Annotated in this window: 53 protein-coding genes and 1 other RNA gene (2 of these 54 running past the window's edge); 29 read left to right on the top strand and 25 right to left on the bottom strand. The window is 32.0% G+C overall.

The features are described from left to right. Positions 1–2185, bottom strand: part of the annotated coding region (locus ACFWU4_RS13950; RefSeq protein ID WP_411128924.1) for an Ig-like domain-containing protein (this coding region is incomplete at its 3' end). 207 nt of the annotated region lie to the left of the window's left edge; 2185 of its 2392 annotated nt are in view. Positions 2186–2508: 323 nt separating this feature from the next. Here ACFWU4_RS13950 and ACFWU4_RS13945 point away from each other — a divergent pair. The 4 genes from ACFWU4_RS13945 (at position 2509) to ACFWU4_RS13930 (ending at position 6562) form a co-directional block, all read left to right on the top strand. Then, positions 2509–2997 carry a SixA phosphatase family protein gene (locus ACFWU4_RS13945; RefSeq protein ID WP_411128922.1) on the top strand — a complete coding sequence of 163 codons (489 nt, stop codon included), beginning with the start codon at positions 2509–2511 and terminating at the stop codon, positions 2995–2997. Continuing rightward, entirely contained in the window at positions 2994–5045 is a 2052-nt protein-coding gene (ppk1, locus tag ACFWU4_RS13940; protein ID WP_411128920.1) for a polyphosphate kinase 1, read from the top strand. The genes ACFWU4_RS13945 and ppk1 overlap by 4 nt, the downstream gene beginning before the upstream one ends. 1 nt (position 5046) lies before the next feature. Next, positions 5047–5952: a Ppx/GppA phosphatase family protein gene (locus tag ACFWU4_RS13935; RefSeq protein ID WP_411128918.1), complete on the top strand. Its 906-nt coding sequence runs from the start codon at positions 5047–5049 to the stop codon at positions 5950–5952. Between the two features lie 79 nt (positions 5953–6031). Further along, positions 6032–6562, top strand: coding sequence for a porin family protein (locus tag ACFWU4_RS13930; RefSeq protein WP_411128916.1), 531 nt, complete (start codon positions 6032–6034; stop codon positions 6560–6562). A 51-nt stretch (positions 6563–6613) separates the two neighbouring features. Here ACFWU4_RS13930 and ACFWU4_RS13925 read toward each other — a convergent pair whose 3' ends face one another. The 3 genes from ACFWU4_RS13925 to dnaX are packed head-to-tail and all read right to left on the bottom strand — an operon-like array spanning position 6614 to position 9505. Further along, entirely contained in the window at positions 6614–7195 is a 582-nt protein-coding gene (locus tag ACFWU4_RS13925; protein ID WP_411128914.1) for a tRNA-(ms[2]io[6]A)-hydroxylase, read from the bottom strand. A gap of 1 nt (position 7196) precedes the next feature. Next, complete coding sequence (locus ACFWU4_RS13920) at positions 7197–7775, bottom strand: hypothetical protein (RefSeq protein WP_411128912.1); 579 nt, start codon at positions 7773–7775, stop codon at positions 7197–7199. Between the two features lie 5 nt (positions 7776–7780). Further along, a complete protein-coding gene (dnaX, locus tag ACFWU4_RS13915; protein WP_411128910.1) occupies positions 7781–9505 on the bottom strand; it encodes a DNA polymerase III subunit gamma/tau in 1725 nt (574 codons plus the stop codon). 101 nt (positions 9506–9606) lie between these two features. Between dnaX and rnpB the strand changes: the two genes are divergently transcribed. Continuing rightward, positions 9607–9941, top strand: an RNA gene (gene rnpB, locus ACFWU4_RS13910) — RNase P RNA component class A. 36 nt (positions 9942–9977) lie between these two features. On the opposite strand, the gene ACFWU4_RS13905 is transcribed toward rnpB, so the two are convergent. Genes ACFWU4_RS13905 through ACFWU4_RS13895 form a run of 3 tightly spaced genes read right to left on the bottom strand, consistent with a single transcriptional unit; the run spans position 9978 to position 12057 of the window. Next, positions 9978–10523 (bottom strand): RsmD family RNA methyltransferase, encoded by a 546-nt coding sequence (locus tag ACFWU4_RS13905; protein ID WP_411128908.1) that lies wholly within the window; start codon positions 10521–10523, stop codon positions 9978–9980. Then, entirely contained in the window at positions 10523–11329 is an 807-nt protein-coding gene (locus ACFWU4_RS13900; RefSeq protein ID WP_411128906.1) for a DUF3822 family protein, read from the bottom strand. Before ACFWU4_RS13900 ends, ACFWU4_RS13905 begins: the two co-directional genes overlap by 1 nt. 2 nt (positions 11330–11331) lie before the next feature. Beyond that, positions 11332–12057: a hypothetical protein gene (locus ACFWU4_RS13895; RefSeq protein ID WP_411128904.1), complete on the bottom strand. Its 726-nt coding sequence runs from the start codon at positions 12055–12057 to the stop codon at positions 11332–11334. A gap of 153 nt (positions 12058–12210) precedes the next feature. On the opposite strand from ACFWU4_RS13895, the gene ACFWU4_RS13890 reads away from it, so the two are divergent. The 7 genes from ACFWU4_RS13890 (at position 12211) to ACFWU4_RS13860 (ending at position 18038) form a co-directional block, all read left to right on the top strand. Beyond that, entirely contained in the window at positions 12211–13650 is a 1440-nt protein-coding gene (locus ACFWU4_RS13890; protein WP_411128902.1) for an ATP-dependent RecD-like DNA helicase, read from the top strand. 47 nt (positions 13651–13697) lie between these two features. Then, positions 13698–14273: a DUF4126 domain-containing protein gene (locus ACFWU4_RS13885; RefSeq protein ID WP_411128934.1), complete on the top strand. Its 576-nt coding sequence runs from the start codon at positions 13698–13700 to the stop codon at positions 14271–14273. 33 nt (positions 14274–14306) lie between these two features. Then, positions 14307–15035, top strand: a complete 729-nt coding sequence (gene kdsB, locus ACFWU4_RS13880) for a 3-deoxy-manno-octulosonate cytidylyltransferase (protein WP_411128900.1) — start codon at positions 14307–14309, stop codon at positions 15033–15035. Then, a complete protein-coding gene (locus ACFWU4_RS13875) occupies positions 15026–15730 on the top strand; it encodes an HAD family hydrolase (protein WP_411128898.1) in 705 nt (234 codons plus the stop codon). The genes kdsB and ACFWU4_RS13875 overlap by 10 nt, the downstream gene beginning before the upstream one ends. After that, entirely contained in the window at positions 15727–16344 is a 618-nt protein-coding gene (locus ACFWU4_RS13870) for a CatA-like O-acetyltransferase (RefSeq protein ID WP_411128896.1), read from the top strand. The genes ACFWU4_RS13875 and ACFWU4_RS13870 overlap by 4 nt, the downstream gene beginning before the upstream one ends. A gap of 61 nt (positions 16345–16405) precedes the next feature. Continuing rightward, a complete protein-coding gene (locus ACFWU4_RS13865; protein ID WP_411128894.1) occupies positions 16406–17488 on the top strand; it encodes an iron-containing alcohol dehydrogenase family protein in 1083 nt (360 codons plus the stop codon). Position 17489: 1 nt separating this feature from the next. Then, a complete protein-coding gene (locus ACFWU4_RS13860) occupies positions 17490–18038 on the top strand; it encodes a 1-acyl-sn-glycerol-3-phosphate acyltransferase (RefSeq protein WP_411128892.1) in 549 nt (182 codons plus the stop codon). A gap of 102 nt (positions 18039–18140) precedes the next feature. On the opposite strand, the gene ACFWU4_RS13855 is transcribed toward ACFWU4_RS13860, so the two are convergent. The 5 genes from ACFWU4_RS13855 to ACFWU4_RS13835 all read right to left on the bottom strand — a co-directional run bounded on the left by ACFWU4_RS13855 (position 18141) and on the right by ACFWU4_RS13835 (position 21405). Next, positions 18141–18617 (bottom strand): nuclear transport factor 2 family protein, encoded by a 477-nt coding sequence (locus ACFWU4_RS13855; protein ID WP_411128890.1) that lies wholly within the window; start codon positions 18615–18617, stop codon positions 18141–18143. Between the two features lie 63 nt (positions 18618–18680). Beyond that, the gene (locus ACFWU4_RS13850; RefSeq protein WP_411128888.1) at positions 18681–19571 is read right to left on the bottom strand and encodes an alpha/beta hydrolase fold domain-containing protein; all 891 of its coding nucleotides are present in this window, start codon (positions 19569–19571) and stop codon (positions 18681–18683) included. A 240-nt stretch (positions 19572–19811) separates the two neighbouring features. After that, positions 19812–20774, bottom strand: coding sequence for a sodium-dependent bicarbonate transport family permease (locus ACFWU4_RS13845; RefSeq protein WP_411128886.1), 963 nt, complete (start codon positions 20772–20774; stop codon positions 19812–19814). 43 nt (positions 20775–20817) lie between these two features. After that, complete coding sequence (locus ACFWU4_RS13840) at positions 20818–21129, bottom strand: hypothetical protein (protein WP_411128884.1); 312 nt, start codon at positions 21127–21129, stop codon at positions 20818–20820. 18 nt (positions 21130–21147) lie between these two features. After that, on the bottom strand, positions 21148–21405 hold the full coding sequence (locus ACFWU4_RS13835; RefSeq protein WP_411128882.1) for a hypothetical protein: 258 nt from the start codon (positions 21403–21405) through the stop codon (positions 21148–21150). 86 nt (positions 21406–21491) lie between these two features. On the opposite strand from ACFWU4_RS13835, the gene ACFWU4_RS13830 reads away from it, so the two are divergent. Further along, a complete protein-coding gene (locus tag ACFWU4_RS13830; RefSeq protein WP_411128881.1) occupies positions 21492–22415 on the top strand; it encodes a LysR family transcriptional regulator in 924 nt (307 codons plus the stop codon). Here the strand turns inward: ACFWU4_RS13830 and ACFWU4_RS13825 are convergent. After that, a complete protein-coding gene (locus ACFWU4_RS13825; protein ID WP_411128879.1) occupies positions 22412–23506 on the bottom strand; it encodes a heparan-alpha-glucosaminide N-acetyltransferase domain-containing protein in 1095 nt (364 codons plus the stop codon). The two genes, ACFWU4_RS13830 and ACFWU4_RS13825, sit on opposite strands and share 4 nt — an antisense overlap. 345 nt (positions 23507–23851) lie before the next feature. Between ACFWU4_RS13825 and ACFWU4_RS13820 the strand changes: the two genes are divergently transcribed. The 4 genes from ACFWU4_RS13820 to acs are packed head-to-tail and all read left to right on the top strand — an operon-like array spanning position 23852 to position 29154. After that, entirely contained in the window at positions 23852–25243 is a 1392-nt protein-coding gene (locus ACFWU4_RS13820) for an alanine/glycine:cation symporter family protein (protein ID WP_411128877.1), read from the top strand. Then, a complete protein-coding gene (locus ACFWU4_RS13815; protein WP_411128875.1) occupies positions 25230–25484 on the top strand; it encodes a DUF4212 domain-containing protein in 255 nt (84 codons plus the stop codon). Before ACFWU4_RS13820 ends, ACFWU4_RS13815 begins: the two co-directional genes overlap by 14 nt. Positions 25485–25503: 19 nt before the next feature. Further along, entirely contained in the window at positions 25504–27201 is a 1698-nt protein-coding gene (locus ACFWU4_RS13810; RefSeq protein ID WP_411128932.1) for a sodium:solute symporter family protein, read from the top strand. 45 nt (positions 27202–27246) lie between these two features. After that, positions 27247–29154, top strand: coding sequence for an acetate--CoA ligase (gene acs, locus ACFWU4_RS13805; protein ID WP_411128873.1), 1908 nt, complete (start codon positions 27247–27249; stop codon positions 29152–29154). 4 nt (positions 29155–29158) lie between these two features. On the opposite strand, the gene ACFWU4_RS13800 is transcribed toward acs, so the two are convergent. After that, on the bottom strand, positions 29159–29320 hold the full coding sequence (locus ACFWU4_RS13800; protein ID WP_411128872.1) for a hypothetical protein: 162 nt from the start codon (positions 29318–29320) through the stop codon (positions 29159–29161). Between the two features lie 82 nt (positions 29321–29402). Here ACFWU4_RS13800 and ACFWU4_RS13795 point away from each other — a divergent pair, with 82 nt between their 5' ends. Continuing rightward, positions 29403–30065 (top strand): HAD family hydrolase, encoded by a 663-nt coding sequence (locus ACFWU4_RS13795; RefSeq protein ID WP_411128870.1) that lies wholly within the window; start codon positions 29403–29405, stop codon positions 30063–30065. Positions 30066–30074: 9 nt separating this feature from the next. Here ACFWU4_RS13795 and ACFWU4_RS13790 read toward each other — a convergent pair whose 3' ends face one another. From ACFWU4_RS13790 to prfB, 5 genes are all read right to left on the bottom strand, one after another. Continuing rightward, positions 30075–32603: an outer membrane beta-barrel protein gene (locus ACFWU4_RS13790; protein WP_411128868.1), complete on the bottom strand. Its 2529-nt coding sequence runs from the start codon at positions 32601–32603 to the stop codon at positions 30075–30077. A 116-nt stretch (positions 32604–32719) separates the two neighbouring features. Continuing rightward, on the bottom strand, positions 32720–33178 hold the full coding sequence (locus tag ACFWU4_RS13785; RefSeq protein ID WP_411128866.1) for a hypothetical protein: 459 nt from the start codon (positions 33176–33178) through the stop codon (positions 32720–32722). A 2-nt stretch (positions 33179–33180) separates the two neighbouring features. Continuing rightward, positions 33181–33522, bottom strand: a complete 342-nt coding sequence (gene arsC / locus ACFWU4_RS13780) for an arsenate reductase (glutaredoxin) (RefSeq protein WP_411128864.1) — start codon at positions 33520–33522, stop codon at positions 33181–33183. A 3-nt stretch (positions 33523–33525) separates the two neighbouring features. Beyond that, on the bottom strand, positions 33526–34143 hold the full coding sequence (locus ACFWU4_RS13775) for an HAD family hydrolase (RefSeq protein WP_411128862.1): 618 nt from the start codon (positions 34141–34143) through the stop codon (positions 33526–33528). Then, positions 34144–35254, bottom strand: a protein-coding gene (gene prfB / locus ACFWU4_RS13770; RefSeq protein WP_411128860.1) for a peptide chain release factor 2 whose coding sequence is annotated in 2 segments (ribosomal slippage) — positions 34144–35190 and positions 35192–35254 — 1110 coding nt in all. Because the reading frame shifts where the segments join, the coding sequence is not laid out codon by codon here. 103 nt (positions 35255–35357) lie between these two features. On the opposite strand from prfB, the gene ACFWU4_RS13765 reads away from it, so the two are divergent. The 3 genes from ACFWU4_RS13765 to ACFWU4_RS13755 all read left to right on the top strand — a co-directional run bounded on the left by ACFWU4_RS13765 (position 35358) and on the right by ACFWU4_RS13755 (position 40070). Beyond that, positions 35358–37760: a zinc-dependent metalloprotease gene (locus tag ACFWU4_RS13765; protein ID WP_411128858.1), complete on the top strand. Its 2403-nt coding sequence runs from the start codon at positions 35358–35360 to the stop codon at positions 37758–37760. A 46-nt stretch (positions 37761–37806) separates the two neighbouring features. Then, entirely contained in the window at positions 37807–38826 is a 1020-nt protein-coding gene (locus ACFWU4_RS13760) for a threonine aldolase family protein (RefSeq protein ID WP_411128856.1), read from the top strand. Positions 38827–38921: 95 nt separating this feature from the next. Next, the gene (locus tag ACFWU4_RS13755; RefSeq protein WP_411128854.1) at positions 38922–40070 is read left to right on the top strand and encodes an ATP-grasp domain-containing protein; all 1149 of its coding nucleotides are present in this window, start codon (positions 38922–38924) and stop codon (positions 40068–40070) included. A 450-nt stretch (positions 40071–40520) separates the two neighbouring features. Here the strand turns inward: ACFWU4_RS13755 and ACFWU4_RS13750 are convergent, their stop codons facing one another. Together ACFWU4_RS13750 and ACFWU4_RS13745 are read right to left on the bottom strand one after the other, a co-directional pair. Next, positions 40521–41690, bottom strand: a complete 1170-nt coding sequence (locus ACFWU4_RS13750; protein ID WP_411128852.1) for a hypothetical protein — start codon at positions 41688–41690, stop codon at positions 40521–40523. 230 nt (positions 41691–41920) lie between these two features. Then, a complete protein-coding gene (locus ACFWU4_RS13745; protein ID WP_411128850.1) occupies positions 41921–42241 on the bottom strand; it encodes a YbaB/EbfC family nucleoid-associated protein in 321 nt (106 codons plus the stop codon). A 76-nt stretch (positions 42242–42317) separates the two neighbouring features. Here ACFWU4_RS13745 and ACFWU4_RS13740 point away from each other — a divergent pair, with 76 nt between their 5' ends. From ACFWU4_RS13740 to ACFWU4_RS13730, 3 genes are all read left to right on the top strand, one after another. Continuing rightward, positions 42318–44381 carry a S9 family peptidase gene (locus ACFWU4_RS13740; protein ID WP_411128848.1) on the top strand — a complete coding sequence of 688 codons (2064 nt, stop codon included), beginning with the start codon at positions 42318–42320 and terminating at the stop codon, positions 44379–44381. 74 nt (positions 44382–44455) lie between these two features. Next, entirely contained in the window at positions 44456–45493 is a 1038-nt protein-coding gene (locus ACFWU4_RS13735; protein WP_411128846.1) for a PLP-dependent cysteine synthase family protein, read from the top strand. Positions 45494–45703: 210 nt separating this feature from the next. Then, on the top strand, positions 45704–46963 hold the full coding sequence (locus tag ACFWU4_RS13730) for an aminotransferase class I/II-fold pyridoxal phosphate-dependent enzyme (RefSeq protein ID WP_411128844.1): 1260 nt from the start codon (positions 45704–45706) through the stop codon (positions 46961–46963). A gap of 46 nt (positions 46964–47009) precedes the next feature. Here ACFWU4_RS13730 and ACFWU4_RS13725 read toward each other — a convergent pair whose 3' ends face one another. After that, on the bottom strand, positions 47010–48131 hold the full coding sequence (locus ACFWU4_RS13725; protein ID WP_411128843.1) for a GTP cyclohydrolase: 1122 nt from the start codon (positions 48129–48131) through the stop codon (positions 47010–47012). An 8-nt stretch (positions 48132–48139) separates the two neighbouring features. Continuing rightward, a complete protein-coding gene (locus ACFWU4_RS13720; protein WP_411128841.1) occupies positions 48140–49108 on the bottom strand; it encodes a transporter in 969 nt (322 codons plus the stop codon). A 126-nt stretch (positions 49109–49234) separates the two neighbouring features. Here ACFWU4_RS13720 and ACFWU4_RS13715 point away from each other — a divergent pair, with 126 nt between their 5' ends. The 4 genes from ACFWU4_RS13715 (at position 49235) to ACFWU4_RS13700 (ending at position 54858) form a co-directional block, all read left to right on the top strand. Further along, on the top strand, positions 49235–49507 hold the full coding sequence (locus ACFWU4_RS13715; RefSeq protein WP_411128839.1) for a DUF4834 family protein: 273 nt from the start codon (positions 49235–49237) through the stop codon (positions 49505–49507). Between the two features lie 72 nt (positions 49508–49579). After that, complete coding sequence (locus ACFWU4_RS13710) at positions 49580–52000, top strand: hypothetical protein (RefSeq protein ID WP_411128837.1); 2421 nt, start codon at positions 49580–49582, stop codon at positions 51998–52000. Positions 52001–52076: 76 nt separating this feature from the next. Continuing rightward, on the top strand, positions 52077–53366 hold the full coding sequence (locus ACFWU4_RS13705; protein WP_411128835.1) for a glycosyltransferase: 1290 nt from the start codon (positions 52077–52079) through the stop codon (positions 53364–53366). Positions 53367–53400: 34 nt separating this feature from the next. Beyond that, positions 53401–54858, top strand: a complete 1458-nt coding sequence (locus ACFWU4_RS13700; RefSeq protein ID WP_411128833.1) for a polysaccharide biosynthesis C-terminal domain-containing protein — start codon at positions 53401–53403, stop codon at positions 54856–54858. Positions 54859–54948: 90 nt separating this feature from the next. On the opposite strand, the gene ACFWU4_RS13695 is transcribed toward ACFWU4_RS13700, so the two are convergent. Both ACFWU4_RS13695 and ACFWU4_RS13690 read right to left on the bottom strand, forming a co-directional pair. Further along, positions 54949–56202, bottom strand: a complete 1254-nt coding sequence (locus tag ACFWU4_RS13695; protein WP_411128831.1) for a hypothetical protein — start codon at positions 56200–56202, stop codon at positions 54949–54951. A 382-nt stretch (positions 56203–56584) separates the two neighbouring features. Beyond that, positions 56585–57244: a hypothetical protein gene (locus ACFWU4_RS13690; RefSeq protein ID WP_411128829.1), complete on the bottom strand. Its 660-nt coding sequence runs from the start codon at positions 57242–57244 to the stop codon at positions 56585–56587. A 230-nt stretch (positions 57245–57474) separates the two neighbouring features. On the opposite strand from ACFWU4_RS13690, the gene ACFWU4_RS13685 reads away from it, so the two are divergent. Continuing rightward, positions 57475–57671 carry the 5' end (the start) of a DUF3667 domain-containing protein gene (locus ACFWU4_RS13685; RefSeq protein ID WP_411128827.1) on the top strand. 883 nt of this gene lie beyond the right edge of the window, so only the first 197 of its 1080 coding nucleotides appear in the window; its start codon is at positions 57475–57477; the stop codon falls past the right edge of the window.

Raw genomic sequence — 57671 nt, 5'->3', positions numbered from 1 at the left:
CATCATCAGAAGCAATATATTCAGAGTTGGTTGCAAAAGAAGACTGAATATCACCAGATTGAGACTCTGAATAATTAAATATTAAATTAACGTCATCAGAGGTAATATCTAACGTTGAGCACCCCTCTATTATAAAAGCATTAGGAACTGAAATCGTTGGATCTTCAGTATCGTCAGTATCGATATTTACATTTAATGTAAAAGTACAATTGTTTGCATCTGTGACTAATACAGTATAAGAATCGTCTGATAGGTTTTCAAAAAACCCACTTGATTGAGTATTTACACCATTATTAACACTATAAGTATATGGAGCAGTGCCACCAGATCCTTCAATAACAAAACTTCCCGTACTGCTACCAGAACAATCCACATTCTCAATACTACTAACGCTGGCATTTAATGGATCAGTAGGCTCAGTTATAATAATCTCGTCAGTTATTTCACAATTGTTGGCATCTGTAATAGTGACAATATATGTCCCTGCTATGAGATTATTAAGATCTTCATCTGTAGAATTATTGTTCCATAAAACTGTATAAGGTCCTGTACCACCAGATATGGTTAAATCTATAGTACCTGTATTATCACCATTACATAAAATTTGAGTAGCAGATATTGAAGACTCTAAATCTTCTGTTGGCTGATTTAAAGTAAATGTTTCATTAATAGAACAACCAGTAGTATCTGTTATTGTCACCGTATAATCGCCAGCATATAAACTGTCGATATCCTCTGAAGTGGCTGAATTACTCCATGAAATAGTATATGGAGGATATCCACCTGAAACAGTGATATCTATAGCACCTGTATTTTCACCTTTACACAAAATATCAGTTGTTGTACCAATTAATTCAAGTGGTGTTAATAAGACAGGGTTGCTGCTATATGCAGTGGTACAACCGATTAATTTATTTCTAACTAATAGGTTATAAGTACCTTGATTAAGGTCATTAAATATTGGAGAATCTTGATAAACTCCATCATTTAATGAATACTCGAACTCAGACCCTAAAGGACTATCTACTGTAACAATAAAATCATCGTACGAAGATCCACAACTGATTGTAAAAGCAGGGTCAGGTGGTAAATCAATAAAAGTCATAGTTACATTACCAGTATCACAAACACTGCTATTGGGAGCAGGTAAACAGACTTCATATGAGAAGTTAACATCTCCTATATATCCTGTTGAAGGAATGTATTCATAAGTTCCATTTGAATTTAAAGTAAATGATTGACCTGCCGGTGTTGGTCCACTCACTAGGGTGTAAGTCGAATTATCCGGTACATTTGTATCATTAGACAAATCACCATTAAAAGTTTCATTTAAACATCTTGTTGATTCCTGATCTTCTGCATATTTCTGTAAAATAAAAAATTTGCCATCACCATGATCTCGAGTAGCAGCAATAAATTCAATTTTTGTAATCTTTGATCCTGTTGGGGCAATATCATTTAAATAGAAGAGCGCAATCCCAACAGTTTGTCCATTTTCATTACAACGACCAGAGTGCCAATAATCTGAACCTGGCAATGGTGGAGCATAAGTACAGCCAGTATAATTACCAACATTTCTTACAAAAGTTGCTCCGAGTTTTTCTTCAGGTCCACCACCTGCAGGAGTTCCCCAAACTTCTAGATAAAAGCAATTATTTGCTCCTCTTTCTGTAACTGCTAATACAGCATCAGCATTAGAAGGTATGGATGGACTATAAAAAATTGTTTGTTTCTGTGCGTCGGTATTTAGTGCAGCAATTGAGTCTGAACAGATATTACGCCCATTAGGATTTGCCGTAAAATAATGATTTAAGTTTTTATCTTGAAATGCAGCTGTAGCATCTGTAATCCAATTTGCCCCACTACTATTACCAGGAAGATTAGGGCCATTAAGCTTTATTCTATTTGATGCAGGCCCATCTGGACCTAGCCGTGTCATTTCATAACTTGTAGGCACAACAAATGTGTTGTACTCTAATCCGCTAATAGTAATTGACTTAATAGTAGCCGAACTATTTAAATTTGCTCCTTGAGTATCTTCCCACTGAAACGATACATCTGTCTGTATAGAAGATGCCTGCGAGTTTGCTTGCGCTAAAAGCAGATTTGGTATAATAAGTACAAGAGCTATTATTATAGCTTTAGTTATATTTACCATAGAAACATAATTGTATTTATTTCTCATATTATACATAATAACTATAATGTCTACGATGTTGTTAAAGCACTAATATTTTAAACTACAATTTTTGTAGTAAAACCTATTGAAGATTTAACAGCATTGTTATTTGTTTTTTTGCTAAAAAGAGGGAAGTACAATTAACGTAAATGTAATATAGAATGGATTAATATATTTTAGATTTGGGGTCATTTACATTAATTTTACACGAAACAAAAGAACTTATAACTTAAATCATAAACAAACATTCGAGTTAAAGCGGCAATTTAATCGTTAAAACGGAAATAAGCAACATTTTGTCGAAAAAATTTGCATTTAATCGATATTTTATGAAAAAAATCATCTTAGTAAGACACGGAAAATCCTCATGGGAACATAACGTAAGTGACGAAGAAAGACCTTTAAAATCAAGAGGTAAGTCTGATGCTAAACGCGTTGCAACCCATTATATTCTCAATAATAGCGTGCCAGAAAGAATTTTCTCGAGTTCGGCCAAAAGAGCCCTAGAAACTTGTAAAATATTTATAAATCGGTTTAAATTATCAGAAAATTCTGAAATCATAGTGAGTGATTTATATGATTTTGGAGGTGAGAATGTGATATCATTTATTAAAAAATTACCAGATAATATTAATGAAATTATGATATTTGGTCATAATCACGCATTTACATCAATAACCAATTTATATGGAGATAGCTCTATTTTAAATTTACCAACGGCTGGTTTGGTAAAGCTTAAATTTGAAATTGATAAATGGGAAGAACTTAAACAAGGAACTACTGAACTTATAATTATTCCAAAGGAATTAAAAGAATGACAAAAGACAAAAACGTTTATATAAATAGAGAATTAAGTTGGTTGCAATTTAATGCAAGAGTATTACAAGAAGCCGCTGATGAGAACGTACCTTTGATAGAGCGTTTACGATTCCTAGGAATATTTTCTAATAATCTAGATGAGTTTTTTAAAGTACGCTATGCAACAGTTAAACGCATTGACGAAGCTGGTAAAGGAGCTAAGAGTGAATTAGGTGGTATTAAAGCAAGTGAACTTTTAGAAGAAATTACAAAAATTGTAATTGAGCAACAAAGTGAAAGTCTCGAAATTTTACAATCAATTACAACTCAACTAGAAGAAGAAAATATTCATATTATTACAGAGACTGCTATTGATAGTGAACAGGAAGTTTTTTTGAAAAACTACTTTTACCAAGAAATCAGTCCTGCATTGGTCGTTATTATACTTAATGAAGATATTGACCTTCCAGAACTTAAAGATAGTGCAGCTTATTTAACAGTTAAAATGTCTAACTCTGATGTTGATCAATATGCGCTTATTGAGATATCTAAAGCAATGGATCGTTTTGTTGTTTTACCTAGCAGAAATAATACGAACTATATTATAATGTTAGACGATGTTCTGCGCTACTGCTTAAATGATATATTTAATATTTTTAATTACGACACCATATCTGCTCATATGATTAAAATAACCAGAGATGGTGAGCTAGATTTTGATAGTGACTTAAGTAAAAGTTTTATTGATAAGTTATCAGAAAGTGTAAAGGATAGACAAAGTGGCGATCCTGTGCGCTTTGTATATGATAAAAATATTGATAAAAAAACACTTAGTTTTCTTCTAGAGCGCATGGAAATAGAGTCTACAGACAGTATAATACCAGGCGGGCGTTATCATAATAGAAGAGATTATATGGATTTTCCTAGTCTTGGAAGAACTGATTTGCTTTATTCTAAAATAAAACCCCTACCAGTTAAAGGACTTAGTTTTGAGGAAAGTATTTTTAAAACTATCGCAAATAAGGACTTTTTGGTTTATACACCTTATCATACCTTTTCTTATATCGTAAAATTTTTAAGAGAAGCGGCATTAGATCCAAAGGTTAAAACAATAAAAATTACAATTTATAGACTTGCACAAATATCTCACGTAGCTAGTTCTCTTATAAATGCTGCTAAAAATGGTAAAAAAGTTACTGTATCTATAGAGCTTAGAGCGCGATTTGATGAGGAGGCAAACATTAATTATGCAGAGCAAATGCAAGATGCAGGTGTAAAAATGCTTTTTGGTGTTCCTGGATTAAAAGTGCATTGTAAGATGTGTGTAATTGAGAGAGAGGAGAAAGATAAATTAGTGCGCTATGGTTTTATAAGTACAGGAAATTTTAATGAGTCTACGGCAAAAATTTATACTGATTTTACATTATTAACAGCCAATTCAAAAATATTAAAAGACGTAAATAAGGTTTTTAACTTTTTTGAGGTGAATTATAAGGTGAATAGATATAAGCACATAATTACGTCACCACATTATACAAAATCAAAATTATTTGCACTCATTGACAACGAAATAACTAATGCTAAAAGCGGTAAAAATGCATTCATTAAATTGAAAATGAATAGCATAAGTAGTTATAAAATGATTGACAAACTATATGAAGCTAGTAGAGCAGGTGTTAAAGTGCAAATGATAGTAAGAGGCCTTTGTTGTCTGGTTCCTGGAGTTAAAGGCATGAGCGAAAATATTGAAATTATTAGTATTATAGACAAATTCTTAGAGCATACAAGGTTATACATATTTTCTAACAATGATGATCCAAAAATTTATATTTCATCAGCAGATTGGATGACCAGGAATATTGATAATAGAGTAGAAGTTAGTTGCCCAGTATATGATGAAGATATAAAGCAAGAGTTACAACAATTATATGATATCTGTTGGAATGATAATGTGAAAGCGCGCATTATTAATAAAGACCAGGATAATAAATATGTTAATAATGATAAGAAAATGATAAGAGCGCAATACGATACTTATAAATATTATATAAACAAACTAGAAGGATAGTATGCTGAAGATTCAGAAATATGCAGCAATAGATATAGGATCTAATGCTGTAAGATTATTAATATCTAATATTATTGAGCAAGATGATGAGCCTGTAATATTTAAAAAAAATTCGTTAGTACGTGTGCCGATTAGATTGGGTTCTGATGTATTCCTAAATGGAGAAATATCAGAATATAATCAGAATAGAATGGTTGATACAATGACTGCATTTAGTTTAATAATGAAATCTCATGGTATAGTCCGTTACAAAGCGTGTGCAACATCGGCTATGCGAGAAGCAAAAAACAGTGCTCCACTTGTTGATATGATTTCAAAAAAATGTAATATTAAAATTGATATTATTGATGGTGAAGAAGAAGCGGCAATAATTGCAGAGACAGATTTGCATAGATTTATTGACCCTAATAAAACATATTTGTATGTAGATGTGGGAGGTGGTAGTACTGAATTTTCTATTATTAACAATGGAGTAAAAATTAAATCAAAATCTTTTAAAATAGGTACGGTAAGACTCTTAAATGATATCGTAAAAAATGAAACATGGCGAGAATTAGAGCAATGGGTTAAAGAAAATACAAAAGAATATTATAAAATAGAGCTCATCGGTTCTGGTGGTAATATCAATAAGATTTTTAAGATTTCTGGTAAAGATGCTGGCAAGCCATTGACCTATTTTTATTTAACTAGTTACTATAAAATGCTTCAGAACTATTCTTACGAAGAGCGTATTACTAAATTAAACCTTAACCAAGATAGAGCTGATGTAATTATACCAGCAACTCGTATATATTTATCTGCAATGAAGTGGAGTGGGGCGAAAGATATCTATGTTCCAAAAATTGGTTTATCCGACGGTATTATAAAAAGTATTTACCACGAAACTGTATCGAGTATTTTAGTCTAATTTTAGCAATTTTGTACTTTTTATATATCTTTGACTAATAATTAGTTTAAAGAAATGCTAATACCTCAAATTGAATATTATGAAAAAACAATTACTAATACTGCTTTTTATAAGCGCTGCATCATTCAGTTTCTCACAAGACATACAATATGGAGTTAGAGGAGCTTTAAATGTCTCTAATTTAGATTTTGAACCAGCACCAAATTTTGTCAATCAACACCGTAATGGTTTCGCTTTTGCTGGTTTTGTTGATTTTAATTTATCTGAAAATATAACCTTAACTACTGAACTTCAGTGGTCCGCCGAAGGTGGTAAAGATGAGGATATAAGAGCTGATTATTTACAATTGCCTATCCTATTAAAGCTATCTGTTACAGACCGTTTATCTTTTGGCGCAGGTCCGCAAATTGCATTAAAGACTTGGGAAAATGAAGACTTATTTAATACGCTAGCATTTTCTGGTGTTATAGGAGCAGAATATATGATTACAAGCGAGTTGTTTGTAGATGCTCGCTTTTCTTATGGCTTGTCAAATATACTAAATGAAGATATCACATCTTTTGAGGCGAAAAACCATGTAATGCAGTTTGGTTTTGGAATAAAGATTTAGAAAAAGGAAAATATATATTAAAAAAAGCCTCAACATCAGTTGAGGCTTTTTTTATCCATGAATTGATTCTTTATTGCTTAATCCTTTCATAATTTCTGCTTCAAACTCGAGTAATTGTTGCCATTTTTTATCAACTTCATTTCGATCACCATATTTTCTTGCAAAATTTAAAAACATCGTATAGTGGCCAGCTTCACTAATCATCAATTTTCTATAAAATTTAGCTAGTTTTTTATCTTCTAATTCTTCCGAAAGTAGTCTAAAACGTTCACAACTTCTGGCTTCTATTAAGGCTGCATATAAGAGGCGATGAACCAATTGAGTGGTTCTACTTCCTCCTTTTGGAAAAAACTGTATTAGAGCTATTACATAATCATCCTTACGATCTCTGCCAAGTATCCAACCTTTTTCTAAGATAAGATCATAAACCATTTTAAAGTGACTCATTTCTTCATTCACCAACTCTATCATTTCTTCAACCAGTTCTGTGTATTCAGGAAAGCTTATAATTAATGAAATTGCTGTACTAGCCGCTTTTTGTTCGCAATAGGCGTGATCTATTAATATATCTTTAATATTTTTTTCGACAATATTAACCCATCTTGGGTCTGTCGGAAGTTTAAGACCTAACATTTTAATTTATTTTAGTTGTAATAAAACTACTATTCCCGTATTTATCAATTTTTAAAGTATACCAATCGATAATGTCTTTCTCAGGTATAGCATAACCTAAATCTATTAATACGTAGTCTTCAGAAATATAATCTTTTAATTGAATTGATTTTAAAATAGCTAGTTTTTCAAAATTCTTGTTTAAAGAGTTTTTAATACCTTTAGAATTATTTCCTAATAATGTGTTTATTTTTGATTTATCAAAAGATTCATTAAAGATAGAATGGCCTTCTTTCTCAATTAAAATATCGAATTTGTATTGCCTATAGTGATTTTGATAATTTATAGTATCTATTATTTTGGTTATCAGTACAGTATTTTCCATATCAGAATAGGTTTTTATTCTTATCCGATATCCATTACTTAACAAAGTATCTACTTCGTGTTCCGTATATGTTTCAGGTTGGTAAACATCCTTTTGAATAGTAATATTTTTCTTAAATTCTGCTATATCCTCATTTAAAGCTTGTCTTTGGGTTTTCCTCCCTTCACAGCTTGTAAAACCTATAATTAATATAAAAAGTAATACTATTAATCTCATTTCAGTTAAATGTCTAATCCAAATGTTCTTTTAAGCAATTCTATATTTGGGTTTTTCTCTTTTAGTTTTTCGTACTTTTCTAGAGGAGTAAATGCATATTTTTTAGCGATTTCTTCATTAACAGTAATATCTAACTTTAAGTCGTAATTAAGAAGTTTTTTCTTCAAAAAAGCCATTAGAGGAAACTCAGCGCGTTCTAATTCAATTTTATTAGTATTATTTGAATACGTTAAATAGATAGTTGTACCTTCTAATTTTGGTGCGTCCATCTGTAGAATAGATGCCATAATTTTTTCACCTTTTTTATCCATCTGCTCGGTATAAATTTTCCATGCTTGGTTCAAGGCTTCTTGTGTCACAGGTTCTTTTGGCAAATCGTCTTCATCAATGACAACATCCATTTGACGAATTAAATGTTCTTTTTTCTCTCTAATACTTTTCAGTGATAGTCCGGATGTTGACTTTTTTCCTTTATCTATACTTATTTTAGGTGCAGTAATTGCTGTACTTACAACCGATATGGTTTCTTTAGAAGAAATGTCTTCTGTCTCAGAAACAGAAGTAAACGTTTTTTTTGTTTTAACTTTTTGTTTATTTATAGTAATTGGAGTAATGCCTTTAGCTGTAAAATATGAAGGTGGTATTATGAAGTGCTTATTGTTTTTTTTTTCTCCATCAAAAGTGATAGAGGCAAGTTGCATAAGTGTTAACTCAACGAGTAAGCGTTGGTTCTTACTAGTTTTGTATTTTAAGTCGCAATCATTTGCTAATTGTATACCTTTCATCAAAAAGCTGTTTGATGTTTTCTTGCATTGTTCTATGTATTTTACTTTAGTATCGTCACCGACTTCTAATAACTCTATTGTAGCAGGATTTTTACACACCATTAGGTCTCTAAAATGAGAAGCTAATCCTGCAATGTAATGGTGTCCATCAAAACCTTTAGATAATATAGAATTGAATTGCACAAGCAATTCAGGTATCTTATTTTCTAGTATAAAATCAGTACTTGTGAAATATGTTTCGTAGTCTAATACGTTTAAGTTTTCTGTAACAGCTTGTCGAGTTAAGTTTTTTCCAGAAAAGCTTACTACTCTATCAAAAATAGAAAGAGCATCTCTCATTGCACCATCAGCCTTTTGAGCAATAATATGAAGTGCATCGTCTTCAGCAATTACTTCTTGTTCTTTGGCGATGTATTTTAGGTAGTCTTTGGCGTCTGTAACAGTGATACGCTTAAAATCAAATATTTGACAACGTGATAAAATAGTAGGAATTATTTTATGTTTCTCTGTTGTTGCCAATATAAATATGCAGTGTTTAGGTGGCTCTTCTAATGTCTTTAAAAATGCATTAAAGGCGGCTTGAGACAGCATGTGCACTTCATCAATAATATAAACTTTATACTTACCAACTTGCGGAGGAATCCTTACCTGGTCTGTTAAACTTCTTATATCATCAACAGAATTATTTGATGCAGCATCTAACTCAAATATGTTAAAGGCAAAATCTTCGTCCTCACTCGTATTACCATCACTATTTATCATTTTAGCTAGGATCCTTGCACACGTTGTTTTACCAACTCCGCGAGGGCCTGTAAATAATAAAGCTTGCGCTAAATGGTTATTCTCAATTGCATTTAGTAGTGTATTAGTAATAGCTTGCTGACCTACAACATCCTTAAAGGTTTGTGGTCTGTATTTGCGTGCTGATACTACAAAATGTTCCATTGAAAACTTACTGAATTACAAATTTAAGAATTACCTCTGAATAGCCATTTTTGAAGGCTTAAATTTAATATGAGTTATTAACAATTTCATTACTTTTGCCTTAAGTAATTCGCCTTATCGATTCTAAATTTATTTAGGGTAGGAAAGTCCGAACACCATAGTGCAATCATAATGGTTAACAGCCATCAACCGCGAGGTTAGGAAAAGTGCAACAGAAAGTATGTACAGGTAATGCTGTAGTGAAACCAGGTAAACTCTATGAGGTGCAATGTCATGTATACTAACGTTTGAGCGTACACGCGCGATTGTTAGAGGGTAGGCAGCTAAAGCTTATTGGTAACAGTAAGTGCAGATAAATGATAGGGGCTTTTTTTTTCTAGAAATTATTTCCTGAAAAGAAAATGTACAGAATTCGGCTTATAGATTTACTTAAATAAACGTGCCTTTTGAATTTTCAAGAGGCATTGTTTTTTTATTCAGTTTCTAAATCGAAAAAACTAAACATATTACCTCCATAGCTTTTTGAATAGGAGTAATGTTCTAAATGACTTAAACTAGTATGCTTAGAATGCTCAACAATTAATAAACCATCAGCTTCTAATAATTGATTTTGAAATATTAATTCTGGAATTTTTGAAAAGGTATCTATATCAAAATTATAAGGTGGGTCGGCAAATATTATAGTATGCTTTTGTTTTGATTTTTCAAGAAATTTAAAAACATCACTTTTTATAGTACTTATAGGCATTTCAAAAGCTTCTGATGTCTCGTTAATAAATCTGATACAACCGTAGTTATCATCAACTGAAATAATTTGTTGCGTGCCTCTGGAGGCAAATTCATAACTAATATTACCTGTTCCTGAAAATAAATCTAAAACCGAAATATCATCAAAGTAGTATAGGTTATTTAAAATATTAAACAACGCCTCCTTTGCCATGTCTGTTGTAGGGCGAACGGGTAATTTTTTTGGTGCAGTTATTCTTCTGCCTTTAAATTGACCAGATATTATGCGCATTAAAAAGCGTTAAGAATTAGGTAATAAGAGTGTAAATTATCTTTTTTTATTGTGTCTGTAAAACTATAGTTAATATTTATATCTATAAACTCGATGTGCCTTACATAGGTGTACAATATATTATAAATATCATCTTCTTTACTTATCGATCCGCTGAGTTTAACTTTAGCGGTTTCAGAGTCTAATGCAAGTTGTTCAAAAACAAATAAAACATAATATATAAAGTCTTCCTTGCTATGATATTCAAAAACGTTTGATAATTGCAATTTTTCTTCATTAAAAACTAACAGTTCAAATGTAGCAGTATTAACATTTATGTAAACTACTGGACCTTCCGAGATATCGCTTTTTTGAAGTATAGAATCTATTAATAACGTTGAAGAATGTTTGTAAATAAATTCACCAAAAGTTTCAAAAATGTAGTTGTTAATATTTACGTAGGGTATATAAACATTAATACTATTATTAATGGCTATACTATCGTGCGTAATAAAATCTGTTTTAAGGATTTTAGCATTGAATTTTAAATAATCAACCTTCTGATTTTCATCATAATACTCTTTAGGTACTATGGTAGTTAACTCATTTTGGTGTATTACAGTAACAGCATTAAAGTTATCGGAAAAACTGGTATTACTGCTCAGTTCTTTTTTAAGACGATTAAGGGTTTCAAATGGTGTTAATTTATTTTCAAAGGCTATAGATGTAAGAACTTCGATAGTGTTATTAGACCTATTTAAAATACAAAAAGAAAGTCCATTCAAATTAACTTGAATGGACAACTCTTTAATATTATTTTTTTTCAAAATTATTCTTTAGTTGAAAGATCTTTACCCCAATTTCCACTGGTGTTTACTTCTTCCATAGAACCTATTTTTACTGAAGGACCTTTAACACCAGCAATAGAAAATGCCTGTCTTTCCTTTTCTATTAAGTATGCTTCTTGGTCAAATAAAACTATTGCTTTATCAACGCTTGCTTCAAAAACAGGGATATCATCTAACTTTCCTGCTTGTAATTTAAACTTAGCACCTTCTTTGCCAACTCCTACATCAGCCATAGTTTTATAACGTGTATCACCCTTAAAAATAGAATCTTTAACGGTATAATAACTTAACGTATCAATAAGTGTTAAAGTCATCATAGTTTCAACACCACCAAAAGCTTTAGTTTTAACTTCATCTAAAACTAAAGTATCTCTTCTTTGTGTAATTGGTACTTGACCATTTTCTACAAAATCAATTAGCTTTGTGAAATCTCCTGCATATTCGCCGTTTACATCTTTATAAGCCAACTGAGAATCTCTAATATCTACAAGACGATTGATTACATTTTTGTATCGTTCAACCTTTAATTGATTAAACTTAATTTCTTTATAAACAGACATAAATGTGATATATCCTAAAAATATAATTAACGCCCAAAGTACTATGTTTATAACAGGTTTTAATTTTTTAGGAACAAATTTGTCAATTAACCAAACAATTCCAATGGTTAATAATATAATAAGTACAAGAATAATAATTACTTTCATATATATGTTTATTAATTAGGTCTCTCGCAAATCTACAATTTTTTTTTGTTCGCAAAAACTATACGAAACAAAAATCATTAAAATATAAGAAGCAAATAAGATAAATGATTAGAAAATAGAGAATAATGCTATCTTGCTTCATATTAATTTTCTATGATTACTAATGCGTCTGCATTTTACACACTGTTAAAATCTAAATTTCCGTTTCAGCCAACATCTAAACAAGATATGGTATTGATGCAGTTATCTCAATTTCTATTTGACAAATCTTCAAATTCCATTTACCTACTTAAAGGTTACGCTGGTACTGGTAAAACGAGTATAATAGGAACCGTTGTTTCTAATTTATGGCAAGCAAAAAAAAGCGCTGTTTTATTGGCTCCAACAGGAAGGGCTGCTAAAGTAATCTCCAACTATTCTAAAAAGGAAGCCTTCACTATTCATAAAAAAATATATTTCCCTAAAAAGGATAAAGGTGGTGGCGTAAAGTTTGTTATGCAACCTAATAAACATAGAAACACCATTTTTATAGTAGACGAAGCGTCAATGATTCCCGACGTAGCATCAGACTCTAAACTATTTGAAAATGGCTCCCTATTAGACGATTTAATGCAGTATGTATATTCTGGTCATCAATGCAAATTATTGCTTATTGGCGATAAGGCTCAGTTGCCTCCAGTAAAATCTGATTTAAGTCCAGCTTTAGATGCTAATAAGCTTAGTTTAAATTACAATAAAGATGTTTCGGGATTAGAACTCGATGAAGTGGTTAGGCAAGAACAAGACTCCGGAATTTTACAAAACGCTACTGAACTTAGAGCTGTTTTAGAAACCAGCTTCTATGATAGTTTTAAATTTAATTTGCATGGATACAAGGATATCGTTCGGCTAGTTGATGGCTACGAAATAATGGATGCTATTAATGACGCATATAGCAATGAAGGTTATGAGGAAACGGCAATTATAGTTAGAAGTAATAAACGTGCCAATGCTTATAACCAGCAAATTCGTCAACGTATTTTGTTTAACGAAAGTGAATTGTCTGCTGGTGATTATTTAATGGTTGTGAAGAATAATTATTTCTGGATAAAACCAACAACAGAAGCTGGTTTTATTGCAAATGGTGATATTATAGAAGTTCTCGAAATTTTTAGTATTAAAGAATTATATGGCTTTAGGTTTGCAGAGGTTAAAGCAACAATGGTAGATTATCCTCGCATGCCAGCCTTTGAAACGGTTTTATTATTAGACACGATTAATGTAGAAAGTGCATCTTTAAGCTATGAAGAGTCAAACCGTTTATACCAAGAGGTATCAAAGGATTTTGAAGAGGAAAAGTCTAATTACAAAAGATTCCTTGGTGTTAAAAACAATAAATTTTTTAATGCATTACAAGTGAAATTTTCTTATGCAATTACATGTCATAAATCGCAAGGAGGGCAATGGAATACTATTTTTGTAGAACAACCTTATTTACCGAATGGAATGGATAAGGACTATATAAGATGGTTATATACAGCAATTACTAGAGCTAAAGAGAAGTTGTATCTTATTGGTTTTAAAGGTGATATGTTTGTAGAAGAGAATATTTAAAGACAGAATTTTTGCATGAGTCAAAATCTAAAAACTCACAAATGGAAATAACGTTAGACACTATTTTAAGTATATTTTTAGGCGTTGGATTAGCAGCCTCTGTTGGTTTCAGAGTCTTTTTACCTTTATTTGCTCTAAGCTTAGCATCATATTTTAATGTTTGGGAACTCAATGAATCGTGGGTTTGGATTGGCAGTACTACTGCACTTATCACATTAGGAATTGCGACTATAGTTGAAATAGCTGCATATTATATACCGTTTATTGATAATATTTTAGATGCTCTTGCTATACCCTTGGCAACTATTGCTGGTACTGCAGTTATGGTGTCAACAATTGCAGATTTAAGTCCAGTAATTACTTGGGCTTTAGCCATAATCGCAGGTGGTGGTACTGCTGCCGCAATTAAAAGTTCAGCAGGAGCGACAAGATTAGGATCAACAATGTCCACTGCTGGTTTTGCTAATCCAATAATTTCCACAGTAGAGACTGGTACTTCAATTATTATGGCAGTAGTATCTATCTTTTTGCCAATAGTGGCTATGATTTTAGTTTTATTGATATTCTATGTTGTTTTTAGACTTTACAAAAAGTTAAATTCCAGGTCGTCAAAATCATCTTAAAACCTTATTTTTGATAACATACAAAGTAGATATATGAAGATCATTTCAATGATACCTGCGCGATACAGCGCATCTCGTTTCCCTGGTAAATTGATGAAGAATTTAGCAGGTAAATCTGTAATTCTAAGAACTTATGAAGCTACTGTTGCCACTCAACTTTTTAGTGAAGTTTATGTAGTTACAGATAGTAAGATAATTTATAATGAAATTGTGGATAATGGTGGAAAGGCCATAATGAGTAAAAAAGAACACGAATCTGGTAGTGATAGAATAGCAGAAGCAGTTGCAAATTTAGATTGTGATATTGTTGTTAATGTGCAAGGTGATGAGCCATTTACTGAAAAAGAAAGTTTAAAAAAAGTTTTAGATGTATTTTTAGATGATAATGATAGAGGAATAGACTTAGCGTCTTTAATGGTAGAAATTAAAGATTGGGATGAGATAAACAACCCTAATACAGTTAAAGTTATTGTAGATCAAAATAACTTTGCCTTATATTTTTCTCGAAGCCCGATTCCATTTCCTAGAGATAAGGAAGTAGCCACACGTTATTTTAAGCATAAAGGGATTTATGCCTTTAGAAAAGAAGCTCTTTTAGACTTTACTATTTTACCAATGCAATTTATTGAAGCTACTGAGAAAATAGAATGTATTAGATATTTAGAATATGGTAAACGTATAAAAATGGTAGAAACAGAAGTCCAAGGTGTTGAAATAGATACGCCAGAAGATTTAGAAAGAGCGAAACTCTTGTGGAAATAGATTTTACAAATATAAAAGTCATTGGTTTTGACGCTGACGATACACTTTGGGTAAATGAAACTTATTTTAGGGAAGCGGAAGAAGAAGTAGGTAAATTACTGTCTATTTATGAGACACCTAATAAAATAGATCAGGAGCTTTTTAAAATGGAAATTAAAAATTTACCAACTTACGGCTATGGTATTAAAGGTTTTGTACTATCGATGATAGAATTAGCTATAGAATTGTCTAATGGTTCAGTTTCTAATGATATTATTTCTAAAATGCTCGCAATTGGTAAAGACATGATTAATAAACCTATTGAGCTATTAGTTGGAGTCGAGCAAGTACTTAGCACATTATCAAAAGATTATAAGCTAATTGTTGCTACAAAAGGTGATTTATTAGATCAAGAACGAAAATTAGAGAATTCTGGCTTGTTAAAATATTTTCATCATATTGAAGTATTGAGTGAAAAAGAAGAGAAAAATTACAGTAAGTTATTACAACATTTAGAGATAGAACCATCGGAGTTTTTAATGATAGGAAATTCCTTAAAATCAGACGTATTACCTCTTGTAAATATGGGATCTCAGGCCATTCATATTCCGTTTCACACCACTTGGCAGCATGAAGAAGTTTCGCATAAGGACGGTCATTCTAGTGCATTTAAAACTGTAAAAACGATAACTGACGTCTTAAATATTATATATTGAGAAAACTAGATACTCATACTTGGAATCGGAAACAAATTTTCGATCATTTTAGGCAACTAATAGACCCTTATTTTGGCGTAGTTATACCTTTTGATGTGACTAAAGCTTATCGATTTGCAAAAGAACAAAATGTGAGTTTTTTCGTCAGGTATTTGCATGATTGTATGAAAGCTGTAAATACTATCGAAAATTTTAGACTTAGAATAATTAATGACGATGTTGTTGATTATGAAACTATACATGCTTCTGCTACAATAATGAGGGATGATAAAACTTTTGGATTTTCATTCATAAAGTTTAATGAAGATTTTCAAATATTTAATAAAAATTTTGAAATAGAAAAAGAAAGGATTCAAAATTCAAATGAATTATTCCCGCCAGTTTATAGCGAAGACTGTATTCATTGTTCAGCATTACCTTGGTTTACTTTTACAAGTCAAAAAGAACCATCTTCTGGCAGACAAGCGTCTGTACCAGAAATTGCATTTTCAAAATTTACAAATCAGAATGAAAAATTAATTATGAATGTATCTGTTCATGTTAATCATGCCTTAGTAGATGGGTATCACGTAGGTTTGTTTTCAGAAAAGTTTCAATTTTATTTAAATACTTAGATTATAGACATAGTTTATACAAAGTTTGTTTTTATTTTTGCTAATGATTAGAGAGTAATAAATGATATATAAGAATTATCCGATGGTGTCGAGAGTCGTTTTTGGACGTGGAAGTTTCAATCAACTCGATGAAATTCTTGCTTCTAAACGAAAAGGGCGAAATGCACCATTCATATTTTATGTTGATGATGTTTTTAAAGGTAACCGATGGTTAACTTCAAGAATAACCTTGTCTTATAAAGACAAAATTATTTACATTCCTACCACTGAAGAACCTAAGACTTCTCAAATAGACCAATTAGTTGAGAATATTATTCTTAATTATAATGAATTGCCTTCTGGTATAATTGGTATTGGTGGCGGTATTGTAATGGATGTTGCAAAGGCAGTATCTTTAATGTTAACAAATAAAGGTGAGTCTAAAGATTACCAAGGATGGGATTTAATTAAAAACCCTGCGATTTATCATGTTGGTATTCCAACTATTTCTGGCACAGGTGCTGAAGTTTCTCGTACTACAATTTTAACAGGACCAGATAGAAAATTAGGTATTAATAGTGATTTTACTCCTTTTGATCAAGTTATATTAGATCCAGAATTAACTAAAGACGTACCAAAAGACCAATGGTTTTATACAGGTATGGACTGTTTTGTTCATTGTGTAGAATCTTTAAAGGGTACATATTTAAATGCATTTAGCCAAAGTTATGGTGAGAAGGCATTTGATCTTTGTAAAGAAATTTTTCTCGATGATACCTTAAATTCAGAAGATGCGCGAGATAAACTAATGATGGCCTCTTGGCATGGTGGTATGAGTATAGCCTATTCTCAGGTTGGTGTAGCACATGCAATGAGCTATGGTTTGGGTTATTTACTTGGTGTTAAACACGGTATAGGTAATTGTATTGTATTTGATCACTTACATGAATATTATCCTGAGGGTGTTGCCTTGTTTAAGGCAATGAAGGCTAAGCACAATATAGAGTTGCCACAAGGTATTTGTGCTGATTTGGATGTGCAGCAGATAAATACTATGATAGATGTTGCTTTGAGTCTAGAGCCATTATGGGAAAATGCCATTGGTAAAGACTGGAAAACTAAAGTAACAAGAGAAAAACTGATGACGCTTTACAAAAAGATGTAATATGCGTAGGTTAGCAAAATTTATTTATTTTAAAATATGGGGCTGGAAAATTGTTGGAAACACAAATTTTTCTCAAGATACCATTAAAAAGGCTGTAATTATAGCCGCACCACATACTAGTTGGCATGATTTCTTTATAGGTTTATTTTTGCGCAAAATAACTGCCGTTAAAACTAATTTCATTGGAAAAAAAGAACTTTTTAAGTGGCCTTTAAATTATTATTTTAAGGCAATAGGAGGTAGGCCAATAGACAGAACACCTGGCCAGAATAAAGTTGAAGCAATTGCTAAGTTATTTAAAGATGAGGATGAATTTCGTTTAACATTAGCACCAGAGGGAACCAGAAAAAAAGTTGAAACTTGGAAAACAGGTTTCTATTATATAGCAAAGGAGGCAAATGTCCCAATTATAATGTTTACATTAGATTTTAAAAATAAACAGAATAGAATATCAGAACCCTTCTATACAACAGACGATTTAGAAGCAGATTTTATATTTATGAAAAATTTTTACAAAGGGGTGGAAGGCAAAATACAAGACTACAGTTAGTTTTTGGCATAAAATTTGACTTTTACATGTTGTGATGAAACATACAGTAAACTTTTAAAGTCCCTAAAAAGAAACATTACTTTATAAAAAGCTATCCATGTCCTAACTAGATAGCTTTTTTTCATTTATATATTTATCTAACATATAATTAGTCTGAGTATTGAGTTTAGATTTAAAATATGACGTTCTTCCCATAATCAAACCTTTAAAACCTAGTGCTTGTTTAGCCCAATTATGTAAGTTAAAATGATCTGTATGTCTAATAATAAGTCCGTCTTTAATCTTAAATTCGGCATCAATCTTATTATGAACTTTACGGCCAGTTTTACTAAAAATATAATATGCTTCCCAATGGGCAGAGCCAGTATCACTATTTTCTTTTATGTCCGATGCTATTACTTTAAAGTCTTTTCCTTTTTGAGATTCGCATAACATTTGCCACATTGCCTTTGCTCTATCGCCCTCTAAAACACCAAATGCAGGATCTTCAAAAATAATGTCGTCATGATAGTACGACACCATTTTATCTGCATCTAAGTCTGTAAAAGAATCATAAAACCTTTTTATTATTCTATCCATTTATAATATTATTTATCAAGTTTAAAAAAGCTATGTCTACTGAATAGTCCAATATACTCTTTTCTAATAGAAAAGTTCGGTTTGTTCAATTTTGGTGCCAGCTCTAATACTATTTAAAAAAAGTAAAGATTCATTGAGAAACACTTCCTTTGGTAGCATATTCATACCATGATCTCCATTTTTTAGAGTTACTAGATAATATGGCGCGTTAATTTTTTTTAGATGGTTGGCTATAGCTTTAGATCCATAAAGTTTTAGGTATCCATCTTCATTTAAAGTACAACCATGATGAGAACCAATGTCATATGGGACTAAAGCATCATTAGTACCATGAAAAAATTGAATTGGTACTGAAGATGACTTATCAATGGCGTCCAATGATCTTATAGCACCAGATCTGCTAATAATACCAGCGAATTTAAAATTTTCAGGAAGCATAGCTTTGTTAGTTGTATATACTAAATTTAATATAGATTCCGCTCCAGCGCTGGTACCTGCAATTATTATTTTACTACTATCAACTTTTAATTTCAATTTGTGATCTAAAATAAAATTAATAGCATAGCTAATATCTTCAGATACAGAATCGAAAGCCTTTATTTTATCTTTTGTTTTTGTTTTACAATTTAGCTTTTTATCTCTAGTCAATCTATACGATATTGATATCATAGCATAATTATTATTAACTAATTGATGGGCAAAGTTTACTATATTTTTATCATCGCGTTTACCTGTGTAAAATCCACCACCATGAACATATACAATTAAAGGTAGATTCTCAATAGATTGTTTGGGTCTGTAATAATCAAAAATTAATTCTTCGTTATCTATATCTCTATATTTATATGAAGTTTTAGAAACATTAGTTACTTTATTATTCGATTGCGTTTGTTCGCAATTAATAAAAGAGAAACACAATATTAAAACTAATAATTTCAAAAATGTTCTAATCATTTTAGACTTTAATGCAATCTTTTTATATCCGTTAATTTAGGTGAAAACAAAAAATAAAACCACAACTCTGCATTTTACGTAAATAAAAATGTAGCAAGGTTTTATTTTGTTATAAAGGTAATTAAATGTTTTGGTTGATAGATTTAATTGCTATGAAAGAGAAAAGGCCTCCTAATAAGGAGGCCTTTAATTTATATTAATATTTTTTACTCAAAACATCATAATGTTTTGTCGCCTCTCTCAGCACATTTGAATAACACACAAGTATAAAGGCATGCCTAAAGTAATATTAAAGGGAAATGTTATTGCTAATGCCATTGGTAGATACAAACTAGGATTTGCCTTTGGTGCAGCTAATCGCATAGCCGCAGGCACTGCAATATACGAAGCACTCGCAGCAAGAATTGCAAATAATAATCTGTTACCAACACTTTCTGTAAAAGAAGCACTTACAAAAGCAACTATAACACCATTTATAATAGGAACAATTATCGCAAATACAAGGGCAAACCAACCTTTCTTAAGAAAAGAGCCTAGCTTTTTACCACTTGTAATACCCATATCTAAAAGAAAAACAGCCAAGAACCCTTTAAATAAATCTGTTGTAAATGGTTTAATGCCTTGTGCTTGTTCTTCACTCGCCATAAAGCCAACAACTAAACTTCCTAATATTAAAAGTACGCTTCCGTTGGTTAAAGCGTGTTTTACAACTTTACCCATTGATATTTTAGCAGGATTATCTTTATCATAAATTGAAATTAATAATAACCCAATAATAATAGAAGGAGCTTCCATCAATGCCATAACAGCTACCATATGTCCACCAAAAGAAATTTGTTCCATTTCTAAAAATGAAATTGCCGTAACAAAGGTAACTGCACTAACAGAACCGTATGATGCTGCAATGGCGCCTGCATTAGCAACGCTAAACTTTCGCCTTAATACGTAGTAAGTATAAATTGGGACGGCAACAGCTAATAAAATGCCAAATAAAAGCGACCATAATATTTCTAAATTAAGGTCGCTATGTGCTAATTCTTGTCCTCCTTTAAAACCTATAGAAAGTAATAGATATAGAGAAATAAATTTTGATGAATTGGGAGGAATCTCTAAATCACTCTTAAGTTGAACTGCTATAATACCCAGAAAAAAGAACAAGAGCGCTGGGTTGGTTAAATTATCAACTAACAAATGTAAATCCATAATAGATAATTCTAGATTTTATGGTTGGTTTGTAAGTACTAGATTATTTTTTTGTGAATGTAATTTCTAAAGTACCATTGATAATAACATCATATCCTTCTCTTCTAGCTATGTTTATGTAGTCTTTTGCGATTTGTTTTTCATTCATTAATTCTTTTACTCTACCATTCATGTAGCTTGTGTCAGAATCTTCAAAACCTTCACACATTCTTAAACGTTGCACTTTATGAAAATTGATTTTTTGTTCAATTAAAGCGTTAACAACATGTGAGGCTTCAGAAGGAGTAAATTTTCCTTCTACCAAATTAACTTTTTGTTCAGTCTTAATTACGTTTTGTTCTAATGTTTCAGTCATAATATGTTATTTTATAGATTATTTTTTAATTCCGTTTTCGTTCGATAATTTTATTAATACAATACAAGAAATGATGAATGCACATACGGCGATTCTTTCAGTAAATATGTTATTCGTCATGTAAGAAAGTGCAATTAAACCGCCAAGAGCGATTAGTACAATACTTGCTATCGCTTTAGTTTTTAATTCCCTGTTTGCGGTGTCTTTATTAGCACTAACTTTTCCGTTTAAGGCTTCCATATTAGCCTTTGAGTAATTTTGTCTTAATTGTTCCATGTTAGTTTTTTTTGTTGATGCAAAGTTGAAACAAAAAATTTATTTATTTTTATATATCTTTTTTATGACATACATAAACTTTATTTATGAATTATACTTTACACCAATTACAGATTTTTTTAAAAATAACTCAACTGAAGAGTATTACTAAGGCGTCAGAAGCGTTGTTTCTAAGCCAGCCAGCGGTTTCAATACAACTAAAAAAGTTCCAAGAACAGTTCTCTATTCCATTAACAGAAGTCGTTGGTAGACAATTATATGTTACTGATTTTGGATGGGAAATTGCAGAGGCAGCAGAAAAAATACTTAATGAAGTACAAGCAATTAATTATAAAACATTATCCTTTAAAGGTCAAATTGCAGGACGTTTAAAAATATCTGTAGTTTCCACAGGAAAATATGTGATGCCTTATTTTTTAGCAGATTTTATAAACAAAAATAAAGGTGTTGACTTGGTTATGGATGTTACTAACAAGAGTAGTGTAGTAAGAAGTTTAGAAAAAAATGAAGTTGATTTTGCATTGGTCTCTGTTATCCCAGATCAATTAAATTTAGACCGAGTGCAACTGATGGAAAATAAATTATTTCTTGTAGGTGGTACTAAAGATAAATTTATTAATAAAGTGGCTAAGAAAAAGATTTTCGAAAGTTATCCGATGCTGTATCGAGAGGAAGGTTCTGCTACAAGAAAAGCTATGGAAAATTTTATGGCAAGTCATAATATTTCTACGAGGAAAACAATGGAACTTACCTCTAATGAAGCTCTCAAACAAGCTGTAGTAGCTGGTCTTGGTTATTCTATAATGCCACTTATTGGTATAAAAAATGAATTGAAGAATGATGATTTACAAATTATACCATATAAGGGATTACCTATAGTAACTAACTGGAATTTAGTTTGGCAAAAATCAAAAAAATTATCACCAACGGCATTGGCTTATTTAGAGTTCTTAAAGTCTGAAAAAGATAGAATTATGAAAGAGGATTTTGATTGGTATAAGGCCTATTAAATGCGTTTTACCTTATTAATTATTTTTCTAATTACAGAGTATACAAAGGCATTGGTGCGCGCATAGTAAAACGATATAAAGCAAACAGATACTAAGAATATTAACGCGCCAAAAACTGCTTGCCATGGATTAAGTGTGCGTCCCAGAATTTGATTTAAGCCAAAACCTGTAAAACTTCCATATATAACTATAAAATGAATAACGTAAATGGATAAGGTTTTTTGACCAACCTTTAAAATTAAGGGTTGTTTTATGTAACGTTCCATAAGATAAAATAGAGCGAATAAAACCAACACATTACCTAATCTGGTAAATAGATAATTGAAATTTGCTACTTCATAGAATAACTGAAAATCTAGCATGTAGTAAAGCTTCATAAATAACCATGAGGATTTATGAATTAGTAACATACCAGTGCCAAAGAATCCTAAAACTGTGAATAGTTTAAACTTAGGGTGTTCTAAATATTTATAAAATAAAGTAGCTATAAAACTACCAAAACAGACATAGCCAAACCATGGGATTATTGTAAAAACAGATCCATTGCTTTTAGTCAAATAGTTTGCTAATCCAATTGGGATTTTATCAAATTCTAAAAAGCGATAAAGAGGCGCAGTCATAAAAATAGTAATACCAAGCAGCAACATAAAAACTGAAAATAGTAATGTGGATTTTGATATTAATTTATAAATCAAAACAATTAAAATGAGTGATAATCCTATGGCTTGTAAAACATCAATGATTAAAAAGTAAGTATTAAATTCGCCTATAAGCCATTTAAATAATGGGATACGAAGTGCATAACCAATACCAATAAGCATAAGGCCTCTCAAAAATCCTTTTCGCATACGTTGTTTAATACATCCTGTTTGGTTGGCTTTTATTAGTAAATAAGAAAAAATTAATCCAGAAATAGTAAAAAATGTTGGTGCAGTAATACCTCTAAAGTATTTCCAGCATGTAAATACAATATTGGTCTCATCTCTATACTGCGTATCCATAAGTGTATCTACAAAATGCCCTTGTAGCATCATTAAGATGGCAAATGCTCTTACAGCATCAATGAAATATAAACGTTTGGTATTACTCAATTATTCATTGGTTGATATACAAAGGTAATATTTAGAGATTTAATGATCATACCTGCATATAGACATTCTAATACACTATTAAATTGTAGATTCGTAGTTCTACATTTTCAATTCTCAGTGAAGATGCCCTTAGATAATTAATTCTTTAACGTAAATGCTATGTAGCGTTTATGACATTTTAGGCACGCTTATCTTTAATGATATGAGTCCGTTTTAATGACTTATATCAGACGATAAGCGAAGTTAGTTTTTTGCTGTCTAAAAATCAATAGGTTAACATAGCGTTTATAAATTAATTGTAAACAATTAACCATAAGTTTAATCGGTTTAGTACATTTATAATCTATGGAGTTTCTAAACCAATTACTTAGTGATTTTTCTTCTTTAGCTTGGGGTTTACCATTGCTTATTTTATTGATAGGCGGTGGCTTGTACTTGCTAATTCGTTCTCAATTTTTGCCTTTTCGTTATTTAGGGCATGCCATTAGTGTACTGAGAGGTAAATATGACGACCCAAATGATCCTGGCCAGATTTCTCATTTTCAGGCGTTGACTACAGCTTTATCTGCAACTGTTGGTATGGGTAATATTGCAGGTGTTGCGGTTGCCATTTCTATTGGTGGACCAGGAGCCGTATTTTGGATGTGGATTAGCGCCGTGATTGGTATGTCTACCAAATTTTTCACATCTACATTAGCTATATTATATAGAGGTAAAGATAGTGCTGGAGAGGTACAAGGAGGTCCTATGTATTTTATAACAGAAGGTTTGGGAAAATCTTGGAAACCATTAGCTGTATTTTTTAGTTTTTGTGGTTTACTAGGCGCATTACCAGTCTTTAATGTTAATCAACTTACACAAGCTTTAAATGATATTTTGTTAATACCAAACGGAGTGGACGTTGGTTTAACATCTAATCTTTTCATTGGTATAATTTTAGTGAGTATAACCGCTTTAGTCATTTTAGGTGGTATAAAACGTATTGGTACTGTAGCATCACGTTTGGTACCTAGTATGGTGGTATTATATTTTATACTAGTTATTATAATCCTTGTAACACATAGCGATGTTTTATGGTATTACATAAAACTCATTTTTACTGATGCTTTTTCTGCCAATTATTATCCAAAGGATGATACCTTTTTAGGTGGAGTTTTGGGAGCGTTAATTTTGCATGGTATTAAGCGTGGAGCATTTTCTAATGAAGCTGGTATTGGAACAGCGCCAATGGCACATGGTGCGGCAAAAACGGACGAACCTGTACGAGAAGGTTTGGTCGCTATGCTTGGTCCTGCTATAGACACTTTAATTGTTTGTACACTAACAGCTTTGGCTATTTTAGTAACAGGTGTATGGGAGAGTACAGATAATAATGGCGTGAGTCTTACAGCTTCAGCGTTCGCCGATGTTATGCCTAATTACGGAAAATATGCTTTATTAGTATGTATTGCAGTGTTTAGTATGAGTTCATTGTTTTCGTATTCATATTATGGTACTAAATGTATGTCGTTTCTGTTTGGTGCTGATAAAAAACACTACTATAATTACTTTTATATCTTAAGTATTTTACTTGGTGCCACAACAAGTTTGAGCATGATGATTAACCTCATAGATGGTGTTTTTGCTCTAATGGCGATACCAACTATGATTGCGACTATAATTTTAGCACCTAAAGTTATAGCTGAACTGAAAGCCTATTCCAAACGGTTAAAATCTAATACTAATGAAGACAGATAACGCAAAAGCCTATTGGCGAGAAAACATTAAATACGTTTTAATTTTATTAGCGATTTGGTTTATTGTCTCTTATGGTGCAGGAATTCTGTTTAAAGATGAATTGAATCGTTTTAAAATAGGTGGCTTTAAACTTGGCTTTTGGTTTGCACAACAAGGTTCTATGTATGTGTTTGTAGTACTCATATTTGTATATGTGAGATTAATGAATAAACTCGATAAAAAATACGGTTATGATGAATAAACTATTACTCATAGCCGAAATGGATGTTCAAAATTGGACTTATATTTTAGTCGGTATTACCTTTACGCTGTATATCGGTATTGCGATTTGGTCTAGAGCTGGCTCTACAAAAGAATTTTACGTGGCAGGTGGTGGAGTATCGCCTTTGGCAAACGGAATGGCAACTGCTGCAGATTGGATGAGTGCAGCCTCTTTTATTTCTATGGCTGGTATCATTTCATTCGCTGGTTATGATGGAGCAGTATATCTCATGGGCTGGACAGGTGGTTACGTGTTACTAGCATTATTATTAGCACCATACTTACGTAAGTTCGGAAAGTTTACAGTACCAGATTTTATTGGAGATCGCTATTATTCAAAAACGGCGCGTATAGTAGCTGTATTCTGTGCTTTGCTAGTTTCATTTACCTATGTAGCTGGCCAAATGCGTGGAGTAGGTATTGTATTTTCTAGATTTTTGGAAGTTGATATAAATACAGGTGTCATTATAGGTATGCTTATCGTATTATTTTATGCGGTTCTTGGTGGCATGAAAGGCATCACATATACACAAGTCGCACAATATTGTGTTTTGATATTCGCTTTTATGGTTCCAGCGATTTTTATTTCAATTCAGATGACAGGAAACCCAATTCCGCAACTAGGTTTTGGTGCTGAATTAAGTGATGGATCTGGTACTTATTTACTAGATAAATTAGATGGCCTGAGTACAGAACTTGGCTTTTCAGAATATACAGAAGGTTCTAAGTCTACATTAGATGTATTTGCTATCACTTTAGCCTTAATGGTTGGCACGGCAGGTTTGCCACATGTCATTGTTAGATTTTTCACCGTTAAGCGTGTGAAAGATGCTCGCAAATCTGCAGGAATTGCATTATTACTAATAGTTATTCTTTATACAACCGCACCAGCAGTAGCAGCATTTGCAAGAACGAATATGATCGAAACAGTTTCTGACCAGGCATATGCAGATGTGCCAGAATGGTTTAAGAAATGGGAAACCACAGGATTAATAATCTTTGAAGACAAAAATAAGGATGGACTGATTAACTATGTGGCTGATGCATCTAAAAATGAATTAACGGTCGATAGAGACATCATGGTGTTGGCAAATCCTGAGATTGCTAAACTCCCAAATTGGGTCATTGCTTTAGTTGCAGCTGGTGGATTAGCAGCAGCGCTTTCAACAGCTGCAGGATTATTATTAGTCATTTCATCTTCTGTTTCTCACGATTTAATTAAGAAAATTATTAAGCCTTCCATATCAGAAAAAGGTGAATTAATCGCTGCACGATTGTCTGCTGTCGGAGCAGTTTGTGTTGCTGGTTATTTCGGAATTAACCCTCCAGGTTTTGTAGCTGCAGTAGTCGCATTAGCTTTTGGCTTAGCAGCAGCTTCGTTTTTTCCAGCAATTATTTTGGGTATTTTTTATAAACGCATGAATAAAGAAGGTGCCATTGCCGGAATGATAGTGGGTATTGTGAGCATGCTTTTATATATGATGAAATATAAGTTAGGTTGGTTTGATGATGTTTTACCCAATAAAAGTGAATGGTGGTTCGGAATTTCACCAGAAGGTTTTGGAACTATCGCCATGATGCTTAACTTTATAGTATCAATTGCAATAATGAAATTTACTAAAGCTCCTCCTCAAGAAGTTCAAGATATTGTTGAAGATATAAGGATACCAAGTGGGGCAGGTGAGGCAACACATTAAACAATTAAACGCCTCAACGTATAAACAAATCAACAGTAAAAAAAGATGAGTAATTATCACATAAAACAGTTTGAAGAGTATTTTCAAGTCTATAGAAAGTCTGTTAGAAATCCAGAACAATTTTGGGAAGAAATTGCCGAAGAACATTTTGTTTGGAGGAAAAAATGGGATAATGTTCTAAGCTGGGATTTTAAAAAACCAGAAGTGAAATGGTTTGAAGGAGCGAAACTCAACATTACAGAAAATTGTCTTGATAGGCATTTGCCAACACGAGGAGATAAAACAGCAATTTTATTTGAACCCAATAACCCTAATGAAGATGCTGAACACATTACTTACAAGCAACTCTATGCTCGAGTGTGCAAGTTTGCCAATGTTTTAAAAGAAAAAGGCATTCAGAAAGGGGATCGGGTTTGTATTTATTTACCAATGATCCCAGAACTAGCCATTTCTATTTTGGCATGTGCAAGAATTGGGGCAGTGCACTCAGTTGTGTTTGCTGGTTTTTCTGCAACAGCTTTGTCATCTCGAATTAACGATTGTGATGCTAAAATGGTTATTACTTCAGACGGTTCTTATAGAGGTCCAAAGACGATTGATTTAAAAGGTATTGTAGACGAAGCTTTAAATGATATACCAGGAATACAATCAGTTTTGGTTGCAAAACGCATCAATTCTAATATTAATATGAAAGCGGGTCGTGATTATTGGTTAGACCCCCTTTTAGAAGAAGCATATAGCGATTGCAATGCAGAGCTGATGGATGCAGAAGATCCGCTTTTTATACTATATACATCGGGTTCAACAGGAAAGCCAAAAGGAATGGTGCATTCATCTGCTGGTTACATGGTTTATACAGCGTATACTTTTAAAAATGTTTTTCAATATAGAGATAACGATGTCTATTGGTGTACAGCGGATATTGGCTGGATTACAGGTCATAGCTATATAGTGTATGGACCTTTGGCTAATGGGGCAACAACTGTAATGTTTGAAGGTGTGCCAAGTTATCCGGACTTTGGTCGCTTTTGGGATATTGTAGAAAAGCATAAAGTAACACAGTTTTATACAGCACCAACCGCGATTAGAGCTTTAGCAAAGCAAGGTACAGAACATGTAGAAAAGTATGATTTATCATCTTTAAAAGTATTAGGAACCGTTGGTGAGCCCATTAACGAAGAGGCTTGGCATTGGTACGATGAAAATATTGGTAAAAAGAAAAGTCCAATTGTTGATACTTGGTGGCAAACTGAAACAGGAGGTATTATGATTACGCCAATACCTTTTTCTACACCAACTAAACCCACCTATGCCACATTACCATTTATTGGAATACAACCTGCGCTAATGGACGAAAGTGGAAATGAAATCAATGGCAATCAAGTAGAAGGGCGTTTGTGTATAAAGTTCCCTTGGCCATCAATAGCTCGAACTATTTGGGGAAATCATCAACGTTATAAAGACACCTATTTTTCAGCTTATGACAATATGTATTTTACAGGTGATGGTGCATTACGTGACGAAGTTGGTTATTACAGAATTACAGGTCGTGTAGATGATGTTATTATTGTATCTGGTCATAACTTAGGAACAGCACCAATTGAAGATGCTATAAATGAGCATCCTGCAGTTGCAGAGTCCGCGATTGTTGGCTTTCCTCATGATGTTAAAGGCAATGCCTTATATGGTTATGTAACACTAAAAGACAGTGGAGAAGGACGTAACCATGATAATCTTAGAAAAGAGATCAATCAATTAATTACAGACCGTATTGGGCCAATTGCAAAACTCGATAAAATTCAATTTACGGTTGGTTTGCCTAAAACGAGAAGTGGTAAAATAATGCGTAGAATTTTAAGGAAAATTGCATGTAATGAAACTGATCAGTTAGGTGATACGAGTACACTATTGAATCCTGAAGTTGTTGACGATATTATAAAGAATGTAGTGTAACTTATTAAGACTTTTTTGTTTTATCAGCTTTAGCCTTTTCAACAATTGCTTTTAATTTTGCTTTACGCTGTTCAGTTTTAGATTTTATTTTATTCTTTTTTTGAGCAATAAGTTTGCTGTGCTTGGCTTTGTTTGCGGTATTTTTTTCGCGTCCTTTTTTTGCCATATTATATTTTAATTAATAGTGAGATTTCTTTTTGCACTCGAATAGTCACTTTCCTATCTTCGTGACTAAACTAATAAATATTATGCTTAAAGCAGTTTTATTTGATATGGATGGCGTTATTGTCGATACAGAACCTTTGCATCGCAAGGCTTATCATCAAATGTTTAAAGATGCAAGTATCAATGTAGATTCCGAGCTCTACGAATCTTTTACAGGTCAGTCTACCATAAATATCTGTAAGCGATTAGTGGATCATTTTCAGTTAACTGATACACCAGAACATTTAATGCATTTAAAACGTAAGCATTATAAATATTTATTTGAAAATGATGAAGAACTCGCTTTAATTGATGGAGTTTTTGACCTTATAAAAGATTATCATAGTAATGATATTACTTTAGTTGTTGCTTCATCAGCTTCGATGAATGGTATTAATCAAATCTTTGAACGTTTTAATCTCAATCCATATTTCAAAGGAAAATTTAGTGGAGCTGATTTAAAAAAGTCAAAACCACATCCTGAAATATTTATAAAAGCAGCTGAATTCACGGGTTATAACAGATCAGAATGTATGGTTATAGAAGATTCTACTAATGGTATTAAAGCAGCTCATGCAGCAGGTATATTTTGTACAGCATTTAAAAGCGAACATTCTACAGGACAAGATTATAGTTTGGCCAATATTGTGATTTCGGATTTTAAAGATATCACTTTTACTAAGAAAAGTTCATTTTTTAAATACTAAGCATTAAGGTTAGCCTTCAAAATCAAAATCGTCATTTCCACCATTTCCGCCTCTGCCAGAGCGTTCGTTTTTCTTTAATTGTTGGTTAAATCGATATAAAATTGAAACATTAACTTGTCTTACTCTCCACTGAGATTCACTATATCTTTCAAAGAAATCTGTAGTTGTTGTGGACTGTCTGCGTCTAGAATTGAATAAGTCTCTAACATTTGCAGATATGGTTAGTTTATTTTCAATAAGTTCTTTACTAAACGCTAAATCTACAGTGAATAGTCCTTGCGTATCAGATTGTGCATCTTGTTCTGCACCTCGATAAGAAGCGTTTGTTTGCCAATCTATTTTCCATGGTAAAGTTACTTTTGAACTAAATCTAGCAAACCAACTTGTGTTTTTTGCACTGTAATCTACACCATTAAACTCTCCTTCTGTATCAAATTGAAAAAAGTTAAAACTAGAATTTAAACGCAACCATTTATTCGGGTTATAAAGTATGCCTAATTCTGCACCAGTACGTGCATTATTTGATAGGTTGATAGGTATGGTTCTTATAATATCTATACCATCTGTTGTTTGTTGACCAGTGTTTTCTTGTACACGCTCAAAAGAGCCCGTTTCATATTGATAATATACAGAGGTAGTAAGTGTTAGTTTTTCCCAACGTTTTAGATAACCTATATCAAATGCGCTAGCAAAGGCGGGTTGTAAATTAGGATTTCCTTGAAATATATTTGTTCTACTTGTACGAGATGGAAATGGATTAATAAATCTGCCACGTGGTCTATTAATCCTTCTATTATAGCCTAAAGTTATACTTTCTTCGCTATCAGAATCATCATTACCAAGATTATAAATAAGATTAAGGGTAGGGAATAAGCCTAAATAATTATTATCAAAGGATGTTTGTATTGGGAAGCCGAAAGCCTCGATTAATTCATCATTAGATAAGCGCGAGTCAATCTCTCCTTTTAATTGTGTATGTTCTAGTCTTAAGCCTAAGAGGAATGAAAATTTATTAAATTTAGTACCATATTGAGTATATAAGGCGTTAACATTTTCATCATAGTCAAAAATGTTTGTAATGGTATCATTAACAATTAAATTTCCATTGGAAATATCTTCCTGTTCTAGTCTGTAATCTGTAATCTGATTTTCGAAAGTTCCTCTATAGCCTGCTTCAAATCTTGCACCTTTCCCAATAGGTAATACATAATCAGCTTGTGCTAAAAGTTCGGTTTGATCTTCTATAGTAAATTCTTGCTCTATCTGAAAAGGTTCAGGATTAGTCTGATTTGTCGAAATGAAATCTTCTTTTAAGAATGTAAAACCCTCTTCATCACCCTTTTCAAACTGAAGATCAGCTGTTAATTTATGATCAGAGTCATCATCAAATTCTTTGGAATAATTTATTGAAAGTTGATAACTATTATCTTGTTCTGTCTCCTTTTCTCGTCTTAGTGTTTCTTCTACTATTGCATTATTGTTAAAACGTTCACTAGTATTTAGTGCCAAATCTGCATCACTGCCAAATCGGTAAAAAAGCCCAGCGGTTATTGACGATTTTTCGCTTAAAAAATACTCTATTCCTACGTTGGCATTATAATTTCTATTTAGGCGCTCCACATCTTGATCTTCTCGTATTCTGCGAAACTCTGGTGTAATAATAGCTCCATCAATATTTCTATCGAAATAGTTTATATCGCTAAATCTAAATCTTGGAGAATCAAAATATCTCCAGCCTATATTAGAAAAAAGATTAAATTTTTCAGTTCTAAAATTAATACTAGAATTGAGACCTATATTATCTGGATTACCACCAGTTAGGGTAAAAGAGCCATTAAAACCTAATGTTTCTTTTTGTCTTAATATTATGTTTAGAATACCAGCTGTTCCTTCAGCATCATATCTTGCAGATGGAGATGTAATAACCTCTACGCGCTCGATGGCTTCCGCAGGTAACTGACTTAAAACATTAGTATCACCAAAACCTGCAAGAGCAGAGGGTCTGCCGTTAATTAAAATCCTTACATTACCATTCCCACGAAGACTAATTGCGCCTTCTACATCTACTGATACAGATGGTACATTATTAAGGGCGTCACTTACTGTGCCCCCTGCTGTAGTTAAATCTTTGCCAATATTATATACTTTTTTATCGAGTTTAATTTCTACAGTAGTACTCTCTGCTACTACTGTCACTTCGTTTAAAGTATCGACATCTAAAGCTAAGCTTACTGTACCTAGATTTATAGCTTTATCGATTGTTTTATTAGGGTATTCTTTTGTTTTGTAAGAAATATATTCTACATATATATTATAAGTACCAACAGGTACATCAATACTGAATTTACCTTTTGAATCTGTTATCTCACCAGTTACAACAGAATTATCTGTAATCTTTTTGAAAGTAATAGTAGCATATTCTAATGGAATATTAGAACCTTCTTCCATCACAATTCCCTGAACTTTTACTTCTTTCTGAGCGTTTCCAAGATTAATTAATAATAAAAATAAACAAGAGAAATAAGAAGTAATCTTCATTCGTAGTGGTTTGTATTTTTGTTAGATGAACAAAACTAAACCTACTTAAAATGCTTTAGGTTAATCTTATGTTAAAGGTAAATACTGACTTTTTATAGTGTTATAGGTTATTTCTATCAGTTTTTATTTTTCCTTTTTCGCTTCTTCTTTTTCTTTTTTTGTTCCTTTTCGTCAAATTCTCCTTTTATTAAACCTTTAATTTTTAGCATATCGGCCTCCGATATAAGTTCTGCCAATTCTAAAAAATGAGAATCATCTAATTTTTTTACAGCTTGTTCTCTTTCAAAACTTCTTTCGAATGGTAATTTTAAAACAGCTAATTTCTTATCGAAATAACTGTTTAAATATTGCTTAATTATTTCTTTTTGAAAGTCATCAGCCTCTAGAGTGCTAATAAAATTGGCAATAAACTCTGCCTTACGCTCTTCTATCATACGCTCACGCTTGGCAATTTCCTGATCTGATGGTTGCTGATTAGTTTGTGGTATTTGTCTAGCGCCTCTATTACGACGCATCTGAGCAGAGAGATTAAAGCCTAGAAATAACACAAAAAATAACAAGACTAACTTTTTCATAACTATAAGATATTTAATATTGATTCTGCTGGTCTACCAACCACAGCTTTATTAGAATTAACAACTATTGGACGTTCTATTAACTTAGGATGTTCTATCATAATTTCAATTAATTGTTGATCTGATAATGCTTTATCTTTGTAATTAGATTTCCAAATGGCTTCATTAGTACGCACCAAATTTATAGGTTTAATATCTAACTTTGCCAGTATTGATCTTAGCTGTTCTTGATCTAGATGGTTATCGAGATATTTTACGATCTCAAATTCTTGATTAGAATTTTCTAAAATTGCTAAACCTTCACGCGATTTTCTACACCTAGGATTGTGATATATTGTAATCATAATTTAAATAGAAATTGAATATGTTTTTAAGGCTTCAGTCAATGCTTCTGGTGTTTCAAAATGTATGCCATTAATGCCAAAAGCTTCAGCAGCTTTAATATTTCTTAAATTATCATCAATAAAAATTGAATTTTCAGCTGTTATATTAAAACGCTTTAGCGTAAGCTCGTATACCTCTGGAAATGGTTTTCTAGTTTTCTCTTCTCCTGAGACCAATATGCCTTCAAACCAATGCAAAAAGTGAAAGCGTTTTAGTGCTATTGGAAAAGTCTCATGACTCCAATTAGTTAGCGCAACAACTTTATAATTAGGGTTATCTATTAGACTTTTAAGAATTTGAACAGTGCCTTCTAAAGCTTCTCCAAGCATCTCAACCCATCTGCTATAGTACATTCTAATAAGCTCTTCATATTCAGGAAATAAGGCAATACGATCTTCAGTTGCTTTTTGTAATGGATATCCTGCATCTTGGTTTTCGTTCCAATCCATTGTACAGATATTATCAAAAAACCATTGCATTTTTTGTCTATCACCATTAAAAACATCTAGATAGACATACTCTGGGTTCCAATCGATAAGAACGCCACCAAGATCAAATATAATTGTATCAATCTTCTTCATTTATAAAGCATTTGTATTTTCTTCTTGTTGTCCCATCATCATGAGATAAGCCTTTAGAAAGGGCTCGATATCTCCGTCCATTACATTGTCCACATTTCCTGTTTCGTGAGCAGAACGCACATCTTTAACTAATTTATAAGGGTGCATAACATAGTTTCTAATTTGGCTTCCCCATTCAATTTTCATCTTACCAGCCTCAATATCATCACGTTGAGCCATTTGCTTTTGTAACTCAATTTCGTATAACTGAGATTTAAGCATTTGCATTGCTCGAGTTCTGTTATCTTGTTGAGATCGCGTCTCTGAACATTGAATTTGAATACCAGAAGGCTTATGGAAGAGTTGCACTTTGGTCTCTACTTTATTGACGTTTTGTCCGCCAGCACCACTAGAGCGAGCTGTGGTAATTTCTATATCTGCAGGATTAATTTCTATTTGGATAGAATCATCAACCAATGGGTATACGTATACAGAAGCAAAACTTGTATGTCTTTTGGCATTACTATCAAAAGGAGAAATACGCACTAAACGATGCACTCCATTTTCACCTTTAAGCCAACCGAAGGCAAAATCGCCTTCAATCTCAATAGTTACAGTTTTTATACCTGCAACATCTCCGTCTTGTAGGTTAAGCTCCTTAACTTTAAATCCACTTTTTTCGGCATACATTAGATACATGCGCATAAGCATACTTGCCCAATCACAAGATTCTGTACCCCCTGCACCTGCTGTAATTTGCAAAACAGCGCTTAAACTATCGCCTTCTTCAGAAAGCATATTTTTAAACTCTAATTTTTCAATAGCATTTAGAGTTTTTTCAAAACGTGCCTCAACATTTTCCATTGGCGCCTCATCTTCTTTATAAAACTCGTAGAGCACTTCTAAGTCTTCAAAAAGAGATTTAGCTTCGTTATAATCATTGACCCAACTTTTTTTCTCACGTATAGATTTCATTACCAGTTCGGCGGCTTTAGAATCATTCCAAAAGTTAGGGTCAAAGGTTTGTTCTTCCTCGTTAGCTATTTCTATAAGCTTTGCATCTAAGTCAAAGATATTGTCTAAGTATGTCTAGACGGGAATTAAGATCTTTAATTTGATCTGATGTTATCATAAATTGAAGTAGTTTCTGCAAATATAAGATGCCTCATTAAAGCTCCATAATTTTGAAACAGTTTTTTAGAAATTCCGTAATTTTAAAAACTAATAATTTAGACATGAAAAAATTACTTCTTTTATTCAGTTTTATGTGTTTTAGTTTCCATTTTCAAGCACAAATTTTAAATAAAAAAGATCTAAAAACATATAATGGATATTTTAATTTTTATTATGAAGAGAGTACAGATAAATTGTATCTTAAAGTAGAAAAGTTAAATGATGAATTTCTGTATGTTAACTCATTAGCATCTGGTATTGGAAGTAATGATATAGGTCTAGATAGGGGGCAACTAGGGAGTAAACGGTTAGTTTATTTTAAAAAATCAGGAAATAAATTATTATTAATTCAACCTAATCTTAACTATAGAGCAAATACAGAAAACAACTTAGAACGAAAAAGTATTGAACAAGCATTTGCCAAGTCTGTATTGTTTGGATTTAAAATTTTATCGCATAAAGATGGAAGTTACATTATAGATTTTACTCCATTTTTAATGGAAGATGCGCATGGTGTTTCAAATCGTTTAAAAGGGAGTAAAGAAGGCAGCTATAAGGTAGATAAGTCAAAGAGCGCTTTAGAATTAGAGCGAACTAAGGCTTTTCCTGAAAATGTTGAATTTGAGGCGATGCTTACTTTTAAAGGTCAACCTACTGGTAGAAAACTTAGAAGTGTTGTACCCACCACATCATTAGTTACGGTTGTTCAGCATCATTCCTTTATTAAGTTACCAGATACTAACTATAAACCAAGAGCTTTTGATACTCGGAGTGGTGCAATTTCTATGTCTTATATGGATTATGCAACACCGATACAAGAAGATATTAAAAAACGCTTTATAATTAGGCACCGATTAGAGAAGAAAAACCCAGAAGCTGAAATTAGTGAAGCAGTAGAACCAATTGTTTATTACCTAGATCCAGGAACTCCAGAACCAGTGCGTTCTGCATTGTTAGATGGTGCGCGTTGGTGGAACCAAGCTTATGAAGCTATTGGGTTTAAAGATGCTTTTCAGGTTAAAATGTTACCAGACAACGCAGATCCCATGGATTGTAGATATAATGTTATACAATGGGTACATCGCAGTACAAGAGGCTGGAGTTATGGAGGTAGTGTTGTAGACCCTAGAACTGGCGAAATTATAAAAGGACATGTGAGTTTAGGTAGCTTAAGAATTCGACAGGATTTTATGATTGCTCAAGCCTTAATGAATAAACCTTTTGCAGAAAGCGATACCAACTATCAACCGATGTTAGATATGGCTTTAGCCAGAATTAGACAATTAAGTGCGCATGAGGTAGGTCATACTATAGGTTTTGCTCATAATTTTGCGGCCAGTACTAACAATAGAGCTTCAGTAATGGATTATCCGCATCCGCAAATTGAATTGAATAAAGGTGATATTGACTTTAGTAACGCATATGCTACAGGAATAGGAGATTGGGATAAAGTAACTGTGGCTTATAGTTATTCTGAATTTGATAAAGGTGTCAACGAAAAAGAGGTTTTAAATGCTATCCTCAAGAAGGCTCAAGATGATAAGCTACGATTTATTACAGATTCTGATGCAAGAGCTGCTGGCGGAGCGCATGCTTTAGCGCATTTATGGGATAATGGTAAAACGGCTGAAGAAGAATTAAATGCTGTGTTAGCGTTACGAAAAGTTGCCATACAGAATTTTTCGAAAGATAATATAAAAAGTTACGAGCCTTATTCTGTTTTGGAAGACGTTTTTGTACCGTTGTATTTTTATCATCGCTTTCAGGTGGAAGCTGCTACTAAGGTTATTGGTGGTTTAGATTATAATTATTCTGTAAAAGGTGATGGGCAATTCACAACAAAATCTATTGACAGTAAAACTCAAAAAAACACCTTAGATGCTATTTTAAGAACTATAAATGCTGAAACTTTGGCGATTCCTAAAGAGAAATTAAGCTTGTTTCCACCAAGAGCTTTTGGGTATAGTCGATCCCGTGAGTCTTTTAAAGGTAAAACAGGAGTTGCTTTTGATCCATTAAGTGCTGCAAACACAGCAAGTGATATGACTCTGAAGTATTTGTTACACCCAGAGCGCGCTAACCGCTTGGTGCTTCAAAAGAGTTTAGATGGTAAGCAAATAGGTTTAGAAGAAGTTATAGAGCAATTGATTAATAGTTCTTTTAATATCGATAATAAAGATTCTTATTTATCAGAAATACAACATCAAATTAATGCAAATGTTTTGAAGTATTTAATGAATTTGGCTGTGAATAATCAATCTTATATTCAGGTCAAGGCCATTGCTAATAAGGCGATTAGAGATGTTGCTCAGAAAAATTTTGGCTTAGAAAATATTCAATATCAATACAGTTTAATGGTAAAAGAGTTTTATGAGCATCCAGAAAAGTTTAAACTGGAGAGTTCTCCGAAAATACCAGATGGATCACCAATAGGAAGTGATATTTGTAATTATAACCCAAATTAGAATAAAATAATAACTAAAAAGATTCCTGCCTTTGGAGGAAATTGATATGATTATAGACTTAAGAAGCGATACAGTTACCAAGCCAACAAAAGAAATGCTTGACGCCATGCTAACGGCAGAAATAGGAGATGATGTGTATAAAGAAGATCCGTCAGTTAATGCTTTAGAAAAGCGATTAGCAAAAATGTTTGGAAAGGATGAAGCTTTATTCTTCCCAACAGGAAGTATGGCAAACCAAGCAGCTTTAAAATTGCATACTAATCCCGGTGAACAAGTGATTTGCGATAAATATGCGCATATCTATAACTACGAAGGTGGTGGAGCATCTTTTAATAGTGGGATTTCCTGTAAACTCATCGATGGTCATCGTGGAATGTTTACTGCTGAACAAGCCGAATCTTCAATAAATCCACCTGATTTTTATCACAGTCCACTAACTTCTTTAATTGCTATAGAAAACACAACCAATAAAGGTGGCGGAGCGTGTTGGGAATATGAAGAATTGAGAAAAATAAGACAAGTCGCCACTAACAACAATTTAGGTTATCACTTAGATGGTGCACGCCTATGGAATGCATTAATAGCTAAAGGTGAAAGTCCTGAACAATATGGGGACTTATTTGACACTATTTCTGTTTGTTTAAGTAAGGGTCTAGGTTGTCCTATGGGATCTGTTCTTATCGGAAATAGTAGTATTATGAAAGGAGCGATAAGAGTTCGTAAAATATTAGGCGGTGGAATGCGACAAGTTGGTTTTGCCGCTGCTGCAGGTTTGTATGCTTTAGACCATCATTTTGAGCGTTTATCGGATGATCATATAAAAGCGAAAGAGATTGGTGAAATATTATCTACTTTAAAATATATAAAAAAGGTAGAGCCTATTGAAACTAATATTTTAATTTTTGAACTTAATGATAATGTTGACGAAACTCAGTTCCTAAAAAAACTAGAAAAAAAGGGTATTTATATTATTGGAATGGGTAGTAATAAATTAAGAATAGTGACACATTTAGATTATACTGTTGAGATGCATAAAAAACTACTATTAGAACTAAAATCACTATGACATTTACAGTGAATCCGTGTCACATCAACGATAATATTTAGCCATTATAAACTATTCTTATATTTTCGCAAAAACCCTTAATTAAAGTTAAGTAAATGGATATCCCTCCGTCGAGCATTTCTATTTTAATACCAGATAGCGAAGATCATAAACCTTTAACATTACAGGTTGTGCGTTGTTTATCTATAGAAAAGGATATCACTATATTTTTAATGTCCTCTGTTAAACAGAACTACTTAAAATATTCTAGACATGTAAATCATATATCTTACTACAAAAAGACAAATGATGAAGAATGGGTTAGTGAAATAAATAATCAAGTAGAGCACCATAATATCGATATTATTATGCCAGTTTTCGATAGAGGTATTGAAACACTAATTAGAAATAAAAATTTAGTAAAAGATAAAAATAAGCTTTGTGTTTCACCCAAATTGAGTAATTATAATATTGCGAGGCACAAAGACAGTTTATATTTACATCTAATTAAACACAAACTTCCAACACCAAAAAGCATTATTACTAAAGCAGGTGCATATGAAAGTCTAAAAGAATTAAATTTTCCAGTAATTGCAAAACCTGTAATTGGATTTAGTGGAGGAAATGGAATACAAATTCTTAATTCTAATGAAGATGTAAAAACGTACTGTAAATATGTTAAATATAATTGTAATTCTATTTATCAAAATTATATAAAAGGTTATGATATATGTTGTAACGTTATTTGCGATAATGGTGAAGTTATTGCGCATACTATTCAATGTGTAAAAAGTACTCACAATACCGATTTGGAACCTCAAACAAGTTTTTGTTTTACTAAACAACCTGAATTATTGGAGTTAATTAAAAAATTAATGGTGAGTTTAGATTGGACTGGTGTTGCAAATATAGATTGTAGGTATGATGAAAATTCTAAAGAATTTAAAATAATTGAAGTTAACACTAGATATTGGATAAATATTGATGCTTCTGCAATAGCAAATGTCAATTTCCCATATTTACATTGTTTACTTACTTTAAGTAGAAAAATTTACACTAAGGAATATAAGACAATTCCTTACCTTAATCTCAAAGGCTTAGTAAGAGAGGTTTTTAAGAATCCCTCAATGATATTTAATTATAGTTATTTAAAAAACAATACGTCTCTTGTATTTGTAATTAAAGACCCTATACCTGATTTATGTAGATTTGTCTGGAGGACTAAAAATGTAGTAGTAAAAAAAACTAAGAAACGGCAGAATTAAATTAATACTTCACTTTATTTTTCATTATCTCAACATAAGAATTTCTTTTAATTAATTAAATTTTAAAGAAATTGATTTTATCTAACAAAAGTAATATTATTACTTTCTTACTTATCCTTAGTATTGAGTTCAAGTCACTTTTTATTAAAAAAACTATTTCCAAACAACTGTCTATGATTATGTGTCAATCAAAATCATAAATTAAGTATAATGCTCATTTTATTAAAAAATAAAATTTCATTTAAATATCCTTAGGCACCTGAATAAAACTAAATATCTACTTACAATGGATTGCGTTTTGTTCTAGTATGTTTTTTGAAAAGTTATTAAAACTTAACAATATATTTCTCTAATATTATGCAAATCAAAAAGGAGACTGCTTTACAGCAATCTCCTTTAGATAAATTATTAACACTTAAATATTTATTAGTGTTAGGGGATTCTTAAATTTTACCAGCAGTAGTGGTATGGTACTTCGTATTCACATAATTCTCCACCAAGAGAACTTGTTCCCCCGATTACTTCTAATACACCACGCTTGTAACCAGGTCCTATATTTAGGTTACAATCAGTTCTAAACTTTGTATAGTAGCAGTTACCAACAAATACATAAGCCCACTTACCGATTGTACCATTTTGGTTTGCACCATTAATAGCGATTTCATCGTTAAGACCTACAACATCATCAAATACTTTTACAGCCCAACATGTATTCTCATAACGTTGGTAAACTCTTACTCTGTAGTCATTTGGCCAATTCCATTGTAATGATAAATCAGTTACTTTACCTAAACAATCTTGACACTCAACTTCTGGAGTTGGTATTTCTTTAGCAATTAATAAGGCTTGAACGTTAGCAGGATCTTCAGGAATAAGAAGTACTCCTAATTTCTCTCCACAACCAGGTGTGTAACCTTCACCATTTGCAACTGCATCAAGATAAATAGCATCACCTAAAGCGTTATCAACAGAATCGTTCCATTCACCTGGATTAGGTGTTAAGAAAACAGTAAAGTCGTTATCATAAGGACCTTCAATTAATCTCCAAATAGCATACTGAACATGTCCGTATGTGTATTCTGAACTTTCACTAATATCGATATTATTGATAATCCAATTTACTTTGTCAAAATTTTGCGGATTAGTATATACATCTTCGTAAAGACCACCTTCTAAAATAGCAGTGTCATAACTAGATACTGGCGTGAAATCTAAAAAGTCATCATCAGCACCAAGACTTGGTAATCTATCTGAACAATAAGCTTGTACAACATCACCACCATCTAGAGATACATCAAAGTATCCATTTGTTCCAGGCTTAGCAACTACTTCAATGTTTACTGTTGCGTCAAGTCCTGTGTCTAATAAGTCTGCTGTGCATTCCGCTACAGAATTAAACATTGTACCAGCCATAAATGAAGGTGTAGCTAATTTTTCGCTATCTTCATTAAACATAAGCTCTAAATCTTCTTCTCCATCACCGATAACACTTCCATCAGCTTTAAAGTTTAGTTGAGCTTGTTGAGTTTCCTGAGTAAGATCCTCAGTAGATTCATTTTTTTCGCAAGATGCAAATACAACAAGTATTGCAAGCGTGCATAATTTAAATAATTGTTTCATAATTAAAAATTAGGTTAATAGCATTAATAACGTCACAAATATATATTTTAACATTTTATTGAGTTTTATTTTTAGATGAAATACCAAACTATTAGATATAGATTCTATGAATAACGTTTTGTCGTTATTTTGTGCATTTGTGGGATGTTTTCAACTAAAAAACTTAAAGAAAAGTGCTCTATTAAATTGTACTTAAGACCCTAATTTAAATCACGAAAACGTTGTAGTAGCTAGGTTAAATCCATACCAGGAATATTAGGTATACCCTCCTTAGCAACTGCAGCAATTTCTGACTCATTAATCTGTGTTGCTTTTTCAATTGCCTTGTTAATTGTTAATATGAGATAATCCTCTAACATCTCTTTGTCTGATAACAATTCATCATTAATATCTATTGTTTTTATAGTTCTGTTAGCGGTTATTGTAACTTTTAACTTTTCATCGTTACTGGTTTCATCAATCAAAACTGTATGCAAGCGTTCTTTTGTCGCTTCTACTTTCTTTTGAGCTTCTTTTAATTTGCTCATCATACCCATCATATCTCCAAACATAATTATGTTTTTAAAATTAATACGCAACAAAATTACTAAATTGCCCTTCTTTTTAGATTAATTTTTTCTTAAACAAATGATAAAAAATTCTGAATTAAAACCACCGATTGCTAAGAAAATTCCGCAGGAACTTAAGGCTCATGAAGATTTGCGCGTAGATAATTACTTTTGGATGAAGGATAGGGAACATCCTGAAGTTATAAATTATCTTAATGCAGAGAATGACTATTGTAATGAGCAAATGGCTCATACAAAGATTTTTCAGAAGGAATTGTTTGAAGAAATGAAATCGAGAATTAAGGAAGACGATGCTTCAGTTCCTTATAAGTATAATGGTTACTGGTATATTTCTAAGTTTGAAAAAGGAAAAGACTACCCCATATATACGCGCAGAAAAGATACTTTAGAAAATCCGGAGGAATTGTTATTTGATTGTAATAAAATGGCAAAGGGCCATAGTTATTTTAAATTAGCAGGAATCAGTATTAGCCCAGATAATAATTTAGTTTCCTATGGTATTGATACTACAGGTAGACGTAATTATACGATTTATATAAAGGATTTAAAAACTCATGAGGTTAAATCAGACAGAGTATTAAACACCACAGGCTCTTCCAGTTGGGCAAATGATAATCAAACTCTATTTTATACTAAGAAAGATGAAGTTACTTTAAGAGCTTTTCAAATTTATAAACATCGCTTGGGCGATCAAAGTAAAGATGAGCTTGTTTTTCAAGAAGGTGATGATACGTTCGGCGTAGCTGTATATAAAAGTAAATCTAAAAAGTATATTATAATTGCTTGTTATAGTACATTAACAAATGAGTATCATATTCTCGATGCAAATAATCCCGAAGGAAGATTTAGAATATTTCAACCCAGAATTAGAGGGTTAGAATATAGTATTTCGCATTACGATAATTATTTTTACATTCTTACAAATAAGGATAAAGCCACTAATTTTAAATTAATGCAGACTCCGGAAAATGACACTAAGTCCGAAAGTTGGAGAGAAGTAATTGCTCATCGTAAAGATGTTTTGCTGGAAGGTATTGATATATTTAAAGAGTATTTAGTAATAAGCGAAAGAAGCAATGGCCTAAATCAAATAAGAATAAAACGATGGGATGGAAGTTCTGACTATTATTTGCCATTTGATAATGAAACATATACAACATACACAAGCACAAATGTAGAGTTTGATACAGAAGTTTTGCGTTATGGATACAATGCCATTACAACACCTTCATCTGTGATAGAATTTAATATGCGTACTAAAACTAAAAATATATTAAAAGAGCAAGAGGTTTTAGGCGGTAATTTTGATAAAAACAACTACATATCTGAGCGAATTTGGGCAACGGCAGATGATGGTACTAGGATACCAATGTCAATTGTCTATAGAAAAGGTATTAAAAAAGATGGATCTAACCCTTTATTACAATATGCTTACGGTAGTTACGGATCTACAGTAGACCCTTACTTTTCATCAATAAGACTTAGTCTTTTAGATAGAGGTTTTATATATGTAATTACTCATGTAAGAGGAGGTGAATATCTAGGACGTCAATGGTATGAGGATGGTAAATTATTAAATAAGAAGAATACCTTTTTAGATTTTGTAGCGTGTTCTATTCATTTAATAAAAGAGCGTTATACATCCTCTCAACATTTATATGCAATGGGCGGAAGTGCAGGAGGATTACTTATGGGCGCGATTATTAATATGGCACCAGAATTATATAATGGTATTATTGCAGCTGTTCCATTTGTGGATGTTATTACGACTATGTTAGACGATTCAATTCCTCTTACGACAGGTGAATATGACGAATGGGGAAATCCTAATGATATACTTTATTATAAGTATATAAAGTCATATTCTCCATATGATAACGTACAAAGTAAGGATTATCCTAATATGTTAGTTACTGCTGGTTTTCATGATTCTCAGGTGCAATATTGGGAACCTGCGAAATGGGTTGCTAAATTAAGGGAGATGAAAACAGACACTAATAAATTGTATCTAAAAACTAACATGGATGCAGGTCACGGAGGCGCTTCTGGGAGATTTGAAAGTTTAAAAGAAGATGCAGAAGAATTTGCTTTTCTATTAGATTTAGAAGGTATTTCAATTTAATTCGAAAAAAAGTATTAGTTTTGCGAGGTTTTGGGTTGTAATTTTTTTAAATTTTATACCGATAAATAGCATTTATGGACAAAAACAAAAATGTATTTGATAATGTAATTCAACTTATAGGCAGTACTCCACTTATCAAATTAAACAGAATGACTGCTGACTTTGATGGTGATTTTTATGCTAAAGTAGAAGCATTTAATCCAGGTCATTCTTCTAAAGATAGAATAGCGTTACATATAATCGAAGAAGCTGAACGCCAAGGGATATTAACACCAGGCGACACTATCATAGAAACCACATCTGGTAATACAGGTTTTAGTATTGCTATGGTAAGTATTATTAAAGGTTACGAGTGTATTCTTGCGGTAAGCTCTAAATCTTCAGCAGACAAAATAGATATGTTAAAATCTATGGGTGCTAAGGTTTATGTATGCCCTGCTCATGTAAAGGCTGACGATCCACGTTCGTATTATCAAGTTGCAAAACGTTTGCACGAAGAGAATAAAGGTTCTATCTATATAAATCAGTATTTTAATCAGTTAAATCTCGACGCACACTATAACACAACTGGCCCAGAAATTTGGAACCAAACTAACGGTGAGATAACGCACTTAATAGCTTGCAGCGGAACAGGAGGGACAATTTCTGGTATTGCTAAATATTTGAAAGAGCAAAACCCAAATGTAAAAGTTATTGGTGTTGATGCTTATGGGTCAGTGTTAAAGAAATATCATGAAACTCGAGAGTTTGACGATAAAGAGATTTATCCATATAGAATAGAAGGGTTAGGTAAAAACTTAATTCCAACTGCTACAGATTTCGATTTAATTGATAAATTTATAAAAGTTACTGACGAAGAAAGTGCACATACTGCTAGAGAAATTTCTAATACAGAAGGTCTTTTTGTCGGTTATACCAGTGGTGCAGCTATGCAAGCTATAAAACAATTAGTTGAAGAAGGCGAGTTTAATATTTCTGATAAAATAGTTGTTGTATTTCCAGATCATGGATCGCGTTATATGAGTAAAGTATATAGTGATAAATGGATGGAAGATCAAGGCTTTTTTGATAGTAAGCATGAGGTACATACAACGATAGAATACATAAAATAAAAACGTTTTAAATATACATTTAAGGCCTATCATAACCATATGGTAGGCCTTTTGTATTAAAAATTAGTTGATACTTAGATTAAATAATATTATGCAGTCATAATATTATTAATTAATTTTGCTCTCACTAAGAAAACTAATTAACTAATATTAAGGTCTATATTTCTGTTTATAATGAACAGAAATAAAGATTAATAGCAATTGCAACTTATGAAGGATTTATTTGAAAAGATATACAGAGATAAAGGACCTTTAGGAAAGTGGGCTGCTCAAGCGGAAGGCTATTTTGTTTTTCCGAAACTTGAAGGACAGATTTCCAATAGAATGAAATTTCAAGGCAAAGATGTTATTACTTGGAGTATAAACGATTACTTAGGTTTAGCTAATCATCCAGAAGTTAGAAAGGTTGACGCTGAAGCTGCGGAAGAATATGGATCGGCTTATCCAATGGGTGCACGTATGATGTCTGGTCACACAGATTTGCATGAGCAATTACAGAATCAATTAGCAGAGTTTGTAAGTAAAGAAGCGGCTTATTTATTAAATTTCGGATATCAAGGAATAATGTCTACTATTGATGCCTTGGTTGGTAAGGATGATATTATTGTATACGATGTAGATGCACATGCTTGCATAATTGATGGCGTTCGTTTGCATATGGGTAAACGTTTTACTTATAAGCATAACGATGTTGCGAGTTTAGAGAAAAACCTAGAGCGTGCAACAAAAATGGCAGAACAAACTGGTGGAGGAATTCTAGTAATTTCTGAAGGTGTTTTTGGGATGCGAGGTGAACAAGGTCGTTTAAAAGAAATTGTTGAATTAAAAAAGAAATTCAACTTTAGATTTTTAGTAGATGACGCGCATGGTTTTGGTACTTTAGGTGCTACAGGTGCAGGAGCAGGTGAGGAGCAAGGCGTTCAAGACGATATAGATGTTTACTTTGCAACTTTTGCTAAATCTATGGCCAGTACCGGTGCTTTTATTGCAGCTGATAAAGAAATTATTGACTATTTAAAATATAATTTACGTTCTCAGATGTTTGCTAAGTCATTGCAAATGACCTTAACAAAAGGTGCGTTAAAGCGTTTAGAAATGCTTAAAACAATGCCAGAGTTAAAAAAGAACCTTTGGACAATTGTTGATGCTTTACAATCTGGTTTAAAAGAACGTGGTTTTGATATTGGTACAACTCAAAGTTGTGTTACGCCTGTGTATTTAAAAGGGAGTATACCTGAAGCGATGGCTTTAGTAAGAGATTTACGTGAAAATTATGGAATCTTTTGTTCTATAGTAGTTTATCCGGTTATACCTAAAGGATTAATTCTACTAAGAATGATACCTACTGCTACACATACTTTAGAGGATGTAAGAGAAACTTTAGATGCTTTTGATGCTATTAGAAGCAGATTAGAAAACGGAACTTATAAAAGAATGTCAGCAGCTTTAATTGCTGCTATGGGAGAATAATAATCTTAACATTTTTATTATTTAAAGCCACTAAAAAGTGGCTTTTTTATGCGATGACTTTTTTAAAAGTACAGCGCCTTTTGTGAGTTACTGGTTTAAAATTTTTCCATAATTTATGAATAGCTTCATTATCATCTAATTCTGGGCCTCTAACGCATAGTTCAATCCCTTTGGCATTAAATGTTTGCCAAAATTCTTCAAATATTATAGCGGTTACCCCTTTATTTTGGTACTCTGGTAAAACACCAATAAGGTAAAATGTAACTGTTTTTGCTTTTTTCTTTGCTTTTAACAAATGCATAAAACCAAAAGGGAATAATTTGCCATTCATTTTTTGTAAGGCTTTTGCATAAGATGGTGTAACGATACCAAAGCCAACAAGCTTATCGTCTTTGTCTAATACAAACTTTACATATTCAGGGTTTAAGAACCCTATAAACTTTTTCTTAAAGTATTCGCGCTGTTCTTGGTTAATTTCAACAAATGAAGATAAAACCGAATGTGATTTTGAAAAGACATCAAACATCTCATCGGCATAAGACATTATTTCTTTATTATCTGTAAAGTTTAATGCTCTTAATTGATAACGCTTCTTCACCATGGTTTGGACGCGTGTAAAGAACTCTTGAAGTATATTTTTAAACTCCATTTTGTTCTCAGAATAGGTTTTACCAACTGAATAATTTAATTCTCTAAAATGATCAGCATAATAAGGATGATTATGCCATGTAATCATACTTCCTAGTTCATCAAACCCTTCAGTAAGAATACCTACTTTATCTAAATTAGAAAATCCAACAGGGCCTTCAACATATTCTAAACCTTTACTTTTTCCAATTTGGTGCACCTTATCAAGAAGTAACTTCGTGACTTCAATATTGTCAATAACATCGAACCAGCCAAAACGCATCTTTTTTTCATTTTGGCCATTAACTTCGAGCCAGTTGATAATCGTTGCAATTCGTCCTACAATTTTATTGTTAATGTAAGCTAAAAAATATCTAGCTTCTGCATCTTTAAAAACAGGATTAATGTCTTTGTCTAAAGTTCTAATTTCTTCAGTGATAATTGGTGGTACCCAAGAAGGTGAGCCTTTATATAGTTTAAAAGGAAACTTAACAAATGCTTTTAATTCTTTTTTGGATGTTGCTTCTTTAATTGTAATCATGTAGAGCTTTATATTCCGTCAGAATCAAAATCATCAGTATTTTTCTTCTTGTTTTTTCTTTTCTTTTTAAAGTTTCCGTCATTACCATTTCCATTGTCAATCTTTTTATCTTTATGAAAATCTAAACGATAAGATGCGCCAAAAGCGACGTTAAATACAGACGGTGTATCTTTGGTATTGAAAGCAATATTTGCATCTAGTTGAAAATCTTTTGTCCATAAATACGCTCCTCCAAGCCTAAAGATATTATCAGCATAAAAATCGCTATTAATACCTTGTGCCTCACCAAAAACAACCCATTGAGGTGTAAAAGAATGCGTTAAAGTAAAAACATATTGAAATTCTGAAAACTCAGAACCAATTCTATCTTTTATTAAGTTCATAACAAATACCCAACCACCATTAAAGTTATTTTGGGTAGAAATCATAATTCTTGGACTTATACCTTCAACATCTGGTGCGGTATAAGGATTATTTTTTGAATCAAAATTTGCCCCAGCATATACTGCTACTGCAGGTATTAAAGATTTCCATTGAAATTTTCGATTAGCATGGTAGCTGTAAAGATTAGGTTTAGCTTCTTCCGCATTTTTATAAGGATCGTAAACTAAATATTTTGCACCAATAGTTAAATTTCTAAAATTAGCACGAGAATTTTCTATTGCAATTTGACCTGCATTAAAGGTTTGTGTATCATTTTGATAAATACCGTCTAACTGTAGTTCTAATTGCTCAAAAAGTAAACCATAACGAATTGCGAAATCTAAACCAAATCCAGAAACATCGTATTGTAAAGGTGTATGTTCTTCGTTTACCGTAAATGCACCTAATTCAAATTGTACAATACCAGTTCCTACAGAAAAAGCACTTTCCGATACACCAGGACGATTAGAGTTTATAACTTCTGTGTATTGCGCAAAAGATGAGCTGTAGGTAAGCACAATTAATACAACAAAAAAAGATTTGAGTGTTTGCATTTGGATGTGGTTTAAATTCAAATATATATATTTTATACTTTTTTTAAGGAATTATAACGGATTATAAATATCTATAATTGTATTTTTGATATAGAAATAGTAACAACGATAGAAATAGCTTCGGGAATGGGATTATTAAGAACCATATTAATTATTTTACTTTTTTGGTTTGGCTTTAAAATTTTGGCTCGTTTATTTGCTCCATTTTTTTTGCGTTTTGTAGCTAAGAAAGCCGAGCAGAAGTTTGGCCAACAGTTTGGTGGTTTTCAAAACCAAGCGCAGCAACGCAAGGCACAAAAACAAAGAGAGGGCGAGACCGTTATAGATAAAATGCCCAATCAAAATAAAAAATCTAACGAAAAAGTTGGTGAATATATAGATTACGAAGAGCTGGATTGATTTAGATAAGAAGTAATCACTGTTTTTACCAAAAAAATAACTACTTTTCAGAATCAATTATTAGCAAATTTCATGTCATTTTCTTTTAAACGTTTTTTGCCGCATGTCCTTGTAATATTAGGTTTTGTGGCACTATCATTAGCATATTTTAGTCCTGTTTTACAAGGCAAAAAGATTTTTCAAAGCGATATCATGCACTATATTGGTATGGCAGAGCAACAAAAGGATTTTGCTAAAGAAACTGGCGAAGAAACCTATTGGACCAATAGTGCTTTTGGTGGTATGCCAACCTATCAACTAGGCGCAAAGTATCCTCATAATTATATTAAAAAATTAGATTTAGCATTACGTTTTTTACCTAGACCAGCTGATTATTTATTCTTGTATTTTATTGGCTTTTATATTCTTTTACTTTCGTTAAAGGTTGATTTTAAGCTTGCGGCACTGGGTGCATTAGCATTTGGTTTTTCGACATATCTTATTATTATATTAGGAGTAGGTCATAATTCTAAGGCTCATGCGATTGCCTATATGCCCATGGTTTTAGCTGGAATTCTATTAACTTTTAGAAAAAAATATATTTTAGGATTTTTGCTTACAATAGTTGCATTAGGTTTAGAAATTGTTGCTAATCACTTTCAAATGACCTACTATTTACTTCTTTTAGTTATAGTGCTAGGTTTGGTTTATTTGTTAGATGCTTACAAAAAAAAGCTTTTACCACATTTTTTTAAATCAGTGGGTTTATTGTCCGTAGCTGCTATAATTGCAGTTGGTCTTAATGCCACAAATATTATGGCAACTCAAGAGTATGTTAAGGAAAGTACACGTGGTAAGAGTGAGCTAACTATTAATATAGATGGTTCTGAAAAAGAAGCTTCATCTGGACTTAATAAAGAATACATAACAGAATATAGTTATGGTATTACCGAAACCTTTAATTTATACATACCAAAATTTATGGGTGGCGGAAACTCTGAAAATATTGGTAAAGATTCTGAAACTTACAGGAGTTATGTAAATCTAGGAGCTTCACCTTTAGATGCTTTGGATCTTTCTAAAAATGCGCCTATGTATTGGGGAGATCAACCTATTGTAGAAGCACCTGCTTATGTAGGAGCCGTAATCATTTTTCTTTTTGTATTAGGCTTGTTTTTAGTTAAGGGAAGATTAAAGTGGTGGTTGGTTGCTGGTGTAATCTTATCGTTGCTTTTATCTTATGGCAAAAATTTAGGGTTTTTGACAGATTTCTTTATTGATTACGTGCCTTTATATAACAAATTTAGAGCAGTAAGTTCTATTCAAGTTATTTTAGAGTTATGTATTCCTGTACTAGCAATATTTGCTTTGGTACGTTTATTTAATGATTTTCAAAAAGATGAAGATAAATTAAAAGCGCTCAAATATGCTGTAGCTATTACTGCAGGTTTATGTTTAGTTTTCTTATTATTTAAATCCACATTATTTGATTTTAAAAGTTTAAGAGATGAAGGCATTCCAGAAGCATTAGTAGATGCTTTTATAAGAGACAGAAAGGCCTTATTTACAGCTGATACTATTAGAACCTTAGTTCTCGTCTTACTCTCTGGAGGAACAGTTTATTTCTTCTTAAAGAAGAAGTTATCCGAGAATTTAGTTGTTATTGTATTTACTGTGCTTATTTTATTTGATTTGGTTTCCGTAAATCGAGAGTATGTTAATAATGATAATTTTGTTTCGGCTCTAAATGTAGATAAACCTTACCAAGCTAATCTAGCAGATAAAGAAATCTTAAAGGACAAGGAACATTTCAGAGTTTTAGACATGTCTTCTGAAGGTCAAAGAAAGCCTGGTAGAGCTGCATACTTTCATAATTCATTATTTGGTTATCATGCCGCAAAAATTGGGCGTTATGATGACTTAATGAATTTTCATGTTTATAATAATAACATGAATGTCTTAAATATGCTTAATACTAAATATATTATTGCTGAAGACCAAGGTAGAATATTCCCATATAATAATACTGAAGCTAATGGTAATGCTTGGTTTGTAAGTGAATTAAGACAGTTGACAGATGCAAATTCAGAAATAAAAGCATTAGATAGTTTAGATAATAAAAACGTTGCAATTACTACAATGTCTCATTGGGATAACGAATCACAAGTATCAAAGTTTGTTATTGATTCAACAGCTTCAATTAAATTAAAAGAGTTTAAGCCAAATTATTTAAGCTATGAATCTAATAATACAAATGATGGATTCGCAGTATTTTCTGAGATCTATTATGGTGAAGGCTGGAATGCTTATCTTAATAACGAATTAGCACCTCATATTAGAGTGAATTATGTGTTACGAGGTATGGAAGTACCTAGAGGTAAGCACATTATTGAATTTAAGTTTGAACCACAAGTTGTTGCCACTGGTAGTAAGATTGCTCTTGCGAGTTCTGCTATATTTGGGATACTTTTTTTACTAGGAATATTATATTCTTTTAAAAAGAAAAGTGATTAATTGTCATACCTGTGTAATCAATATTCTAAGTTATACACATTGAAGGAGGTTTCTGTTTTACAGGATTTAAGAAAAAATGATTAAAAGGAAAGTTCTTATCATATGCTATTATTGGCCACCGGCTGGAGGTCCTGGTGTACAGCGTTGGTTGAAGTTTGTAAAGTACTTGCCAATATTTAATGTAGAGCCAATTGTCTATTGTCCAGAAAATCCAAATTACCCTATTATTGATAAGAGTTTAGAGGCTGAAATTCCCGAAGGAGTTACAATTATTAAACAGCCCATTAAAGAACCTTATGGTTTGGCAAGTCTTTTTTCAAAAGGTAGTTCTAAAAAAATAAGTTCTGGGGTTATTTCAAAAGCTAAGAATCAATCTTTAATAGAAAAGATTATGCTTTATATACGTGGAAATTTTTTTATACCAGATGCGCGTAAAAATTGGATAATACCATCAGTGAAATTTCTCTTACCTTATTTAAAAGAGAATAAAATAGACACTATAATTACAACAGGTCCACCACATAGTCTTCATCTTATCGGGTTAGACCTAAAAAAAAGAACAGGTGTTAATTGGTTGGCAGATTTTAGAGATCCATGGACCACGATTGGTTATCATAAGGCTTTAAAATTGAGTAAATCGTCAGAGGCAAAACATAATTATTTAGAATCTAAGGTTTTGAATACCGCAGATCATATCGTTGTAACAAGTAATTATACCAAAAATGAATTCTTAACTAAAACTAAAAAGTCAATTTCTGTTATTACAAATGGTTACGACTCGCATTCTATTAGAGTAGAAGGTAAGGATGAGAAATTTACATTAGCACATATTGGGTCTTTACTTTCTCAGCGTAATCCAAAAATACTATGGGAAATACTTTCAGAATTGATAGCAGAGAATGATGAATTTTCAAAATCCTTTCAATTAAATCTAATTGGTGTAGTTAGCAATGATGTTTTAGAATCTATTTATGATAGTGGATTAAAAGATTATTTAAATATTATGGGTTATGTAAACCATGATGATGCACTTAGGTCTCAAATGAAATCCCAAGTATTACTTTTAATAGAAATAGATTCAGAAGATACTAAAGCAATAATACCGGGTAAAATATTTGAATATTTAATTTCAGAAACGCCTATTCTTGCTATTGGCCCAGATGGATCAGATGTTGAAAAAATTATTAAATCTACTAATACGGGATCATATTTTAATTATAAGAATAAATTAAAGTTAAAGGCCCAGGTTTTAGCCTATTTTAAAGCTCATGTTAGTGGTAACTTAAAAGTTAATGCCATTGGTTTGGATCCATATAGTAGAAAGACACTAACAAAAAATCTAAGCGAATTGATACATCGTTTATAAATATTATTAGCTTAATAGTTGTATTTTGTAAATCATGGGCATCGTATTAAATCAATCCTTTAAGAATACTATAACCACTTACACAGGTTTTGGGATTGGTGCAATTAATACGCTTTTTCTTTATACTAATTTTTTAACCGATGAGTATTTTGGATTGGTAGCATTTTTGTTATCTGCCGCTAATATTATGATGCCTTTTATGGCATTTGGTGTTCATAACGCGATTATTAAATTTTATTCCTCTTTTAAAACAAAGCATACGCTTAATAGCTTTTTAACTTTAATGTTATTCTTGCCATTAGTTTTTATTATACCAACAGTGTTCATTGGCTTAACTTCTTACGAAACTATAGGTAAATTACTCGCTACGCAGAATGAAATAGTTAATACCTATGTTTGGCATATTTTTATTTTGGCTATTACTATGGCCTATTTTGAAATTTTCTTTGCTTGGTCTAAAGTTCATTTACTTACAGTATTTGGTAATACAATGAAAGAGGTGTTTCATCGTATCTGTATAATGGTTTTATTATTTTGTGTATATATCGATTGGTTATCTGTAAATCAATTTGTTTTAGCATTAGTTTGTGTATATGTTTTACGAATGGTTATAATGATGTTGTATTCATTCTCTAAACGTTTTCCAAAATTAGTATTTCAAAAATTAGATAAACAAGTACCCATTCTAAAGTATGCCGGATTGATGATTATTGCAGGCTCTGTAGCTACATTGATTTTAGATATTGACAAGTTTATGATAGGTTTAATGTTAGAAAACATTGAGCAAGTGGCCTATTATAGTGTTGCCATATTTATCGCTACCGTTATTGCTGTGCCTCAACGAGCAATGCATCAAATAATGATGCCATTAACTGCCCAATATTTAAACGAAAATAACAGATCAGCTTTAGAGCATCTATATAAACGTAGCTCCATTAGTTTATTAGTAATAAGTGGCTTTATCTTCCTTTTAATTCTTTTAAATATAAATGAGCTCTATAAAATAATACCTCAGGAGTTTACAGGAGGTCTTTTCGTAGTTATTATGGTAAGTTTAGCTAAGTTATATGATAATAGCTTAGGCAATAACAATGCAATTTTATTTAATAGTGACTATTATAGAATGGTGCTCGCTTTTGGAGTGTTTTTAGCTCTCGTAGCTATTATCTTTAATTATATTTTCATACCAATTTACGGAATAGAAGGTTCTGCATTAGCAACATTTTTGGCAATGGTAATTTACAATACAATAAAAATAATTTTTGTTAAACAGAAGTTTAAGATGCAGCCATTTTCTTGGGCATCTCTAAAGATTGTATTAGTCTTAATTTTTATGTCTTGCCTAATGTACTTTTGGGATTTTCACTTTCATCCAATTGTAAATATTATTTTGAAATCTCTAATAATTGCAACCTTTTACTTTGTGATCATTTACAAACTTAATGTTTCTAAGGATATTTCTAACCTAATACAAAAGCGCCTGAATCTATAGATAATTATAGAAATGAGAACTCCCGTAAGGTGCTCTGAGGCATACGTCTTACGGGAGTTCTACTAACCAACCAAAAAATCATTTTATATTTTATCCTCTTGTACGTCTGGTGTTAGACCTTGTAGATTTTTGATTACTTTTTCTACTTGTATTAGATCTAGACGATACTGAAGATGTCTTTCTTTTATTCTGAACAGTACTTCGTTTATTATTACTCTGCGAGCTTGTTCTATTATATGTACGAGATTTAGTCGCTTTTGGTTTCCTAACCGAAGTATTTTTTGTTCGCTCTACTTTATTAGACACAGAATTTCTGGTTCTGGTCACATTATTATTAGGTGCTCTATTAGTTCTTACTGTACTTGAGCGTGCAGTTCTCGTTGGAGTCGACACTCTGTTGTTAGATCTAGTTTCAGAACGTCTCGTTGTAGACTGTCTGTTATTAGTATTTGCGTTACGATTATTAGCCGAACGCGTTACACTAGTTGAACGTGTAGTTCTTGTCGGAGTCGAAACTCTTGAGTTAGAAATTCTTCGTGTAGAGTTATCAGCGATTCGCGTAGATCGTGTTCTTGTAATTTCCGTATTTCGGCGCGTTACTGATCTTTGTATATTTCGCTCACTTCTATTTCTAGGAGTTTGTGCATATCTCTGGTTAACTCTTGCACTTCGTCTTCCAACAGTGTTGTTACCACGTCTACCATTTAATACATTAAAGTTTCTAACGTTATTTCTATAAGGTCTATAGTATATATGTCTTACAGGTGTATAAAATTGTCTGTATGGGTTTCTATTTATTACACAGAAATTCACATTAGGTACTGCATAGAGCCTGTGCCATGGTCTGTAAACATAACCTCTGTTGAAGTTATTAATAAATCCATCATATCTCCAAAACACATTGTTTCTGTAAAATACATTAAGGCCTCCGATTCTATTGATTCTATTGAATCTGTTATATGTGATAAAAATATCTCCAATTTGATTAACTCTACCATAATAATCATAGAATATTGGTGTATTTTCAATTTGAATTATTGCTCCGAAGCTATCATATTGAACGTAAGGATTATAATCGTAACCTGAGTTAAAGCTTAGTCTAAACCCTGGTGTATTGATACCAACATTGACATCTGGTCCATAGTTTGGTAAATAGAAGTCAAATTGACCATCTCTGTAAACAGAAAATTCAATTCCGGCTTCATTAAATATGAAAGAATTATTATAACCTCTCACATAGTTATTAATTGAAGCATCTGCTTCTAAATTAGTGTTGGTTGTTGTAGCTGTTGCGGTAGTACTAACTAGCACTAAACTTGCAATTATAAACAGTATCCGTTTCATAGTTAAAGGGTTTTAAATTAAATACACTTAGTATTAAGCAAACAGTGTGCCAAAAAAACCAATAATTATATAAATTACTGATATACAATGATTTAAAATCTATTTTTAGAAATTAAAACAACCGTAAATAATTTCTATCTTTAAAGTCTTATTATTTAGATTACCATTATAATATATTGTTTGAGTAATGATCATCTACATTCGTTAGAATTAATAAATATCTTTTCATTTAAATCTTTATTAGTTAAAAATCCCGGAGTTAGTTTTGCTGTAATAGCTATAATAGGGTTTACTTAAAAAACCCTATGTGACTTGGGGAAGCACCTAGGGTTTCTAATTTCCATTAAAGTTCATTTAATGGGCACTCAAAATAATTTTTGTATTAAGATTTTATTTTCTTCTGTTTTTTCAGTTTTCCATTCTTCTTGTAGTAATAAAGATCATCTTCATAATTAGAATGATTATTACTATGATTTTGGTTATAGTCACTAGTTCCACAAAAACTACATCCTTGATTACTTAAGTTCACTGAACCACTTGTTCTAATAATTTCTCCGTATCTGTTATACATAATTCTTAAACCACCAACTTGCTTTAGTTGTGCTCTTCTGTAGCTCATGTAAACTGAACCAACTCTTTTTATTCTACCTCTACTATCATAGTTTATAAATACATTACCAATACGTCTTACTCTTCCTAATCGATCGTGCGTTACTAAAACTCCTCTATTAGAAATGCCGTAAGTATGACTTGGAGCACCAAGTGTTCTATTAATACTTCGTCTACTTCTACTTTTAGAATTCCTATGATAAAAGTTGTTATTGCCTTGATTCGCTGGTAATAATTCTGTATTAAAATCAAAGCTACCATCAGTAAAGATTAAGAATTCTACACCACGTTCTACAAACAAAATTGGTTGTTGAGAACGAAAGCGCTTATTGTTAAAATCTTCCCCAATTAAAACAGCATCTCCTGCTGTTGATCCTGTGGCAGATGTTAATCCTAGTAACACCATTACCAAAAAAAGTACTTGCCTTTTCATAATTTATAGGTTTTTAGATTTGCCAAGTCACTAACTCATTTAGGACTTTTAGCTTGTATTATAAGTCATTAGTATTCAATTAGTGTGCCATCAATTATAATTGATTAATATACAGTGATTTAAGTAGTATTTTTAAAGGTCCTATGTAACAAATTTTAAGGTAAATCTTCGTTTAATTAAGAGACAGTATTATAAATTTCAGTATTTTTAAGCTTGTATAACCACCAATTATGAATAGTAAGAAAGCAAATTGTCAGAATTGTGAAAAACCTTATGAAGAGGGGTTTCAGTTTTGTCCAAATTGCGGACAGAAAACGAACGATGAGCTAACTATTGGTGTATTGTTTTATAACACCATTAGTAATTATTTTTCTTTTGATGCCAGATTTTTAAAAAGCTTTATCCCTTTAATGTTTAGACCAGGCTA

Source organism: Winogradskyella sp. PE311 (assembly GCF_046545555.1).
In the GTDB taxonomy this organism is placed as follows: domain Bacteria; phylum Bacteroidota; class Bacteroidia; order Flavobacteriales; family Flavobacteriaceae; genus Winogradskyella.
Note: the sequence above shows the minus strand (reverse complement) of the source record. Positions and strands in the feature narration are given on the sequence as shown.

What these genes read in the sequence shown, in the direction of transcription:
- ppk1 (WP_411128920.1), top strand. Translation starts at nt 2,994, where the DNA reads ATGACAAAAGACAAAAACGTTTATATAAATAGAGAATTAAGTTGGTTG.
- ACFWU4_RS13860 (WP_411128892.1), top strand. Translation starts at nt 17,490, where the DNA reads ATGCGTAGGTTAGCAAAATTTATTTATTTTAAAATATGGGGCTGGAAA.
- ACFWU4_RS13920 (WP_411128912.1), bottom strand. Translation starts at nt 7,775, where the DNA reads ATGAGATTAATAGTATTACTTTTTATATTAATTATAGGTTTTACAAGC.
- ACFWU4_RS13930 (WP_411128916.1), top strand. Translation starts at nt 6,032, where the DNA reads ATGAAAAAACAATTACTAATACTGCTTTTTATAAGCGCTGCATCATTC.
- ACFWU4_RS13765 (WP_411128858.1), top strand. Translation starts at nt 35,358, where the DNA reads ATGAAAAAATTACTTCTTTTATTCAGTTTTATGTGTTTTAGTTTCCAT.
- ACFWU4_RS13700 (WP_411128833.1), top strand. Translation starts at nt 53,401, where the DNA reads ATGGGCATCGTATTAAATCAATCCTTTAAGAATACTATAACCACTTAC.
- ACFWU4_RS13790 (WP_411128868.1), bottom strand. Translation starts at nt 32,603, where the DNA reads ATGAAGATTACTTCTTATTTCTCTTGTTTATTTTTATTATTAATTAAT.
- ACFWU4_RS13740 (WP_411128848.1), top strand. Translation starts at nt 42,318, where the DNA reads ATGATAAAAAATTCTGAATTAAAACCACCGATTGCTAAGAAAATTCCG.
- ACFWU4_RS13775 (WP_411128862.1), bottom strand. Translation starts at nt 34,143, where the DNA reads ATGAAGAAGATTGATACAATTATATTTGATCTTGGTGGCGTTCTTATC.
- ACFWU4_RS13725 (WP_411128843.1), bottom strand. Translation starts at nt 48,131, where the DNA reads ATGATTACAATTAAAGAAGCAACATCCAAAAAAGAATTAAAAGCATTT.
- acs (WP_411128873.1), top strand. Translation starts at nt 27,247, where the DNA reads ATGAGTAATTATCACATAAAACAGTTTGAAGAGTATTTTCAAGTCTAT.
- ACFWU4_RS13730 (WP_411128844.1), top strand. Translation starts at nt 45,704, where the DNA reads ATGAAGGATTTATTTGAAAAGATATACAGAGATAAAGGACCTTTAGGA.
- ACFWU4_RS13690 (WP_411128829.1), bottom strand. Translation starts at nt 57,244, where the DNA reads ATGAAAAGGCAAGTACTTTTTTTGGTAATGGTGTTACTAGGATTAACA.
- ACFWU4_RS13705 (WP_411128835.1), top strand. Translation starts at nt 52,077, where the DNA reads ATGATTAAAAGGAAAGTTCTTATCATATGCTATTATTGGCCACCGGCT.
- arsC (WP_411128864.1), bottom strand. Translation starts at nt 33,522, where the DNA reads ATGATTACAATATATCACAATCCTAGGTGTAGAAAATCGCGTGAAGGT.
- ACFWU4_RS13820 (WP_411128877.1), top strand. Translation starts at nt 23,852, where the DNA reads ATGGAGTTTCTAAACCAATTACTTAGTGATTTTTCTTCTTTAGCTTGG.
- ACFWU4_RS13835 (WP_411128882.1), bottom strand. Translation starts at nt 21,405, where the DNA reads ATGGAACAATTAAGACAAAATTACTCAAAGGCTAATATGGAAGCCTTA.
- ACFWU4_RS13935 (WP_411128918.1), top strand. Translation starts at nt 5,047, where the DNA reads ATGCTGAAGATTCAGAAATATGCAGCAATAGATATAGGATCTAATGCT.
- ACFWU4_RS13810 (WP_411128932.1), top strand. Translation starts at nt 25,504, where the DNA reads ATGGATGTTCAAAATTGGACTTATATTTTAGTCGGTATTACCTTTACG.
- ACFWU4_RS13945 (WP_411128922.1), top strand. Translation starts at nt 2,509, where the DNA reads ATGAAAAAAATCATCTTAGTAAGACACGGAAAATCCTCATGGGAACAT.
- ACFWU4_RS13795 (WP_411128870.1), top strand. Translation starts at nt 29,403, where the DNA reads ATGCTTAAAGCAGTTTTATTTGATATGGATGGCGTTATTGTCGATACA.
- ACFWU4_RS13720 (WP_411128841.1), bottom strand. Translation starts at nt 49,108, where the DNA reads ATGCAAACACTCAAATCTTTTTTTGTTGTATTAATTGTGCTTACCTAC.
- ACFWU4_RS13850 (WP_411128888.1), bottom strand. Translation starts at nt 19,571, where the DNA reads ATGATTAGAACATTTTTGAAATTATTAGTTTTAATATTGTGTTTCTCT.
- ACFWU4_RS13855 (WP_411128890.1), bottom strand. Translation starts at nt 18,617, where the DNA reads ATGGATAGAATAATAAAAAGGTTTTATGATTCTTTTACAGACTTAGAT.
- ACFWU4_RS13785 (WP_411128866.1), bottom strand. Translation starts at nt 33,178, where the DNA reads ATGAAAAAGTTAGTCTTGTTATTTTTTGTGTTATTTCTAGGCTTTAAT.
- ACFWU4_RS13890 (WP_411128902.1), top strand. Translation starts at nt 12,211, where the DNA reads ATGATTACTAATGCGTCTGCATTTTACACACTGTTAAAATCTAAATTT.
- ACFWU4_RS13845 (WP_411128886.1), bottom strand. Translation starts at nt 20,774, where the DNA reads ATGGATTTACATTTGTTAGTTGATAATTTAACCAACCCAGCGCTCTTG.
- ACFWU4_RS13755 (WP_411128854.1), top strand. Translation starts at nt 38,922, where the DNA reads ATGGATATCCCTCCGTCGAGCATTTCTATTTTAATACCAGATAGCGAA.
- ACFWU4_RS13815 (WP_411128875.1), top strand. Translation starts at nt 25,230, where the DNA reads ATGAAGACAGATAACGCAAAAGCCTATTGGCGAGAAAACATTAAATAC.
- dnaX (WP_411128910.1), bottom strand. Translation starts at nt 9,505, where the DNA reads ATGGAACATTTTGTAGTATCAGCACGCAAATACAGACCACAAACCTTT.
- ACFWU4_RS13905 (WP_411128908.1), bottom strand. Translation starts at nt 10,523, where the DNA reads ATGCGCATAATATCTGGTCAATTTAAAGGCAGAAGAATAACTGCACCA.
- ACFWU4_RS13895 (WP_411128904.1), bottom strand. Translation starts at nt 12,057, where the DNA reads ATGAAAGTAATTATTATTCTTGTACTTATTATATTATTAACCATTGGA.
- ACFWU4_RS13925 (WP_411128914.1), bottom strand. Translation starts at nt 7,195, where the DNA reads ATGTTAGGTCTTAAACTTCCGACAGACCCAAGATGGGTTAATATTGTC.
- ACFWU4_RS13715 (WP_411128839.1), top strand. Translation starts at nt 49,235, where the DNA reads ATGGGATTATTAAGAACCATATTAATTATTTTACTTTTTTGGTTTGGC.
- ACFWU4_RS13865 (WP_411128894.1), top strand. Translation starts at nt 16,406, where the DNA reads ATGATATATAAGAATTATCCGATGGTGTCGAGAGTCGTTTTTGGACGT.
- ACFWU4_RS13695 (WP_411128831.1), bottom strand. Translation starts at nt 56,202, where the DNA reads ATGAAACGGATACTGTTTATAATTGCAAGTTTAGTGCTAGTTAGTACT.
- ACFWU4_RS13745 (WP_411128850.1), bottom strand. Translation starts at nt 42,241, where the DNA reads ATGTTTGGAGATATGATGGGTATGATGAGCAAATTAAAAGAAGCTCAA.
- ACFWU4_RS13760 (WP_411128856.1), top strand. Translation starts at nt 37,807, where the DNA reads ATGATTATAGACTTAAGAAGCGATACAGTTACCAAGCCAACAAAAGAA.
- ACFWU4_RS13735 (WP_411128846.1), top strand. Translation starts at nt 44,456, where the DNA reads ATGGACAAAAACAAAAATGTATTTGATAATGTAATTCAACTTATAGGC.
- ACFWU4_RS13800 (WP_411128872.1), bottom strand. Translation starts at nt 29,320, where the DNA reads ATGGCAAAAAAAGGACGCGAAAAAAATACCGCAAACAAAGCCAAGCAC.
- ACFWU4_RS13840 (WP_411128884.1), bottom strand. Translation starts at nt 21,129, where the DNA reads ATGACTGAAACATTAGAACAAAACGTAATTAAGACTGAACAAAAAGTT.
- ACFWU4_RS13830 (WP_411128881.1), top strand. Translation starts at nt 21,492, where the DNA reads ATGAATTATACTTTACACCAATTACAGATTTTTTTAAAAATAACTCAA.
- ACFWU4_RS13750 (WP_411128852.1), bottom strand. Translation starts at nt 41,690, where the DNA reads ATGAAACAATTATTTAAATTATGCACGCTTGCAATACTTGTTGTATTT.
- kdsB (WP_411128900.1), top strand. Translation starts at nt 14,307, where the DNA reads ATGAAGATCATTTCAATGATACCTGCGCGATACAGCGCATCTCGTTTC.
- ACFWU4_RS13710 (WP_411128837.1), top strand. Translation starts at nt 49,580, where the DNA reads ATGTCATTTTCTTTTAAACGTTTTTTGCCGCATGTCCTTGTAATATTA.